Genomic DNA, 43,200 nt, shown 5'->3' with positions numbered 1-43,200 from the left:
CTAAAATGTTGGTGTGGTAACTTACATTTTACTAGAAAGGGCGATTTTTTTGTATGCCTTTTTTAGAACTAAACAAAATAGGGCTGTCACAGAAAATCAGTTTTTACTGACTTTCTGGACAGCCCCATCCCAAAGTAGATATGATTATGCTTCCAATTCATCAAAAGCGATTTGCGGCGGTTCTTTCTTGAAAAAGTCCGTCGTAAACGCTAGGTAAATCACACCGAGCAATGCCCACACGATTCCCGCAATAATAGAGAAAATATCCAGATTAGCCCATAGATAGACAACAAACGCCAATCCGATCGCAGGAAATATAAGGCTGCTAATCGTATAACCCAATGTACGCGGACCTTGATGCCTGAAAAAGTTAATAATGACACAAAGGTTGACAAACGAAAATGCCGTAAATGCGCCGACATTAATCAGGGACGTTGCCGCCTCAAGGCTTAGGAATATGGCAGATAGTGACAACAATCCAACCAACAGAATATTGTTGACCGGTGAATTGTATTTCGGGTGTAGTTTGCCGAAAAATTTCTTTGGAAGTACCCCGTCCCTTCCCATCGCATACAGAAGTCTTGATGCGCTGAGCTGGGCAGCCAATCCGGAAGCAAAGACCGAGAACAATGCGCCTGCAAGGAAAAATGACAAGAAGAGGTTTCCGCCGATCATCATAGCAATTTCAGGTGAAGCCCCTTCAATATCGTTAAAAATAGACACATCCGGATATAAAGACTGCATAAAATACGTTACGCTGAAGAAGAAAACGCCGCCGATCCCTGCCACAAGAAGAATGGCTTTTGGAATGGTTTTCTTCGGTTTTACCGTATCTTCAGACAGGGTAGTGATCGCATCAAACCCTATAAAGGAGAGAGCCAGTAACGCTGCTGCTCCGAATAAACCGGAAAATTCTTCTCCGGATGGGAAAATATCTCCAATCGCAATAAAGCTCTCGGGGCCGTTAATAATAGATCGGATCGTCAGAATCGTAAAGATGATACCTACCAGCGCTTGGAAGACAACAAGCAGCATATTGACAGATGCAGCGATTCTTACCCCAAAAATATTTAAAAAGCTGATGATGGCGATCAATCCTACGATCCAAACCCAGCCGGGAATTCCCGGAAAACCTGCAGAAAGATAAATATCCGCCAGCAGGGCATTGATCATCGGAAGCGCAATATACGCAATAAAGGTCACCCAGCCGACAATGACACCTAAATATGGATTTATAATATTCCTCGTGTACGTGTAAACCGAACCCGCATTTGGGAATTGCCTGACCAGCTTTCCGTAGCTCAATGCTGTAAATAAAATAGCAATAAATACAACAATATAGGCAGCAGGCACGTGCCCGGAAGATACATCGGAAGCGATACCAAAAGTATCAAAAACAGCCATAGGCGACATATAAGCCAATCCGATGGCCACAACATGCATCAAAGTTAACTTTCTCTCAATCTTATTGTTTTGATCCATCGTCATCCTACCTCTCAGGTGTAGTTGAATCCGTTTTCAATCGGTGTTCACTTATGGAATGCCATGGAGGAGCCCTGCCCGGCAGTTACAGCCGGGCATTCCTCTATTAATCTAAGTTCACCCATACACTCTTTACTTCTGTATAGTTTTCTAATGCATAAGAACCCATTTCTCGGCCGATCCCTGATTGCTTATAACCGCCAAACGGCATGGCTGCATTCGTGAGATTATAGCAGTTTACCCATACAGAACCAGCTTTTAATTTACCGGCAATGACATGAGCGTTCTTTAGACTCTCCGTCCAAAGTCCCGCCCCAAGGCCATAAGGGCTGTTATTGGCACGCTCGATGACCTCATCCATTGTTTTGTATGGCATGCAGGCTACAACAGGTCCGAAAATTTCTTCTCTAGCAATAGACATATGATCTTCTGCTTCAAAAACAGTCGGCTGCACGAAATATCCTTTGTCCAGGCTTTCTCCCCCTGCCCAAAGCTTCGCTCCCTCATCAATTCCTTTTTGAATGTAAGAAGTAACAATGTCATGCTGCCTTTGGGAAACGAGCGGTCCCATTTCTGTATCTTCAGCCAATCCGTTTCCGAGTTTCACTTTTTTTGCATAATCGGCGAGCCTTTCCATGACCTCATCATAGATTTGCTCCGGAATAAACGCCCTGGATCCCGCACAGCACACCTCACCCTGGTTAGCCATAATTCCGTTGAATACACCAGGAATCGCCTTATCCAAATCTGCATCCGGCAAGATGATATTAGGTGATTTTCCTCCAAGCTCCAGTGTCACGCGCTTCATCGTATCCGCTGCTGTTTTCATAATGGATTTTCCGACAGCCGTGGAGCCGGTGAACGCAATTTTATTTACCTTTGAATGTTTAACAAGCGCATCTCCTGCAGATTTTCCGAAACCCGGAACAATATTGATGACGCCATCCGGGAATCCTGCTTCCTCAATCAACTTACCCAAATATAGGGCAGACAGCGGTGTTTGTTCAGCCGGTTTCAGGATAATCGTACAGCCTGTAGCCAGTGCCGGTGCGATTTTCCATAAGGCCATCATAATTGGGAAGTTCCATGGAATAATCTGTCCTACCACTCCAACCGGTTCGTGGCGTGTATAGTTAAAGAACGAATTGGATACCGGTATAGTCTGGCCGGTCATTTTTGTTGTCCAGCCTGCGAAATACCTAAGCTGTTCAATGGCACCCGGCAAATCAGCGTTTCTCATTTCTTGAATTGGTTTACCGTTGTCCAGTGTATCCAGCTGCGCCAGAACTTCAAAGTCTCTTTCCATTAAATCCGCCAGCTTATGCATGAGTTTGGCACGATCGGCCGGGCTGATTCTGGACCAGGGACCTTCTTCAAACGCTTTAACCGCAGCTTCTACCGCTTTGTCAATATCATTTTCACGAGCTTCATATACATGAGCCAATACTTCGCCTGTTGCAGGGTTTATCGTTTCAAACGTCTGTCCTTCAGCGGATTCATGCCACCCGCCGTCAATGAACAGCTTTACGGGTCCCTTGATAAACTCACTTACTTTTGGATGAATTGCCAGAGTTTCACTTGTTGTCATCATCTCATCCCCTTTTGCTAAAATAGGCTGGCTGAGTGGCCAGCCTTTGTATGCCTGTCCCCTGGCGGGACAGGGTGGATTGTTGTATCGTTCAGCAAGTGCGGCTGGTACTGCTGCCCTCCGCATTTTTGATGTCCAGCGTGTACAGATTGCGCTAGTGCAGGCAAAGCCACTGGACGTCGCTGCCTGAGCCTGCCTCCAGACGGCAGGGGCTCAAGGCCACTTTAAAACAATTATTGAAGAAAGAACACCTTCATTGGTTGTTGCTCCGACGGACAAGATGTCCTAGTGCCACCGAAGCCACATAATGGGGCGCTTTGAGGCGGCCAGCGCTTGTCGCCCCTAACAGCCGACCTCCGCTTTTCCTACTGTCCAGCTACGGGCGGCAGGGGCTCGAGGTCGCTTCACAACAACCATTGAAGGCAAAGAACGCCTTCATTGGTTGTTGTTCCAGCGCTTGTCGCCCCTAACAGCCGACCTCCGCTTTTCCTACTGTCCAGCTGCAGCGCCTAGCCCCTCGAGGTCACAAGCCATTCGCAGTTGATCCCAAACTACTCCTTCATCTGCGCCTGTCTTACGCTGGTCCGGGCTGAACGAGGCGCTTCCGCTTTTCTTCCTACAATGTCTTCGCAAATGCACCCACTGCGTCGTCGACGATCGCGATAATTTTATCAATTTCTTCTTTATTAACAACCAGCGGCGGAGCAATTGCTACGATGTTCATGCCCGGCGTGAAGTCAAATGGCCTGATCAAGAGTCCGCGCTTGTAGGATTCTTCTACTACGGAAGCGGCTGCTTTGATGGATCCGTCAAACGGCTTTCCTGCCTCAGGGTCTTCCATTAAATCAAATCCGGCAAGAAGTCCTCTGTTACGTGTGTTTCCAAGGAAAGAATATTTGTCTTCCAAGTACTCCAGGCCTTTCTTCAATTCGTCTCCCATCAGTCTTGCGTTTTCAATCAAGTTGTCGCGCTCAAGGATTTCGAGATTTTTCAAACCGACTGCACACGCAGTTGGATGTCCGCTGTACGTAAATCCATGTGGAAGCATGCCGTCATATGTGAAGAATGCGTCTCTGATTTCTTCTCTCATCAATACACCGCCAAGCTGTGCATATCCGCTGGTCATTCCTTTAGCCACACACATGAAATCAGGAACAACCTCCCAATGATCGACACCAAACATTTTTCCGGTTCTTCCGAATCCGCAGATTACCTCGTCGGCAATCATGTGGATATCGAACTCATCGCAAAGCGCACGAACAGCTTTCAAATAACCTTCCGGCGGAACATGTACACCTCCGGCACCTTGGACCGGCTCTAAGATGACAGCCGCCACGTTATCAGCGCCTTCTTTTTCAATAATGCTTCTGATGGAGCCTTCATACTCGGGATGGCTCTTGTCGCCAAGCTCACATTCAGTCAAATGAGGTTTCGCATTGACAATTTTAGGATCCCCTGATCCGGAGAATTCACGGTAAGCGTCAATTCCCGTTGCCCTCTGAGTGGCAATGGTCACTCCGTGATACCCTCTTCTTAGAGAAATAATGAGTTTCTTGTCTTTCTTTCCTTTGATATCCCAATAGGATCTGGACAATTTAAAAGCTGTATCGTTTGATTCAGAACCGCCGGAAGTATAGAAAATGGCGTTCAGGTCCCCAGGTGTCACTTCAACAATTTTTTCAGCCAAACGAACGGATGCTTCATTGGAATAGCCATAGAAGGTAGTCGTGTACGCTGCTTTTTTCATTTGCTCGTAAGAAGCTTCAGCCAATTCTTTCACACCATGTCCCAAGTTCACGTTCCACAGCATGGACACTCCGTCGATATATGTTTTTCCTCTCATATCTTTTAGGTAAATCCCTTCTCCGCTTTCAAATATCAGTTTTGGACCGATCTCAGAATGGAGTTTCGGATTAGTTGAAGGGTGAATAATATGCTTCTTATCCAATGCTGATAATTCGTTAAATACAGTTTGCTGACTCATTTAAATCTCTCCTTATCTTGTAAAAAAATTTATTTGGCGCCTGCCAGTTTTTGAATGACATACAATAGGACGTTTGCCCCTTTTTCAATATCCTCATCCAGCGTCAATTCCTGCTCATTGTGGCTGATTCCGTCAACACTCGGAACGAAAATCATACCGGTGTTGGCGATCCCCGCCATATATTTGGCATCATGGCCCGGACCGCTGAACAAGTCCATGGATGAATAACCATACTTGTCTGCTGCTTCCCGGATGGCCTGTTTCACATCGTCTGCAAACCAGGTCGTTTCTGACTGCCAATCCGTCGTAATTGTTAATTCTACCTTGCTCATTAAAGCAATGGCACTCAGCTGTTCTTTTAATCTCTCAATGGCATGTGAACGCAAATCATTATCCTCATGGCGAATGTCAATCGTAAACTCCACTTCACCCGGAATGACATTCGTCACATTCGGCTTAACATCCATTTTCCCAACGGTTGTCTTCAAACCTGTGATCTCATTTGTAATTTCATTTACTTTCACAACCATCTTGGAGGCAGCTACAAGAGCATCCAGCCTGTCTTCCATCGGTGTCGGGCCTGCGTGGTTTGTCTTTCCGACAACCTTTACTGTCATCCAGTCAATCCCCTGGATTCCCTGAACGACCCCGATGGTTTTATTTTCCCGATGTAAAATTGGTCCCTGCTCAATATGGAGCTCCACAAAATTTTTTACATTGGACAGGCGATTTTGGGAATATCCCATATATCCGGTGCTCTTGAGAGCTTCTTCATATGAAATTCCTTCATCATCTTGAGTGTTGTATATGAAATCTTTCGTAAAATCTCCGGTAATTCCGCCTGATCCCAACATGGGAGGTGCGAAACGCGCTCCTTCTTCATTTGTAAAATTGACAATCTCAAGAGGATATTCCGTTTCGATATCGTTTTCATTTAGGACGCGTATTACCTCGAGCCCCGTCAAAACACCCAAGATTCCATCATATTTCCCGCCGCAAGGCTGTGTATCCAGATGAGATCCGAATGCAACGGAGGGAGCCTCATCCCTTTTTCCTTTTCTTCTCCCGTAAATGTTTCCAAAATCATCTACTCGAACTTCAAGTCCTGCTTCTTTCAACCATTCTATATACGTGTCGCGCATTTTTTTATCGGATTCCGAGAGTGCGAGGCGATTTAATCCCCCGTTTTCGGAAGTTCCGATGGAAGAGCTTACTTTTAACGTATCGAGCAAGCGTGCTTTATTTATTTTTAAAAGTGTATGTTCCATACGCATCCTCCTCACTTATACTAGTTAGCAAGAAGCATGCCAACTTTAGATTCCCTTAAAACAAAAGCTTTCCTAATAGGAAGAATGTAATGTATAATATAAAATGAACCGAATTCGGAAAGTTTTGATTCAGTTTCGGCGCACTTTTTAGAATTTAGGAGGCGTTTTCATGTCAAAATACTTTTTCAATGACCGTCATTTTCATCATGTATTCAATCATTTAAAGGATGGTATTTTCATAGCTGACAAAAATGGCGTCGCACTCTGGTGTAATGACACAAGTACAAAACAAATTGGCGCTCCTAGATCTGAAATTATCGGAAGACATGTCAACGATATGGAAAACAACGGCTTTTTTACCCCTTCCGTAACAAAAATTGTGCTGGAAAAAAGAGAGGTGGTAACCAAAGTTCAAACTTCAAAAGATCGGCAGTTTCTTGCAACCGGTTACCTTGTAAAGATTGATGAAGATGATACCGAATACATTATTGTTCAGGTAAAAGACATTACTGAAACCGTCCGGAATTCTTTTAAACTTGAAAAAGCTGAAACATTGATGAGAAAGTACTGGGAAGAACTTCAAGAAGTAAAAAAGAGACAGCAAAAAGAGAAAGCAGGCAAACTGATTATCGGCAACAGCAAGAACAATGAGGAATTGGTGGATTTGGTGAACCGTGTCTCCGCGGTGGATGCGACCATTTTGCTGACGGGTGAATCCGGTGTGGGGAAAAGCTTGATCGCCGGAGAAATCCATACAAACAGCACGCGCAAAGATCAAAATTTTGTCCAAATTAACTGCGGAGCCATTCCGGAAACTCTTTTGGAATCTGAGCTTTTCGGATATAAAAAAGGCGCATTTACCGGGGCAAGCCAAAGTGGAAAAAAAGGCCTGGTGGAAAAAGCGGACGGCGGCACATTATTTTTAGATGAAATTGCCGAATTGCCGCTGTCTCTTCAGCCAAAATTACTGCAATTGGTACAGGACAAGACCTTTATCCCGATCGGGGGGACCGAACAGAAGAAAGTGGATATCCGCATCATCGCGGCGACCAACCAGGATCTTACGAAAATGGTGGAAGAAAAGCGGTTTCGTGAAGATTTATACTACCGTCTGAATGTAGTCTCCATTCAAATCCCTTCACTCCGGGAAAGGGTTGAAGATATCCCCCCGCTGGTCTATCATTATTTGAATCTCTTTAACGGAAAATACATGAAACATTTAACCTTGGACGGGGGCGTCCTGGAGTACCTTCAAACATACAGCTGGCCAGGAAATATCCGAGAGCTGGAAAATATGATCGAGCGATTAGTCGTTACAGCAAAAGGCAATACCATCACGGTTTCCGATTTGCCGGATAAAATCTTGTATGAAGAGCTAATGGAGCATTCCATCCAAAAGCTAAACAACCAAAGCCTTCCGGAATACCTGGAAAAAATAGAGAAAAGATTGATAGAGGAAGCAAAAATGAAGAATGCCTCGACAAGGAAAGCAGCGCAGGCTCTCGGTATGACCCAATCTTCCTATTTGAGAAGGTTGAAAAAATATGGGGTGCAGTAAAGAAGGCTGCAACTCCTGCAGGTACTGTCAGGTGACCCGAGATGTATTTTTATGCAGAAAGAATAATTGGCACATAAATTGCATGTTACATGGATGAATATAAATGGAGGGGATAGTATGGCACGGACCATTCATAGTACACCAAGGAAAGACGGCTTTAGAATGCCGGGTGAATTTGAGGAACATGAAGGCACATGGATGCTTTGGCCCGTAAGAACAGACACCTGGAGGGCGGGAGCGAAGCCCGCACAGCGAGCTTTTGCAGAGGTGGCGAAAGCGATTTCCCAATTTGAACCGGTAACGGTGTGTGTCAATGCAGACCAATTTGAAAATGCCCGAGCTCTATTGGACGAAAATATCAGGGTGGTTGAAATCTCTTCGAATGATGCGTGGATGCGCGATATCGGCCCTACTTTTGTTAAAAATGACAAAGGTGAAGTCCGGGGGGTCGACTGGCAGTTTAACGCCTGGGGCGGATTGGATGAAGGACTGTACTTCCCTTGGGACAAGGATCAGCTGGTGAAACAAAAAGTATTGGAGATAGAGAACATCGATAGATATGATGCCAAAGATTTCGTATTGGAGGGCGGTGCCATCCATGTGGACGGGGAAGGAACTCTCATTACAACAGAACAATGCGTCCTGAACCCAAACCGAAATGCGGACATGTCCAAAGAAGAAGTGGAAGAAAAACTCAAAGAATACTTGAATATTGAAAAAATCATATGGATCAAAGATGGATTGGTTGACGATGAAACAGACGGACATGTGGATGAAGTGTTATTTTATGTGCGTCCTGGAGAGGTTGCCATCGGCTGGACGGACGACCCCAAACACCCGCACTATGAAGTACTGCAAGCCGCTTACAAGCAGCTTGAACAGGAAGTTGATGCCAAAGGCAGAAAACTGAAGATCTATAAACTCCCGATGCCGAAACAAATCACCATCACAGAAGAGGAATCGAGAGAAATCGATTTTGCAGCCGATGCATTTGACCGCTCGGCCAACACTGAATTCATCGCCACTTACGTCAATTGCTATATCTGTAATGGCGGTGTCGTCATCCCGGCATTCGGCGATCCAAAAGACGAAGAAGCGATCGAAGTATTTAAAGAAATGTACCCGGACCGTAAGATCGTCGCTGTAAACACACGTGAAGTCTCCCTTGGCGGAGGCAACATCCACTGTATTACCCAGCAGCAGCCTAAAGCTTAATAGTGGGCTGGAGCAGGCAGGAGCGAACTCTTGCCTGCTTTTTCTTATGGTGAATGAGATTGCTGACCAAATAGGATTTTTTGATTTCGTACAGAATCCTTACTTTGACCAAACACGATTTCTTCAAACTCGAGCATTACTCTTCGTATTTCTACCGAACAACCGCCATTTCCCTGTACTCGGGAGCATTTCTTCTCAATTTCCTACCGGACAACCGCAAATCACCTATGCTCCGTAGGATATAACACTCGTTTGGGAAGATCTTGAGGTACTTGCTGAGAGGTACTCCTTTTTACCGGATATAGTATTAGAAAAAAATTCAGGAACACATTTTTTATTGTCTTCTAGGACGGAATCACGTATAATAGAGTTGTCGCGAATTTCCGGGATGTAGCTCAGCTTGGTAGAGCACTAGCATGGGGTGCTAGGAGTCGCAGGTTCAAATCCTGTCATCCCGATATAACAGATAAGCGCCTAACCCTTTGTTATCAAGGGGATGGGCGCTTTTTTTATTGATACAGATTAAGTCGTTTTTAATTGATACAGGCTTTTTGGGGTTTATTTGGGGTTTAATTTTCTAATCGGAGTATGTAGGCAGTTACCACTGAAAGGTCTTTTAATGGTTATTCACTATTTCTTCTATTGCAAAATGTAGTATTTAAACCCTTTTATACCTTGTTAAGCCATGGATTCAGGCTTTTATTCATTTTGTAACAATGTAAGATAGGCATCAATAAGTATGTTTTTGAGGTTAGTTTGGGTCTAATAAACCCCAGTAGTGGCAGCTATGTAGAAGAATATATATGTATTGATTGGGGCTATTTCAAGCGTTATGCAGCCTGCGTACGTAATTGATTCCTCCATACTTCATAGCTTTTTTTGGCATGTAGTCCTCCACATTAAAAAAACCCCTTTCAAATAATACAAATGTAAAGGGGCACATGTTAAAGAGGGTTATTTTTATTTCCAGCTTTAAGCTTTTGTTTAATCAAATTCTCTTTTCTAATTTAGTTATCGGGGCTTAGATAAAAATGACTTTATTTCTTTACTATCCGTTTCAGTCAGTTTGGAATCATCATCTTCAGGTCGGCTTTTCGAATTGTTCACTTTAAAAAATACAGACATTAATATATTCACAATCCTATATGTCGAAGGTATGAACCAAATTGAAATAAGAACCCACAAATGAAACATAATTAAAGTTGTTGAATTCTCATAACTCCTTAATACCTGCATCAAAGAAGAAAACAACACAACAATTATTCCTAAGAGAAAGGTTTCATTAAAATAGGATTTTAAAGTGTGTTTCTCCTCTGTTTCAAAAATTGTTGCAACTATTTCAGCGTCTTTGATACTTACTAATATCCCCAATAGTGCTCCTAAAAATCCTACCACAATCGAGCTGAAAATAGTTGCGTTATCAAGTACTTTTTCAAAGTTTGGTATTCTATAATCAATATTTAACCAAAATAAAATCCCTGAAACCAAACAACCGATGAAAAATGGATATGTTTTATGAAAAAAAATTACAAAACGTTCCACAAGGCGTTTTCACCTCCATTAAGGCAGCAGATATCGATTTATATCTGCTTGCCTATTGTTACAGCCCTCTGCTGGACTATAAATTTTCCACAGCTCTTCAGCAACTCGGTAATGGTTAAGCGACTCCTTCTTTTCCATCCGAAAAGTTCCAAAATCATGGGCTTTATGTTCAAATAAATCAACAAGCTCCACTTTTGCATCATCATCGTCTTTTTTAGCTATCTCTGCTTTAGAAAAAAGATCCGAATTTTCTTCTATATCGATCAATGTATCTTTAACCGTTTCTTCATCAAGCGAAGCTGAACGGTTGTTTCCAACAGTCATTATAATTTGAGCGTTTATTCCATCGTATTCATCAAAACCTTTTATTATTTTTCCTAAAGGAGACCTGAATTTATCAATCATTCTAGGACTTGCTTTAACATTTAGATCAGCGAACCGCAGACTGATTCTTCTATACTCGGAAGCTTTTCTAACTTCCTCGAAAACATTTGGTGGACAAACTGGTCTTAAATAAATCATCTCGTCGTCTCTATCCCATAGCAAATTCAGATATTCTTCTATACCCTCTGGACCAAGACTATACTTATTTCTCTGCAGCAATAATATATGATTGTCCTCATCATAAAGTGCGGAAACTTCCTCTCCCAAATATTCATCGTCATCAAGTTCAAAAGGCTCTACTTGGCTGCTAGCTCTTGCTTTTGATGGGATATTTGTATCTCGAAGTCGAACAAAGTGCAAGAAATAAAACTCCAACTCTGGATCCCAATATGCAGTGTCTAAACGAGCTTGTTCAGAACGATAATCATATGTCCTTCCCTCTAGCGATAAAGCCATCGCTTTTTGCATCCATTCCTGTAAATTAAACAATCTATCTCTATTATTTTTTCCATCGGCACTTTTACGGTAAGCCACTTGATAATATTCAAATCTTACTTTTCTATATGCCATAAGAATCCCCCTTATTGCCTATTCGTTGATTTAATTCGACAAAAAGAAGGAAAATACCTATGTGAAACTTTTACTGTAATTCGACAAAAGCTGAATTTTTTATTTGAACTTATTGAATCCTCAAAACTTTACTTTCTATCTAATTTGATCACAGGATAATCACCTCGCACCCGATTTAACTACGCTGTCAACAAGGGCATATAGTCATTCAGAAGTCGATAATTATTTGGACAAAAGTAGCAAAAAAGTCAACAACGCCATTTTATAGTTTTAGAATGCAATGGATTATTCGGTCGCCCATTGCCAAAATATTTTCCTCGTAAAAAATCCTTTTAATAATAGATGAAAAGGTTTAACTCTTACTTTATATTCAAGATTCAATGGTACAATAATACTCAAGTATTCCGTTAAAAAGGAGGAGGTCCAATGAAATCTAAAAAACAAATGACTGAAGAAGATATTAAAAATAAATTCATTACACCAGCATTAACCCAAAGCGGCTGGGATGTGCAGACTAATGTATTTTTTGAACATAACTTCACAGACGGGCGAGTCATTGTGCGTGGGAATTTAACAACTAGAGCACCGCGAAAAAGAACGGATTATCTACTAATGCACAAAAAGAATTATCCTATTGCAATCATTGAAGCCAAGGATAATAGACATTCGATTGGTGCAGGCATTCAGCAGGCGATTGAGTATGCTGATATTTTGGATATCCCCTTCACATATAGCTCGAATGGTGACGGCTTCTTAGAACATGACATGTTGACTGGAAAAGAAAGAGAGCTTCCAATGGACGAGTTTCCTACACCTGAGGAGCTTTGGGAAAGATACGAGCATGAAAGAAACCTTAGTGAAGAGCAGAAGGAAATGATTAACGAACCTTATTATTTCCAATTAGGCGATAAGACACCGAGGTATTATCAACGGATTGCCATAAATAAAACCGTTGATGCCATCGCAAGAGGTCAGGACCGGATACTCCTCGTAATGGCAACAGGTACGGGAAAGACCTATACAGCCTTCCAGATCATTTACCGCTTATGGAAAGCAGGCAAAAAGAAAAAAGTGCTTTTCTTAGCTGATAGAAATGTGCTAGTTGACCAGACCATGGCCAATGACTTCAAACCTTTCGAAAAGGTTATGACAAAAGTAGAAAATCGCAAATTGGACAGCTCTTACGAAATTTATTTGGCTTTGTATCACCAATTGGCTGGAGAGGAAGGAAGAGAGCCCTTCCGCCAATTCAAACCGGACTTTTTTGATCTGGTTGTAATTGACGAAGCGCACAGGGGATCAGCGAAAGAAGAAAGTGCATGGAGAAAAGTCTTAGACTACTTCAGTGTCGAAGGCACAACACATATCGGTCTGACAGCTACGCCCCTCCGGACAAAGGAGGTGTCCAGCACAGATTACTTTGGCCAGCCCATTTACACTTACAGCTTAAAACAGGGGATTGATGATGGCTTCCTTGCACCATATAAGGTTATTCGTGTAGGGATGGATGTTGATCTTGAGGGCTACCGGCCGGAGAAAGGAAAGCTGGATATATACGGAAATCCTATTGAAGACCGTGAGTATAACGTAAAAGACTATGATAGAAACCTCATCATTGATGACCGCACTCAAAAAGTGGCCCAACGGATTACCGAGTTTCTGAAAAAGACAGACCTTTTCGCCAAGACGATTGTATTCTGCATTGATATTGACCATGCCGAACGAATGAGACAAGCACTGGTGAATGAGAATGCTGACTTGGTGAAGGACAATCCAAGATACGTTATGCGAATCACAGGAGATAACCAAGTGGGAAAAGCCCAGCTCGATAACTTCATTGATCGAGAGAGCAAGTACCCAACCATTGTGACCACTTCCAAGCTACTCACAACGGGGGTTGATGCGAAGACATGCAAGTTGATTGTGCTGGATTCAAATATCAATTCCATGACAGAATTCAAGCAGATTATTGGGCGTGGTACACGCTTGGACCCAGAGCATGGTAAGGAATACTTCACTATTCTCGACTTCAGAAATGCGAGTCGCTTGTTTGCAGATCCTGATTTCGACGGAGATCCGGAAGACGTCATTGATATCCCTCCAGAAGGACCTATTGTGGCCCCGGGGCCAGAGCCGCCGGATGATGGCCCAATCGATGGCTTCCCGCCTGAGCCTGGAGGCGACCCAGGAACTGGTGGCGATGGCACAGTAGAACCACCGAAAAAGTTCCGAATAAACAATGTTGATGTAAAGGTACTAAGCGAACGGGTGCAGTATTACGACAAAGGCGGCAAGCTCATTACCGAAAGTTTAACCGACTATACAAAGAAGAACATCCTAAAAGAATACGCCACGCTCGAAGCGTTTTTAAATAAGTGGAATTCAGAGCAAAAAAAACAGGCCATTATTGATGAGTTGGAAGAGCATGGCGTTTTACTCGATGCTCTGCGTGAAAATGAGAACCTGAAAGATCTGGATGATTTTGACCTCATATGCCATTTGGCTTTCGACCAGCCTCCATTGACGAAAGCTGAGAGAGCGAATAATGTCAGAAAGCGTGGCTACATCTACCAGTATAAAGATGTGGCAAGAGATGTATTGGAAACCCTATTGGAAAAATATAAGGATGAAGGCATCAATGAGCTTGAAGGCACAGAAGTATTGGAACTAAAGGAATTTGAAAAATTCGGGAGCCCATTGAAAATCGTCAAGGCATTTGGTGGAAAAAAGGGCTATTTGAACGCCGTAAAACAGTTGCAGGACGAAATATATTTAGCTTAGGAGCAAGATCATGACAATTCGATCATTCATCAAAAGATTACAAGACATTATGCGAAACGATGCTGGTGTAAACGGAGATGCGCAGCGCATTGAACAAATCGTATGGCTGCTTTTTTTGAAAGTGTACGATGCCAAAGAAGAATTGTGGGAATTCCATAATGATGACTACCAGTCTATCATTCCTGAAGAATATCGTTGGCGGAATTGGGCGGTTGATGAAAAAGACGGAGAAGCGAAAACAGGCGAGGCCCTATTGTCGTTTGTAAACGAGGAATTGATTCCTTCATTGAAAAATATAGAAGTGGATGAACATACTCCGGTTAGCAAGTCTATTGTAAAATTCGCCTTTGAAGATACGCACAACTATATGAAAGATGGCGTCTTACTGCGTCAAGTAGTAAACGTCATAGATGAAGTGGACTTTACCGACCATAAGGAACGCCATGATTTCAATGATATTTATGAGCAGATCCTGAAAGACTTGCAAAATCAAAGGTCTTCTGGAGAGTATTACACTCCTCGTGCCGTGACTGACTTCATCGTACAAATGGTGAAGCCGCAATTAAAGGATAAGATTGCAGACTTCGCTTGTGGTACAGGAGGGTTCCTGACCTCTTCATTGAATTTCCTAGAGGAACAGGTTCATTCTGTCGAGGATAGAGAAGCCTATAACCAGGCCGTATTTGGAATCGAGAAAAAAGCTCTTCCTCACCTGTTGGCCGTTACCAATTTATTGCTGCATGACATCGACAATCCGTTTATCATTCACGGTAACGCGCTGGAAAAGAACGTGCGGGATTTTTCAGAGAAAGACCGTTATGATGTAATTTTAATGAATCCCCCTTATGGCGGTTCGGAAAAAGACAGCATTAAAATGAACTTCCCAATGGAACTAAGAAGCAGTGAAACAGCCGATCTGTTTATGTCTGTCATTATGTATCGTTTAAAGAAAAACGGTCGGGGAGGCATCATTCTACCTGACGGCTTCTTGTTCGGTGCGGATAATGCCAAATTGGCCATTAAAGAGAAGCTCATGAAGGAATTCAATTTGCACACGATTATTCGTCTGCCCCACAGTGTTTTTGCGCCATATACCAGTATCCGTACAAACATCCTGTTCTTTGATAATACTCATCCAACGAAGGAAACATGGTTCTATCGCTTAGATATGCCAGAGGGATACAAAAACTTCTCCAAAACCCGTCCCATCAAGCTGGAACATTTCGCACCAGCCATGGAATGGTGGGAAAACCGCGTTGAAATCAAAGAAGGCAATTTCGATAAGGCTAAAAAATACACGGTGGAAGAAATCAGTTCAAACAACTACAATTTAGATTTATGTGGCTTCCCACAAGAAGAAGAAGAAATTCTTGATCCTGAGGAGCTAATGGAAAGTTATCAGGAGAAAAGGACAGAATTGAATAAGCAGATCGATAGTATTCTGGCCGATATTCAAGTGATGCTGGGTGGTAAGCTATGAAGACCGAACAACTTAAAAATTCAATTCTTCAATATGCTATGCAAGGGAAACTGGTTAAACAGGACCCCAAAGATGAACCGGCCCGTGTGCTGTTGGAAAGAATTATAGAAGAGAAGGAACGACTTATTAGAAATAAATCCATTAAGCGTGAAAAAGCATTGCCTCCTATTAGTGAAGATGAAATCCCTTTTGAAATACCTGAATCATGGAAATGGGTTCGACTTGGTGAAGTGATAAATTTAATCTCGGGTCAGCATATTACTAATGCCAATTATAATCAAAATCAACAAGGATTCCCCTACTTAACTGGACCGACTGATTTTGGAGAAATATATTCTATTATTAGTAAATGGACAACAAAACCAAAAGTGACAGTTAATAAAGGCGATATATTAATAACAGTAAAGGGCTCTGGTGTAGGAAAAATTAATATCCTAAGCGAAAATGCATCTATCGGAAGACAATTAATGGCCATTAGGCCTATTTTCGCAAACAGGAAATTCTTATGGTATATCCTTAGTTTAAATAAAGCAAAGTTCCAATCAAAAAAGGTTGGGGTCGCTATTCCTGGTATTAGTAGAGAAGATATATTGGGGTTAGTCGTTGCCCTGCCGCCATTATTGGAACAACAACGCATTGTAGAAAAAATCGAGAAAATGTTTGAAAAAGTAGACAAATACGATGCTTTAGAACGAGAGATAACAGCATTGAACAACACCTTCCCAACAAATATGGAAAAGTCGATCCTGCAGTACGCGTTGCAGGGGAAACTGGTTGAACAAGACCCTAACGATGAACCAGCCAGTGTTTTGTTAGAGAGCATCAAAGAAGAAAAAAAACAACTCATTAAGGATAAAGTGATTAAGCGTGAAAAGGAATTGCCACCAATTGTTGATAATGAGACCCCCTTTGAGCTCCCTTCTTCATGGGAATGGGTACGATTAAAAGATATATGTTTGATTAATCCTAAAAATAAAGCGGATGATGAAGTTGATGCCGGCTTTGTTCCGATGAAGAGGATATGTGACGGGTTTAACAATCATCATACGTTCGAAAATAAACTTTGGGGAAAGATCAAAAAAGGCTATACACATTTTCAAAATAATGATATAGCAATTGCAAAAATTACACCTTGTTTTGAGAATAGGAAATCTGTTATTTTTAATGGCTTGCCAAATGGTATTGGTGCGGGTACGACAGAGCTATTTATTGTTAGACCATATAGCACCAAAGTGGACTTAAAATATTTACTTTACATTTTCAAAACCCAATCTTTTATTAATGATGGTGTAAAGAGTTTTACTGGTACAGCTGGGCAACAAAGGATTCCTAAAAGTTTTTTAGAGAACTACATTATCGGTATTCCTCCACTATCCGAACAAAGACGCATTGTGGAAAAAATTGAGAAAATGTTAGAACTCACTAATATATTAAAAAGTAGCATTGGTAACAACTGACAATCAAAGCAGCCCGAAAAAAGGGCTGCTTTAATTTTGGCTTTAGTTCTGATAAAAATGTAATTTTAAAAATAAATTGCCAACTTAACTAACGATAACCGCCCTTATCAATACTTAGAATCAATAAAAATGAGGTGGTTTTTTCACACGGAAATCCTTGTTCAAAAAACACCGATCGGTAGCTATAGACAAATAATACTGATTTAAAAAAACACAATAATCCGGCGCATTATTTCGAATTGGTATTATTATCATAATATTTTCTCTGGATTCCCTTTTCGAAAAAGATCGTGAGATAATTGTTTATCTTATTTTTCCATGGTAACAAATTTATATTAAAAAATCCTAATAAGGTCGGGATTATTACCAAACCAATAATAATTACATTACTTATAATTGGATAGGTATTTTTGATCATTTCAAAGTTATTCAAATAAATTGCTAAACCTACTACAATTGAAAGAACTGTAAATATTGTGTTAGTTGTTATTTTTGCCCTTTTTTGAGCAAGTACTGTTGTCTTATTTTTTTGTTTTTCCAATGCAGTAGCCATTTGTCCTTCAGAAAGTCTGAGTTGTTCTTTTAAATATGTAATCTCCTGCTCTTTTTCCATTCTTACTTCATCTAGTCTTCCTTGTTCCCGATTATCCCTTTCAGTTAGTATCTCCTTAATTGTTCCTATTGAAATAATTTCTGCATCACCCATCGTTATATCCATTACCATTTCACGTGCAGCCTGTGAATATAGAAGATAAACTATATCCTCTTCATTAACTGTTTTGGTACGTTCATAAATGTTTACTGTTTCTATGTAACGACTCCATAAGTGTTCTGAAGGCTGTGTGGCTGCATATGTTTCAGCAATAAGCCGTTTTCTCGGTAAATCAGGTGCTTTAGATGGACTTTTTAACCACATTAGATTTGTAAGTATCGAATCATGTAGAACGGCAGGTACTCTTTTGGGATCTTCTTCATTAAAAAAGAATTTTTTTACTGTTTGAGCAAACGTAAAATTGTTTGTTACAAATAGGGCTCTACTTTTTTCAATATGATATGGCTTAAGCCCTCTCCTCAATCGCATTATAGCTGATACAGATTGTACATCTCTATCCCTAGCAAATTCATTTCGATAGAACATATTCTCTTTTAATTGTTTATCTAAATCCTCATGTGATATTACATAATCATGCTCATCATAATCAACCGTTTCAACCACTTTAATTCTAAATTGTTCATTAAGTTCTTTTTCAATTCCAAAAATAATCCTATCAATATCAGCTGGACTATAACCTAAATCCAGAAAATTATTAATCGTTCCGTGAGGGTCATGTACCCGCTTTGTTAAATTGTTTTTACAATATTCCAAGATACCGATCATTTCTTCAATATTATGTCTGAATACTTTAAGTATAGCTCTGTTAGATCGTAAAATATCAATAAGCTCAATACACGGTTCTTGACGAGCTTGTCCAGCATATCCCAAAGCATATATGAGAAAGGTGGAATCAAAGAAAATTTCTGTAGCTTTAAATTTCATATTTATTGTTGACAGATCTTCTTTAAAATAAAGTGCGTTGGTTAACATAGTTCCTTTTAAAATATCAATTAAATACTCGAAAGAAACTGAATATGAATTTTGAGCATGCCTAATAAAATCAGAAATAATATACTCGATTTGCTCATCTTTTTTTTCATCTATTCTAGAAGGAGTTGCCGGCGTGGAGTTTAACGAGGCTTCTAAGAGGACTAACTGATGTTTTTCAAGAAATGATTCTAATGCCTCTTCTGTCTCCGATATTTCTAATTTTTCATTGTACTTTTCATTAGAATAATTAATAATATCTCCAATAAGTTTTTCATGTTTCTCCATCATTTTTTGTTTTATTTCTTGAAAATTTGAGTCCTGAAGCTTTTCATAATTAGGAACCAATATATTATCTGTGTTTAATACATATTTTTTTGGAAGTAATTTTCTCCTAAGAATGGTATTTACCACACTAATTGGCAAATCAATCTTAAAGTGCTCGAATATTTTGTTCTTCAAATCATTAGCAGAAATAGTGTCTACTGAAGATCGTAATAAGGATTCTTTTACAAAAGGGACAAATTGATCAAATTGATCTATGTTATTGCTGTCATGAACATTCATAATAGCAAATGTTACTAATCGTTTCTCCTCCATAATATCCCCCAAATATATTTTTCAAAAATTTTATTTCTAGTTTTCTATTATTTCGAAAATGCAAATGTTTTTGCTTCTAGCCATTGTTTTACTTGTAACCGAATAAAACAATAAAACAATTTAGTTTAATATTAATCCTCTAAAAAAGAACGACTCAAGAACAAAATATCAATCCTTTGTTCTTAAGTAATTTCCCAACTTTCCAGTACTTAGGAAAAGAGCTTAGCACTTTATTAATCTCTTTTAATAGTCTTGTTTCCATTCTTATCACTCGTACCTATTGGGCGTTAACACTACTTGTTAATAATTCATCTTTAATACTATATATTGTGCTTCTCGCGACACCCGTTTTTCTATGAATATCCATCACACTAATTCCAACCTTTAATTCCTTTACAATCTCATCATATATAATTTTATCTTTACCAGCTGCACCGGCATGGTACTTTTTCTTTCTTCCTTTGTATTTTCCTTTCTTTTTCGCAATTTCAATACCTTCACGCTGCGCTGTTCTGATTCGTTCACGCTCTTCTTCCACCATCCAGGATAATAATGAGAGAACGATTTCTGTAATTAACTGTCCAACACCTTTAAGTTCTTTATATTTTCGTGTGTCGAGAATAGGCATGTTCAAAACAACAATATCAATATCATCTTTCATTAATGATTCCCATTCATCTTTTATGTCTTGCTTGTTTCTACCAAATCGACTTAAATCGTGAACTACTAGCACATCGCCAAAACGTAATTTTTTTCGCATGTTGTAATAAATTGCTCTTTCCTTAAAACTATTACCTGACTTTTTTTCTGTGAAAATTTTTTCACATCCGAATTCTTCTAATTCTTCAACTTGTCTGGCTAAATTTTGATCTTTTGAACTAACTCTTGCATAACCAATAATCATTGCTTGCAAAGTCACCTCTTTATGCATATTGCAAAACAATTATAATACAAGTCTAATCGTACACATAAAACCTTTATGAATCAATGTTTATTAATGTATCGTTAGGGTGTACTCTATTCAAACACAGAACAAATAGGTTACGATAATAGTGTAATATCATAACTGGATTTCGGCGTTATTTAACCAATAAAATGCATTTCCAAAACGGGAACATTTGCCTTTTTAAAGACTATGCAGTATTGTTTGAATTAAATGAAAATAAGGAGCGGGGATGAGTTGCTAAAAAATTTCAGAACACTTGCACAAGCAAAAAAAGACCGGGACATTTTGCAAGAATACGTCAATCTGATTGAACACTACCAACCTAAAACGTTTGAACAGTATGTCGTATTCGAGTATGCTCTACAAGGGAGCATTGAAAAGACAGCCCTAAACCTAAATCAGCGTGGAAATTTTTTTGAAATCAAACCGATAACAGCTGACATTGTGAAGCAGGCATTGACCTCTACTCCAAATAAAGGGGATGATTTACATAAGTGGATACGTTCCCTATATTTGAAAAGGACACGTCCCAACCGCAGAAAACAGTCTCTCACTCGCTATTAACCAGGAAATTTTTGGGCATCTAAGGGAGGGGCGACTATAAAGTCTATAAGGCGGCCGGAACGATGAGCTAAATCTTCTGCAGCCTCTCTTTTCCTCAGGCAAATAATAAAGGCCAATTCCTTTGATAAAAGGATTTCAGAAGCGTTTAACAGCTTTCAACTTTGCGTTTATAGGTAATAGATACCGGATACGATAATAAGCTAATTTAAAATCAAATTTAATTCATGTTGGCGAAACATGGCGTTTTGGTATATTTCAAATAGGCAAGAAGAGCCGCTGCCTCAAATATGAGGAGCGGCTTTCCCATTTGCATAACAGTTTTTGGCTTGGGGGCCCAATCATTTAATATCCTCTTATGCCAAAGTTTAAAAAACGTATAATTCATGAACAAAGTCGGAATAAAAGCTATTTTTCCCCTACTTGTTCATCAGTTAATCATCAAATAGCACGCCGCCATCTATTACAATAACCTCTCTATCCAATTTTCGGCTTTCTTTTTCTCCATCTAAATACCAGTCACCTGTTGGCGACTTAGGTGTTGGTTTATGTGCTGGTTGTGACGTTGGCTTAGGTGCCGGTTTTGGAGCTGGCTTTGTCGGCTGCGGTGTTGGCTTTGTTATTTGTGGTGCGGGCTTAGATGCTGGTTTTGTCGGTTGCGGTGTAGCACTTGACTTAGGCTTTTCTGGTGTTGGTGTCTTTTGGGCTACTTTATTATTGAATGAATTTCTCATAGTTTTTGTTTTCTCATCTTGCTCTTCCGTTTTATCGCTTTTTTCCTGAGCTTGAACCGCCACTTTTTGTTCTATCCTTGAAGCTTCTAATACTGTTTTATCTTTAGGTTTTACATTATTTGGTTTAATGGTATTCTTTGACTCAATTTTAGAAGGATCAGATTTACCATCATTCGCCGATGCTTCTTCATCCTCTGTTTCCATATTTCCTTCAGTCAAGTTATTCTTGGCCTCAATTTTTTTACCTGCAGCCGGATTGTTTCCCTCAGTTTCATCCTTTTTTTCATTTGCACCAGAATTGTTTATAATGAGCACCAGTCCGGCCAAAAAAACAACGAACAATCCGCTAACAATAATTCCTGTAAGCTTTTTCATAAGACAGTCCCCTTACTAATTATTGAGAGATTTAGACTTATTTTTATATTTTTTTGCTTGTTTCTTATTCATATCTCATTTTCAATAAGTATATGAAATGTTTTGTTCAACTCTATAAACAGAATACTAAAAAATCTAGGACGTACTAATTGTTCTGAAGTTTAAGGATGAAGTTAAAAGAATGAGATATGGCAAAAACCACATCTTTCTGAAATATTACAGACTTGGATAATAGCTCCCCGATTATCTTACGCTAAAGGAATATTTAACTGGAGTTGCAACATTTTTCCCACTGGTTAACTTGATGGAGTTATCAAGGTAGATAATATAAGACTCTCCACTCTTCCATGCTGAATCAGAAGCCACGTTAATCTTATTGTTAACGAGCCCTATCTGGATTGGTACTTTTTTATTCTGACTGTCTAAAACAAACACGGACTCGTTGTTTACAGAGGAAGGGTCTAGTGTTGCATGTACTAATAATGGTATACCAAACGTTGTTTGGAATCGCCACCGTCATCGGATGGTTCTTCACTGCGGATAGGGCCATGGCCGTTACAGAATAAACCAATCTATTTCTTTTCAACATGACTTCTTCCCCCTGTAATTATTCCTATATACATATCCTAAGACAGGGATCTAGTAATTGCAAGAAAAGTCAAACAAAAGGCCTTCTCTCAAGAAGAATGGTTTATCCCCCCAATTCGGGTTCGATTTAAATTGGCTCATCAAAACCCGTTTTATATTTTTCAGCTAATTCTTATATTCGACTTCTGTTATTACATCAAATCTGATTTTATGTACATCTCCTCTTATATCTACAACATGAACCAGCTTATTGATCTCATCGATAAAGTGGACAGCACCCTCAATTTTTTTTAAAAACCCATCTATCCACAGTGTAAAAATAATTGACAGGTTGTATTCTATTGCAATATATAATGTCTCATTGATCTGCTCCCAACCTTGTTCATCTAGCTGCGGCTTTATGACTAGTTCATAATCCACTTTTAATTCCTTCAGCATCTTGACGTGTTCCGGGAGCATCATTGCTGTCCATTTTTTAGTCCCGCGATCTTTTATATCCATCAAGTTTCCCTCCTTTGTCTTCTATTTGACAGGTTAAAGATGTAGAATTTCCTCCTGGAGATGCAGTAGACTTTTGATGTTTAAGAAACAGTAATACTTTGGTAATACGTAGGAACAGCTAACTATCATTAATAATGTAAATCATTTCAGGCCTCTGCCTGCATCCCTGTTGCAATTTTTAAGAAACCATTTATATTTCCCACGACGAACATTTGTTTTTATTTATTATAAAGGAACATAGGTTCCCAATTCAAGCGTTAACATTCCCTTAAAAAAAAGGGATTTTTGATTATGTGGAGAAGTATAGTTCAATTGAACTAAGGAGGTTTTAAGTATGTGGGAGTTATTAAGTATGGGACATATGTATAAAACAGGAAAAGATTCCGGTGTACCAGGTTTTGTTTTCTTACTATCTTTTATTTTGTTTGGTATTTTCTTTGAGCCTATTATGTCGTTTCTCTCCACCATTGGTGTGGTAGACCTCTTTGGACGGTTGGGATTATTAAACGCACGTGGTGAACTGGACTTCTTTGCAACTTTTATATTTGGCTTATCGTTAATAACCTTTGGCATTATCATAATCATTGCCATATGGACGTTCTTATTCGTGATAATATTAATCCGCTCTTTGTTTAAGAGGGAGAAAAACGAAAGAAAATCCGAATATTTAGGTACTATTCAATAAATAAAAGAGAAACAATTTACTTTAGTTAAATAGGCTAACTAATAAGAGGATAGTATGTTCAGTTCATTATGAGCATATATCCTCTTATTGCTTTGATATTATTTTAAAGTTAGGAAAATTAAGAAGCGTTCCCTGTTTGTTGGACTGCAATTATTCAAAGGTTAAGAGCTTCTTCCCTTTGCTACTATAAATTTTAGCGGGTTCTCTAAACCATTGAATTTCTTCAATATTAACCAGTAAAACATGCTGGAACACAGTGTCTTGCCTTAATACATCTTCTAGCATTGATTTTTTTGAATAATAAACGGCCAGCACTTTTGTATTCACAGGCAAAGAACCAGCTGCAATCCGTTGAGAATAGTAAGTAATCAATTCATGACCATACATATCTCCTTCCAGCATAAAAATTGGTATTAGCAGCTGTTTTGATGGTAAATTTAAAGATTCTATATCCATCCGCTTTTTAAGAATATAAAGCTGCTCGACGGGATAATTAAATCCTCGTGGATTTAGGATGATTTTTTCAAGTTCACTTTGAGTGTTTATGAACCTCACATCGAAAGGAAAATGGTTTCTATTAAGATCCAATGAGACCTCAACTATTTTTGAGAGTTTTTCTTCATCATACGCACCGGTGGCTTTTTCGATAAGAAACGGCCAAAGCTCTTTAACCCGTTCTAGTCGTAAAAAGAAAACATTGAGATTTGGTTGAAAGACTTCTTTTAATCTAGCAATTTCTCTTTTGAGATTTCCAATCCTTATATCCTTGGTTCCATAGTTTTTTCTCAAAGAGGTGGAATCGTCAAGGCTGACAAATAAGACATTATGAATTTTATTTGGTTCCATCTTCGCTATAAAGATATATCTGAAAAATTTGGATTCAATACTTGTAACCCCATCTATCGAACTGCTAGAGATCCGTTCTGTGCTAGCATCTACTTCCACATGAAAAACATGTTTGTTCATAAGTAATGTCCAATCCGGCAATAAATGATATCCGTTTTCATCCTTTCTATATAATGGAAAATTAGGCGGAGCTATACTGATTAAGATATCTTTTTTTGAAAACGCAGGTATTCTCTCCTTTATTTTATTTTTATAATCACTTATGGATTGTAAATCACTTTGGCTTTCTTCTTTTTTTAATTTTGGATAAAGCTTCACTTTTAAGTTTGTGTCAAAAAAAGCCTGAGATTCTTCTTCTTGAAACCAAAATTTAAACTTCCCTCCTTCTGCTAAAATTGTTCCTACTCTATCCTTCTCAATCTCAATAACATCTAACAGGACATGCTTAATTCCGATGTAATGGTCAATGTTGCGATGGAGTCTTGGAGTAGTTTGTCCTTCCTCAATAAGACCAAAACGACTAAGTAAACGCAGGCCCGCTAACCCTAAGCGAAACATATTTAATTTTAACCCTGCACGCTTGTACAAGACATGTGAATTTTTAACTACAAGTCCGTTCTTTTCGAATTTAGTTAATTTCCTGGATATTCGCTTTCTGTCTATTGGTTGAATTAGAACATGAAATCTATACAGCTGTTCTGTTGATAACATTTTTTGTTCATAGAGGAACAATAAAAGGTCCATATCCACTTTTTTTAAGTAAACCCCACTCATGTTTAAATTATTAATTATTTTAATATCAGTAGTGCTCGGAAACATTAAATTACCACCTTCGTATTTAAGTATTTGGATTTTCCCATAATAAATACTGGATAATAAAATAAAGCTAATCAATTTCCCTCTAAAAATGAATGAATTTAAAGAGCCCTTGAGAGTACTATAGCTTTAATTGTTTTGAATTTTAATGCTTTGTAGAAAGTATATTTAGTCTCGACCTAAATAAAAAAATGAAGAGAAAAAACCCTCTCCATTTCAATACTTTCTGTCATATCCATCGACACCTCGGTGTCGCAGTCAAGGTGCCCCGTTAAACCGACACCTTAATCCCGACACCATAAACAGTTTTCCTAAAAAATTATGGTTTTTGGCTCTAATGCATATTTAACTGTATTCTTTAGATTCATTAAGAAAGGTATATAGCGCCCCGAGTCTGAAGGCTTGCCATAGTGCCTTTGACAGCCTATCCAGGAGCCATTGACGTATGGGTGAGGAATTTCCACCACGTCAAACAGCTCTTTAACTATGGCGTGTTTTTCGAAAAATCATATACCACTAACGCCGTGGAAAGCATTCATTCTAGTTTTAGAAAAGTGACAAAAAAAAGGGCATTCCCCAATGAGAATGCCCTGTTAAAAGTATTATATTTGAGCATTAAGGAACTAAAAACAAAGAGCGGGATGGTGGCCCTATCCAAAACTCGGCCATGGTCAGAAACCAATTCCTCCTTCAACACGAGCTTAAAGATAGTGTATTAAAATACATTGATAAGTGGACTTACACACTTTATTTAACAAACCCAAACTCTAAATGAAAAATCTTGGATTATAGTTCGGATCTTATACAAAGGTTACTTCCAGGGCTTCGGTAGTTTTTTAAATATCTTGGAAAAAGTCTTGTTAAGCATCCTTCTATGGGGAGGAATCCACTTGGAAGTCATGAATAGGCCTGTTCCGTATCTCGGCTTGCTTTTTTCGTTATTTTCAATACTTTTATTGCCTTCTGATACCATGAAAATGTCCCTCCTCCTGTCATTATATTTACATTGCGTTATTAAGAATTAGTTTTTATAGTACATAGCCTTGTCATGCGGACAGCACTTTAACCATTTGCTTATAACGTTACCACAGTACTTCTCTTGTTAGGACCATTTATAATATTCAATTTAGCATGAAACAAATCTAAGAATATTTACTTTCATTATATAATAAAGCAAACACGCTCTTGGTATCAATTATCAAATTGATAGCATTAAAACCTTGCATTTGATTAATTTGGAAACTGTATAGACTAATAGATCAGCTTTAGTACTATTATCTCTTGCTTTTCTATTTTGCTCTTTTTTTCTTCTTCTAACTGGTTTACTCTTTTTTCGAGTTTTTTTACTTTTGCAACTAGCTTATTGTCCTCAAAAAAATGCTGCTTGGACTCTGTACCTGCTGAATTATTTAATTCGGATTTAACATCCTTTAATTCTTTTTTAAATTTTTTTATTAACATATTAATCAAAAATAGTTTATAAACATCCTGATAGTATAACTTGTAGCGATTTCCTTCCTTGAAAGCATTTATATAGCCACGAAGTTCTTTTACATAATGCTTTAAAGCAGAACCACTTCTGTTTATCCATATTTCAGCCTCTTTTATGGTGTACCTACAATGAATATCTGTGTACATCTCATTCAAGAAATCCGGAAAAAGTAAATTGCTATTTTCTACTTTTTGAGAACACAACAAAAATAATGGATCGTTAAGAAAATCTTTTTTAATTCTTTCTTTTATATTCAACATAGTTTGTTCACCTCTTATAATTTTCATAACTACTCTTGTAGTTTTCTTGGCGCTGCTTGTTAACAGTTTAGAACCACATTCTTATCAATCCTCTAGATTTTTGGATTTGCAGATAAAAATGTATAAGACTTTTTTAACTTGAAATTTTGTCAAATAACACACTCGAGTACGCTTTTCTTAAATAAAGGTACGTGTAAGCCTAAAATGCTCAATATTTTTGTCATATCTTTCGATCTTTGAATGGACAAAATCCGCCTTTTCGATGAGATAAATGCCTTAAACTGTAACATGGACTACATAGCCGCTAAGCCTTGGCCGGTATAGTCCTACTAAGCTCTTCAAGCTCAAGATTACCCATGAATCAATAGCTTGGACAAGTTTTCGACAAGTTTTAGACGATCTTATTTACATATGTCCATATCTAAACCCTTGATACATCAAGTCTCAAGGCAAATATGGACAGATTGGGCAGTTTTTCTGTCTCTAACTAAGATTTTTAAAATACATACAATATTTCACTTTCATCAATTTCTATATGAGTTATAAAGATCTGTCCATTTGTCCAAAAAGGTCCCATAGCAGGCATAACAAGATTACTAGCTTGGACAGATTCTCTTCGAACTGTCCACATTTGTCCACCTTTCTAAACCTTCTTTAGGTAAACTCTTGCAGTTTTACCATTTACAGTTTTTCTGCCGGATATATAGCTCAACTGCTCTAATTCTGTTGTAAGTGCCTTTTTACTCAAAATATGTTTATAATGATTGTTTTCACAAAAATTCACATAATCAGAGTAAGCTGAAGAAACAGGCATGCCATGGATGTCCTTCCCATCCTCGTAATACTCATTCAGCCACTCAATTACTGGATTATTACTAATCTCAAATTCTTGTAAAGAAATTCGAACTATTTTCGGAAGCGTAAAATACCCTCTGGCAAGCAGTCTTTTTAGTGCATCAAGACCAATATTAAGCAAATAACTTCGGGCCGCTTCAGTTGTAATTTTGTGTTCAAAGAATGGATCCTGTTTGTGAGTTCTGCGTATCCGTGCATTTAGAGGTACAATCACTAGCCTGTCTTTTAACCCCTGTGAACCATCAAATAGTCTCGGCAGCCGATTAGTAGCAAAAATTAGCTTTGCAAAGTTTCTAAACTGGAATGGATTTTCACCTTTATATTCGCCTTTGATCAGATCGCCCGTTGTTAACTTTTTAAATACTGACGTATCCTTAATTGACGTATAAGGTATATCATCTCCAATGTTTGCTAGTTTGCCGTGTAACATACCTGTATTGAACCGTTCTCGCAATTCAGACAAAGACATAGCTGAAATATTCTCATCACCTAAAAAGGCATATATTGCTTTAAACAGAGTGGATTTTCCATTTCCGCCTTCACCTTTTAGGATGAAAGATTTTTCAAATGAATTTTCTCTAAACAAGGTGTAACCAATCATTTCTTTTAAAAGCTGTTCAATTTCCAAATTGTTGTCGCTTATCGTTGAAAATAAATTATCAATATGCGCACACATAGCCGAAGGATCATATTTTGCGTTAATCTGATTGGTAATAACAAATTCTGGGCTGTGATTTAATATTCTATCTTTTTCTAGATCATACACGCCATTTTTTACACCGATATAGCGCGTGGGTGCATGCTCCTTCACTTCCGCTATTAGTTTTAGCCTCGCCATAACTTCATTAAGCTGTGTTTCCTTCAACTTTGGAATAATATTAATCATCTTACGCTTAATCAAATTATCATCGGCTACATATCTCCCTTTTATATATACATGCAACCGGTCATCAAGCTGAATAATATTTTCTTTCTTTACTAAAAAGCATGCAAATTCATGATGTAGAAACGTCTTTTCATTAAAGAACTGTCCCGGATGGACACCCTGGATTGAATTATCTATGATGTGTAATCGGGAGTCATCCTTCACACTTTTCCTAATATGCTCGTTATAAAAGGCATTAACCTTCACATCCTGTTTGCAATGCTCAACCATAGCTTTATAAGAAGGCATATCTGTTATTTTTTTATGTTTTACTTCTGTGTCCAAATGGCCAAATTTATGCAATCTAAATAAATCGAAGCTGTTTACATTCATACCGGAAATAGGATCCGTTGAATGATTGCTATAGGCAAATGTATTATCGTCATAAATGACGACACCGCCTTTTGTACTTCCATTTATATATGTGTACCTGTCACTCCTAAATGGTTCATATATATCGTGCAAGAAATTGTCCAAAACATCAGTAATCGAGTATACGGAAGTCCAAGCCCCTATCCAGTTTGCTTTTCCGCGCGGATCTTGCTTTTTTTCATTCTTAAACTCTGGTATACTCTTACTCTGTTTAACTACCAAGCTAGCATCAAATAAGGGAGCATCTTGGTAATAAAACTCATAGTTATTTGGATTTTCACAAGTTGGATAGTACATAAGCTGCGAAACAACATATGAAGAAGCGTCAACTACTAATCCAATGTCATTTATCCCAAGAATATCAACTAAAAAACGTGCAACCTCTTCATAATGTTTTGGCTCTATTTCTTTAGCTAAAGGTATGAGACCTCTGTATCTTAGGCCTTTTATTCTGTGCCTGTGTGTGGAATACAGGGAGATAGCAAAATTAGCCCGCCCCTCAATCTCTGCCCAAACATTAAGGTTTTGGGGTGGATTGTCGGTATCTATATCGATGGTTACGATGCTCCGACTCTTTGTATTATTGTTGGTTCGCTCATTCTGTACAAATCCACCTACAAAACCCCCGGCAGAACCTTTATTCCTGGTTACTTTTATATTTACCAATCTGCTTAAAAAGGCTGAATATGTTAATGTTTCATTATTTGCTTGTATATCTATAGCTGACCGAAAGTTGGTTATATTAATCGGTTTATCGTATTTAAGGCTGATCTCTGTCTTTTTAGCTGCTAACAATCTTTAACCTCCTCCCCTTAAAAGACATCTTATTTATATTGTGACAAATGATATAGTAAATGTAGGTGATTTTATGAAGGTTCTGGTCTAGGTGACTTCGAACCCTCATAATCGGTTAGACTCTTCATTCGCATAACTGCTATGATGTAGGTGTTTTTTACTTTTAACTTGATCCATCTATACCCCGTCTTTCAATCATCCAGCCACATCATGAAATCTTTGAAATGAGTTCTTTCTCTTGATAGTGATTTTCTCTATGGCATTTAATGCTTTGTTGATTAATTTAATTTCCAAAACGTGTAACATATATCACCTGTTAAGCATTAAAATAGATGGGCTTCTCAATAATTACTGCCGCTACCAAGAGTCCGGCATTGATCCATACCTTGGTGTTCTAACCATGCACTTTTATCTCTCCTTACGGTGTGTATTCCAGTTCATTTAACCATTTTTCAATAGAATTTTTTCGGTAGATTAATCGAGTTCCTATGCGTACAAAAGGAATCTGCTTCTCCCTAACCAATCGGTAAATCAAAAATTTGCTTACTCCTAAAAGTTCAGCTACCTCCCTTGTATCTAATGCTTTTCTCTCAATTGGCACATACTTTGGTTTTTGCCTTTCGTAGTGTTCTTTAATCGCTCCGTGAAGTCCAGACATATTTTTTCCCTCCCTTTATTAAGCATTTTAACTACGCATAGTGGAGGTTTTAAGTGATTTTTATAATTTTTTTGTTTTTTTTTGTTTTTTCACCCTCAATCCCTTTTTCTACAACCGATTTTGTGATTTTATGCTTTTGCATAGAATCATTTTAGTTATTGAAAGATAAATTTTCTTGAACAATTATCCGAAACTTAGTACTTTTCGTTTAATTACTTGTTTATACCCGCACATTTAATAATGAAATTAATAACCCTACACGTCATTGTTATTGTTTTTCCGCCCTCAATGAAGCTACTATTTAATACGAAAAAGAACACCAACGGGATATAAAAAAGCCATAACAAGTGAATACCCCTATATTTAATGGAGATTTATAGCCACACGGACTGAAAATATTTTTCTAACAAGGTAGGAAGTATCAAAAATATAAATTTAGTCCACTCTTTTTCGGCTGGATCATCAAATCCTCAATGTACGAGTAATTATTAAATAACTATATGAACTTGCAAAAGCAGAAAACGCTTTAAGAACAGCTTATTAAGGCACTTTACTGGAAATGATGAACTGGGTCAGTGATTTGTGGTCCCAGAAGTATGAAGACTTTATTACAAAAATATGCAAAAACGGACCGAGCCTCCCGCGGACGGTGAAGGCTAAATTACGACCGAATCTTTAAAGAAACCTTAGAAAAATACAATGAAGGAGATATACATTTAAATGACCTAACATATGATCCCCTCATTGTTGCTGCAACTTCAAGAATTACAGCTGTTTTTAAAACTGCTTTAGGATTCAAAATCTTAATTTTAAACAATTTTCCCCATCTCCTTATGGCGAAAATTCAATTTCATTGAGCCATCTTTCGATTGACGTTTTTTTAAATAAAATGCGACTTCCAATTTTTACGTGGGGAATTTGTTTTTCCCTAACCAGCTTATAAACGAAGTCAGTGCTTATATCTAGGTACGCAGATACTTCCTTTACAGTCAGAGTTGTACGTTGAATCGGTGCGTACGCTGGCTTCTGGCTTTTATAATGTTGTTTAATTGCTTCCTTAAGATTAGGCATGTTTTTCCACTCCTTTTATATTCTTACAAGGCATTGTACATACATCTGCTGGATATTCTAAGTAGTTTTTATAAATTATTTTGGGTCTGTTATTTTTTTAATTTTTTACCGCTTTGCTCCTCTGATTTCTCAATTTGCTATGGGTATAAAATAGGAATAGCTTTCCTTAATTTGCTTCATTCCTTTCCAATCCTCTAACAAAGTTAATAGATTATTAGCTTGTCATGCCACAGCTTAACTTTTTGAATATTACAAGAAGAAGTTAATAATTAAGGATCTTTATGATATGATTTGTGTAAAATACAAAAATTTAATAAGGCTTGTTCGGAATTAGACAAGCAAAAAATCAGGAAATTTACCGAAAACTTTATAATGGAGGGTGAATGAACATGGCTGGCCGTATCGAACAAAGGGGGAAAAACTCCTGGAGATTGGAAGTCAGTCTCGGATATGACGAAAACGGGAAGCAGATTCGCAAGCGGAAAACTGTAAAAGTAAAAAATAAAACGGAAGCAAGGAAAATGCTTGCCGCTTTTGTTACTGAAATTGAGGCCCAGGAATATATTGACCCCACTAAGATGAAGTTTGGACAATTTATTGAAGAATGGAAAAGCAAATATGCAGAAGGGAAATTGTCTCCAGGAACGCTTGAAATGTATGAGCATTTGCTGAATGGGCATATCCTACCAGTTTTTAAAAACCGACAAATGAATAAGGTCATGCCCATCCATATAACTGATTATCTGAAAAGCCTAGAAACCACCCGTAATGATGGAAAAGAAGGCGGCCTGTCATCTTCTTATATCCAAAAGCATTACAACGTGTTAAGAAGCATTTTTAACTTTGCAAAGAAAAACCAGCTTGTTAAACATAATCCAGTAGAAAATGCCGAAAAGCCCATCGTTAGATATAAAAAGTATGATGTTTACACGACTGACGAAGTATTTCAACTAATTGATCTATTGAAAGATGAAAAGCAGCAATACCGCCTTATGGTCAAAATAGCCATTAATGTCGGACTTCGCCGTGGAGAGATACTTGCCCTCCAATGGGATGATATTGATTTTGATACCCATGAAATACACATACACCAGACTCTTTCCTATACTAAAGAACAGGGGCTCTTTTTAGGCCCACCTAAAAACGGAAAAGAAAGAATTGTAGTGGCCCCTCAATTCTTAATTAAAGAGCTAAAGGATTTTCACCTCTTCAAGAAAAAAGAACGACTTCAAGCGGCTGAACTATGGGAAGGCGGAGAATATTTCTTTGTTTTCTCTTCAAATATGGGCAAGCCTTATTTTCCAAGCGTACCTAGTACCTGGTGGAGAAGGTTTTTAGACCGAATCAATGGGCATTTAGAAAAAGAGAATAAGCCCCCTTTCAAGCGAATTCGTTTCCACGATCTGCGGCATACTGCTGCTACTTTGTTAATCAATCAAGGAGAGCATCCTAAGATAATCTCTGAGCGCTTAGGACACTCTGATATACAGATGACCATGAACACTTACGGCCATTTCCTAAAAGAAGCTAACCGGGGTGCCGCAAACAAATTGGATAATTTATTTAACCCCAAGGTTTTATAACGCTTGGGGTATTTTTAAATTGAAATAATAAAGACTTGTGTTCATTATAAATCAACATATGCCAGAACACGTTAAATTAATAATCATGTTGTTTTTCGCAAAACATATTATACTAAATTTAATTGAACAGGAAAGAAGAAAAAAAGAAAAACGAATACTCTTTTGGGGTTTAGGGTTTAACTTCTGCATATGAACCCAATTCCATCAAACACATAAAATATACATCTGGAAATTGTTAATATACCAACGTTTCCACAACCAAAACTGTTATAAAATAATCAATCTTTCACCGTAGGGTGCTAGGAGTCGCAGGTTCAAATCCTGTCATCCCGATATAAGAGAGAAGCGCCTAACCCTTTGTTGTCAAGGGGTTAGGCGCTTTTTATATTGGTGCAGTTTTGACGATATATAAATGGTACAGGCTTTTTGGGGTTTATTTTGTTTAGATAAAAAATCACAAAATTAATCACTCGCGTTGTATTAACTTTTTCAGCAAAAGTCAAGCAATATAGCCTGACCCGATTCTCATTCAAACCATTGAATTGGCTTTGTTTCAAGATTGATATTGATTTGTTTTACCTCTTGATATTCATCCATTCCAAACGTGCCGAGGCTTCTACCGATACCACTTTGTTTATAGCCTCCCCACGGGGCCTGAATATTTGTCAGATGGTAGGCATTGATCCAAGTGATTCCCGCTCGTACTTTTTTAATGACACGCATCGCTTTATTTTGATCTTTGGAGAATACAGCGCCTGCAAGCCCATATTCCGTATCGTTCGCAATTCTGATTACTTCGGCTTCATCTTTAAACTTTTGAATAGCGACGACAGGACCAAATATCTCTTCTCTGACAATTCTCATGTCGCTCGTTACATCAGTGAAAACGGTCGGCTCAATAAAGAAGCCACGATGCATGCCATCCCTCTCAATGCGATTGCCTCCACATTCAAGCGTTGCACCCTCTTCTTTTCCAATTTGGATATAGTTCAAAATTTTTTCCATGTGTTTTTCGCTGACGATGGCACCCATTTGCGAATTTTCGTCATTTCCCGGACCAACCTTGATTCCTTTAGCTCTTTTTACATATTCGGCAACGAAATCATCGAAAATCCCTTCTTGTACCAAAATACGGCTTCCAGATGAGCAAACCTGACCAGATCCCATGAAGATTCCAAATAACGAATAGGTGATAGCTGTTTCGAGATTGGCATCATCGAAAATAATGTTCGGTGATTTTCCTCCAAGTTCCAAAGAGACTTTTTTCAGATTGCCCGCTGCCGCCTGCATAATGTTGCGTCCGACTGCGGTGCTTCCAGTAAACGAAACAACATCGACATCATCACTTTCTGCAATTGCCTGCCCCACTTTGGAACCGGATCCCATTATCAATTGTGCCACACCTTTCGGGAGATCTGATTCATCAATAATTTCAAATACCTTCACCGCTGTCATTGGCGTAATTTCAGCTGGTTTTAAAAGAATGCAGTTTCCTGCTGCCAGGGCGGGGGCAATTTTCCATACACTCATCAATAAAGGGTAGTTCCAGGGAACAATCAATCCAGCAACTCCCATCGGTTCCTTAACAATCATTGTTTGCAACTTCTCGGAATATTCATATATTTGACCTTTATGATTGTTGAGCAATCCAGCATAGAAACGGAATGTGTAAACTGCCCCGGTAGCATCCGATTGTGCCTCACGTCTGGTTTTACCGTTATTTTGGATTTCCAGTTCTATAATATCTTCCAGATGTTCCTCCATTTTTTCAGCGATCTGCAGTAGTACTGTTGATCTTTCTAGCGGGGAGCGTTCAGACCAAACGCCGCTTTCAAATGTTAATTTGGCAATTTTTATCGCTTCTTCTGTCTCTTCTACTGTAGCTAGTGGGGATTTGGCAATGACTTCCTGGTTGGCCGGATTTAAGATATCCTGCTTTTCCGGATTGCTTGAATCCACCCATTTCCCGTTTATATATAACTTCAATTCTTTTGCCATAACCTTATGCCTCCTTGTTCACAGCTGATTGAACTGCAATTTTGCAACAATTTCATTTAATAAATTGTTTCGGATTTTTCATTTGTCATATTTTAAAAGCCATGCGCCCACCATAAAAACATTGGCTGCCATATGCAGGTTACTTCTCCCATACGGTCGCCAATGTTTTGTTAAGATAAATGTTTCCTAGCCGTACTTTTGTAAGTTGTTCCGTATTAGTTGTGCGGACGGAAAGAACGGATATATTCATCGGAATCTTCATAGTGAAGGATTCCAAATGCTTCTACATCTACAACAACCATGTAAGGCTTTTTGCTTTCAAGCGCATTAGCCAAACCTTTTTCAAACTCTTCGACAGTAGTAACCTTTTCTGAGTCAAAGCCCATAGATTTTGCCATCATGACGAAATCAGGGTTTTTCAAATCCACTGCCGTTTTTCTGCCATAAGCTGCTTCCTGGTAGTATTTTAAAATTCCGTAGCCGCCATCATCGAATAACAGAATGATGACCGGTGCATCCTCCTGAACCGCAGTGATCATTTCACCAGCATTCACCATGAAGCCGCCGTCACCTGCAACAAGAACAACAGGCTTTTCCGGTTGACCGACTTTTGCACCAATCGCCATTGGCAAGCCTTGTCCAATACCGCCGCCAGTCATGTAAAGGTAATTTCTAGGCTCGTGAATGTCGACCAATTTGTTTGCCCATATGTATCCAGGGATTGTTACGTCAGTAATAAGGACAGTATTCTCCGGAAGCTGTTCATTCATGATCGCAGCGATATCACCATATGGTTTTATCGTGCAGCATAGGCTGTCGCGAACCGCTTGGCGGACGGTTCTCACTTCATCCACATATGAGGTATCCGGAGTAATCTCCCTGTTTGCTAATGCTTTGTTGATTTCTTGTAAAACTGCTTTGGCATCGCCAACCAAACCGTACATTGTATCGAAGTTGCGGTTAAATGCATTTGGATTAAGATCTATATTGATGTGATTTTTAGGAACTGGAGATGTCCATCCATTTGTTTCTTCTCTTCGGAAACGAACTCCAATGCTAATAAGCAAATCTGCCTTTTCCAAGAGCTCCTCAAATTGAGGGAAAAACGAGAAATTGCCGATGCAAAGAGGGTGATTCTCAGGAATAGATCCTTTTCCAGATTCACTAGTGACTACTGCAGGCTGGATCTTCTCCACTAATTCCAATAGTTCTTCAGATGCACCTGAATGAATAATCCCGTCACCTGTCCAAATGACCGGTCTTTTTGCTGTAGCAATTTTTTCAATTACTTCAACTGGAAGGTTAACCTTAGCTTCAGGATCTTGAACAGTTGCCACTTCAACCAATTGGTTTTGCGGAATGATCATTGCCTGGAAATTTGTTGGAATGGAGACGGTAATAGGTCCTGTCGGAACAGTCTGCGCCTCTTTGATTGCTTTTCTTATAAACGGAGTGATCAATTTTGGACGCTTCAAGAGGTACGCCGCCTTGTTTGCTCCTTCCATCATCTTCAGCTGGTCCCTGCATTCGTGGATATAACGCTGGTCGGTTCCGATATAGTTAGAATCTGCTTCACCTGTAATATGGAGAAGCGGAGTACCGGAATTCCACGTTTCCGTCAATGAGCCTGCACCATTTCCTGCGCCTGCACCTGTGCTTGTCAAAACTACACCGAGTTTACCGGTTGCACGCGCATAAGCGTCAGCCATGTTAACCGCACCGCTTTCACCGCGCGCAGTGGCCATTCTTATCTTTCCATTGCGAAGCATCGCATCATAGATTGGCATATTGTGAATACTCACTATTCCAAAAATAACCTCAACTCCTGCTGCGACCAGTTCTTCTACTATCGCATCTGCTACTGTATATTCTGTATGGTTAATCATTGTAAATCCTCCTGAATGTCTTTAATTTCTAGTAAAAGGATGCCTCCGTAGAGGGATAACATTTTTATCGGATGTTCGTGGATGTTGCCGAATAGAAGCTGTGATCAAATGCTTTCGTATTAAAACCTTTATGTAAATATTCCACCAGATGAATGAGTAGCAAGGTTTTTACTTTCGAATCACAATCAACACGTGTTGACCAAAACATGTTTTCACCTTCCAATGTACCCATCATTAGATCCAAGTCCCCCGCTGCATCATCCGAAATACTGAAAAATATAACTTCCACCAATACTCTGGACAGCTGTTTTTCTTCTGCTAGAAGATACCGCTTCCATGGCCTTTTGCATCTGTTTCTGTATCATTCCACTCAATAACTAAATATGGTTTAGACATTATAACTCCTCCTAAGGTGTATTACTTTTGCTATACCCTTCGCTCGTTTGAAATTGGATTCAATATAACATTTTCGAGTTTTCAAAATCCCCCTTCTGCTTTTAATACTCAAAATATTAACAGTATTATACTCCTATTTTTCTGTTAAATTATTGATAAAAAATTATAAAATAGTTGTACTAATATATAGGAAGGGGAAACGTTGTGTCGAACCAAGAATGAATACTAGCCCTTCATTTTTGGGGAGTTAAAAGTATTATTGGAATTCTGCTCAAAAAAAGCTTTTATAGTCTCCCAATGTATTCCATGCGAATAGATTTCAACTTTTTTATTACTTTTCGCTTAAAAACTCAACAAAAAGTAGGAGGATGTAAGTGCTATCATTAACTTAATAAATAATTTAATATGAAAGAAAGTGATTCGAAACGTTATAAAGTATTGACTGTTCTAGTGGTGATGAACATAATTTAATCTACTCTCACAAATTTACATTAGGGGGAAATGTGGTATGTTAAAGAAAAATTCCGTCATGATCATATCGTTAATGGTTACCTTAATTTTTATTCTAATTGGAGTGTTTAGCCCTAAAAAGCTAAGTGAGATTTCCTCCAGCTTTCTAGTTTTTGCTACTGATAGTTTCGGGTGGTTTTACCTGATTTCATTTACTCTGTTTGTGGTCATGTGCATATATCTAGCTTTCTCTAAATATGGAAAAATAAGATTAGGGAAAGACTCAGACCGCCCGGAGTTTAGCACCGGTTCATGGCTAGCGATGTTATTTAGTACCGGTTTAGCTGCAGGTCTTTTCTTTTGGGGAGTAGCAGAGCCAGTTATGCATTATTTATCTCCCCCAGTTGGTGAGGGCGGTACTTCCGAATCTGCTAAGTTGGCGCTGAGTACTTCTTTCTTTCATTGGGGTCTTCATTTTTGGGCGGTTAACTGTATTATTGGTTTAATGATAACGTATTTTCAATTTCGTAAAAATTATCCCCCTCTCATAAGTTATACGCTATACCCATTACTGGGGGAGAAAATACATGGACCTATTGGAAAAATTGTTAATATTTTAACAATCTTCGCAATACTATCAGGCGTTACAACTTCAATGGGTTTGGGTGTTAGACAGGTAGCAAGCGGATTAGACTTTGTCTGGGGAATAGACAATACTAGTTTTTCTCAAAGTATTCTTTTTGTGATTATCACTATTGGTTTCGTTATGTCAGCATGCTATGGACTGGACCGTGGCATTAAAAGATTGTCAAATATAAATGTAGTAATAGGTTTTATTATATTGGCGCTAATTTTCATTCTTGGTCCAACACAAAAAATCCTTCAAATATTAGTAGCATCCGGTGGAGACTATCTTCAAAACCTAGTGGGAATGAGCTTACGGATGGAGCCTTTTTCAACAGACAATACTTGGCTTTCAAACTGGACGATTTTTTATTGGGGATGGATTATAAGTTTTGCCACTTTCGTAGGAATCTTTATCGCAAGAATTTCTAAAGGGAGAACAATTAAAGAGTTTGTTATGGGTACAATGTTTGTACCGGCTTTCACATCAATCACGTGGTTTTCTGTTTTCGGCGGTAGTGCACTGCATTTCATTCATAACTTAGGAAGAAGTGAATTGGCAAACAATGTAATGGAGGATGTGACCACAGCATTTTTCCTTTTTCTACAGTACTTCCCATTCAGTTCTATGTTAATGGCATTGTCCATCATTTCCATCCTAATATTTATGGTTACTTCGGCAGATTCAACTGTGTTTGTATTAGGAATGATGAGTGAAGAATCTAACAATCCTACAAATAGAACTAAAATATTATGGGGAATCGTCATCGCAGCAATAGCTATTACTTTAATTTATAGTGGGGGATTGACTCCTTTACAATCTGTTTCAGTAGCAGCAGGATTACCTTTTACAGTAGTAGTATTAGTCATGATCGTTTCCTTCATGAAATCCTTGAAACAGGAAACAGCATTCTTGTCGGAAAAAAAAGAGGAAGATAACGAAGAAGATAACATTGCTGTTTAATTTTTTTCAAAGAATTATCTAAACAACTAAGTACTCCTCATCTGCGATGATAGCGCTTTTTTCACTACTTGGCATTGATGTTTTTACCTTACTAAACAAAACTAAGAAAAACGTCCTTATCCTTATGGATACTGGCGTTTTTCTTCTTTCATTGGCAGGATATTTTGATAAAATAAAAATCACTCCCATTAATCAAAGGTAGATTGATTTTGATTAATGGGAGTGGCGACTAGTTAAAGGAATATTCAAACTGCTAGCGCCTCCATTTTTCTACAACAATAGCAATGTGTATTTCCAATCGAGTATCTGATTTTTTCCAATCGATTCCAAATGATTGGATTTTGTCCAACCTGTATCTAAGAGTACTAATATGAATATTCAAGATTTTAGCAGTGGATTCCAAATGGAAATTCTCCTCAAAAAAGGTTTTTAAAGTCTCCCAATATATTCCTTGTGGATCGTTTGAAAGTAATTGGCCCAATACTTTTCTTGAAAAAGATTCAAGTTCTCCTTGTTTACCAGGATCAAAGAGAATAGAATAAATACCCAGATCCTCTGATTTAAACACCATTCCTTTTAAATTTAGATAACGTACTACATTTAAAACTTTTAATGCAGAAGTTAGTGACACACCATATAAATTTTTACTTTCGACAATTTCCCCCACTGCCAAAATAGGCTGAGAAGTGGAAAAGAAGAAGTTTAATTCTGTTAGACGCTTTGCAATTTTATTCTCTTCGCCCGGACTAATTAACATAGCAATATATTGATCTTGAATGGCTACCAGACGGTTGGGAAGCCAACGGGCAATTGTAGTGGCTGCTCGAGCCAACTTGTCCTGAAAACTAAAATCAATGACAGAGTTTCCACTATCTACTCCCACTATTGCAACACGTCCTCGTTGTGGTATCTCTACTCTTAAAGCTGTAGCTCGCTGATTCAGTTTAATGCTGTTCTGTGTATCTTTTTCTGTAATAGATACTAAGGAAGAAAATAGATCCATTCGGACTTGAGATTCAACTTCATGAAAAACACGCTCTTTTAAGAATACCATTGAGAAAATCAAAGCAAGCTGCCTAAGAAATGAAATATCGGATTCTTTAAAATCCTCATGGGAATCTAAGGACAATAACCAGCCAAATTGCTCAGATCCGGAAACAATGGGAATGGCTAAGACATTATGATCTTTATAGGGATATTTAATCGGTAAAGTCGTTTCGAGCTTATCAGGAGCAGAAGGCCCGCCTATATTAGGTATACGGTTACCGTAATGGTCTTCAAACCAAATTGGGTTCTTGAACATCTGGGCAGCTGCATTCCTGATTTTCTCGGATGTATCCCGTTCAACAACCATATTCAGCAGCTGCCCCATTGTGTCGTGGATTTTAGCTAATTCGGCAGCCTGGCTACGGGACTTTTCATATAATTGTGCATTTCGGTAAGCAATAGCTACCTGATTTGACAAACTTTCTGCAAACACAATATCACTTTGGGTATGTTGAGTAACATCTGGGGTGCATAACCAAAGCACGGTACTGGGATAGGTTTCCTTTAAAGGTACGAGTACAGCAGATCTGTAACCACTTTCAATACAGTAATCCCTTACACCAGGTGGTAAATCGTCTACTTGAAAAAAGTCCTCTATGACAATAGCTTTTCCGGACCGTACAGCCTGAGGTGATATACAGATATCCAATGACCATCGATCTTCTTCGATTGAGTTATAGATTTTAAAACCCCGCTGCGCAGCAAACCATTCCTCATGCTTCTCCTCATCGATAATTACGATACCCACAATAGGCCATATGGAATTCTCTGAAATAGTGTCAACTATTGTTTGTAACATACTAGTTAGATCAAAATTAGAGTTTACTATGTTTGAGATTTTTAATAAGTTTCGAACTTGCTGTTCATTGAGAAGCTCTATATGATCTGTTATTAATCCATCCAATTCTCTCACCTGCCGTATCGTTTTAATAGTTATTATATAATTAATATTTCGAATTGAATACTTATATTTTATGGATTCCTTTCATTAAGGTACCTATTATGGATTTCTCTCTCATGTTGAATTAGTAATATTTGCTATCGTAATTGGCTAATTGTTTCAAATAGTAAAATGCCTCATTATTTTTATATTTTTTAGCGTTTATAATGTAGAAGAACGGCATTCATTAATTATATAAAAATATAGACGAATTGAACTCCCCATTAAGTTGCTAATAATATATCACATTTAATTAAAACAGTGACATATTTTTTTGACGGGGCAATTCTATTCGTCTTTCACTTTTGAAGCATAGATTATTAAATATTATTTATTTAAACAAAAATACTTTATTAAGAACTTTCGTTATTACTGTTCAATTTTTTTAGTTAAAGCTTTTCCTTGTACAGCCCAATGATCCCTCGAAACTTCCCTTAATATTATTGTAATGTGCTCTTTATCAACACCAAGGGCTTTTTCAGTAACTTCGGTAACGCTGGAGATCAGTTCATCTTTTTGCTCAACTGACTTTCCATCCAGTAAATCAATGTGAATAATCGGCATGACGTTGCTCCTTTTTACCTTTAATTAACTTTCCGCCAATCCAGGTCTCCAGCGGCAAAATATCTTTTAATTCTTCTACAGGAACGAAAAATATATCTTCTTCGAGCAATATGAAGTCAGCAAATTTCCCTGTTTCAATAGAGCCTACCTTATCTTCAACACCACACGCTTTGGCGCTCCATATCGTATGCATTCGAAGTGCATCCATTAAATCAATCGCCTCTTCCGGGTGCAATACTTTTCCAGATTGGGTTTTTCTGTTGATCGTACACCATATATTAAACCAAGGATTGGCTGATCTCATTTCTGCACCCGCACAATCTCCCCCCGATGCAGGTTCTAGCCCGTTTTCAATCATACTTTTAAATGGATATGCATACTGCGTTCTTCTTTCACCCAGATATTTTCCAAGTGCATCACCAAAAACCATAATAAATGAAGGGTTGGGTACAGGAATAAGGCCAACTTCTTTAAATTTTCTTTGACGTTCCGGAGTACAGAGCACGTTGCCTCCATGTTCGATTCTATGCTTTACGTGGAATTGCCTTTTTCCAGTTGCAGTTAATCTTTCCATCGCTTCAATCACTATATCTTGGGCTCTGTCACCAACTGCATGGATGACCAGCGGAATTTCGGCATTATCACAGCTCTTCAAATAACCAAACAACTCGTCAATATCAATGGCCACTTTCCCCGATGTAGAAGGATCTATCGCGTATGGCTCGTTATATGCAGCAGCTAATGCGGTAGTTCCTCCATCAATAAAGACCTTAACTC

31 protein-coding genes, 1 tRNA gene and 1 pseudogene (1 of these 33 cut by a window edge) are annotated in these 43,200 nt (G+C 38.5%); 11 read left to right on the top strand and 22 right to left on the bottom strand.

All coding sequences use genetic code 11. The features are described from left to right. Window positions 1-144: 144 nt before the first annotated feature. From ACFSCZ_RS19925 to ACFSCZ_RS19910, 4 genes are all read right to left on the bottom strand, one after another. Window positions 145-1,482 carry an APC family permease gene (locus ACFSCZ_RS19925; RefSeq protein WP_380776837.1) on the bottom strand — a complete coding sequence of 446 codons (1,338 nt, stop codon included), beginning with the start codon at window positions 1,480-1,482 and terminating at the stop codon, window positions 145-147. 106 nt (window positions 1,483-1,588) lie between these two features. Then, window positions 1,589-3,070 (bottom strand): aldehyde dehydrogenase family protein, encoded by a 1,482-nt coding sequence (locus ACFSCZ_RS19920; protein WP_380776835.1) that lies wholly within the window; start codon window positions 3,068-3,070, stop codon window positions 1,589-1,591. A gap of 616 nt (window positions 3,071-3,686) precedes the next feature. Next, window positions 3,687-5,054: an aminotransferase family protein gene (locus ACFSCZ_RS19915; RefSeq protein ID WP_380776833.1), complete on the bottom strand. Its 1,368-nt coding sequence runs from the start codon at window positions 5,052-5,054 to the stop codon at window positions 3,687-3,689. Between the two features lie 29 nt (window positions 5,055-5,083). Continuing rightward, a complete protein-coding gene (locus tag ACFSCZ_RS19910; RefSeq protein ID WP_380776831.1) occupies window positions 5,084-6,322 on the bottom strand; it encodes a M20 family metallo-hydrolase in 1,239 nt (412 codons plus the stop codon). Between the two features lie 169 nt (window positions 6,323-6,491). Here ACFSCZ_RS19910 and ACFSCZ_RS19905 point away from each other — a divergent pair, with 169 nt between their 5' ends. The 3 genes from ACFSCZ_RS19905 (at window position 6,492) to ACFSCZ_RS19895 (ending at window position 9,553) form a co-directional block, all read left to right on the top strand. Then, on the top strand, window positions 6,492-7,880 hold the full coding sequence (locus ACFSCZ_RS19905; RefSeq protein WP_380776829.1) for a sigma-54 interaction domain-containing protein: 1,389 nt from the start codon (window positions 6,492-6,494) through the stop codon (window positions 7,878-7,880). A 117-nt stretch (window positions 7,881-7,997) separates the two neighbouring features. Next, window positions 7,998-9,095, top strand: coding sequence for an agmatine deiminase (aguA, locus tag ACFSCZ_RS19900; RefSeq protein ID WP_380776827.1), 1,098 nt, complete (start codon window positions 7,998-8,000; stop codon window positions 9,093-9,095). 384 nt (window positions 9,096-9,479) lie between these two features. Next, a tRNA-Pro gene (locus ACFSCZ_RS19895) sits at window positions 9,480-9,553 on the top strand. Between the two features lie 553 nt (window positions 9,554-10,106). On the opposite strand, the gene ACFSCZ_RS19890 is transcribed toward ACFSCZ_RS19895, so the two are convergent. Together ACFSCZ_RS19890 and ACFSCZ_RS19885 are read right to left on the bottom strand one after the other, a co-directional pair. Beyond that, window positions 10,107-10,637, bottom strand: a complete 531-nt coding sequence (locus ACFSCZ_RS19890) for a hypothetical protein (RefSeq protein ID WP_380776825.1) — start codon at window positions 10,635-10,637, stop codon at window positions 10,107-10,109. An 18-nt stretch (window positions 10,638-10,655) separates the two neighbouring features. Further along, on the bottom strand, window positions 10,656-11,591 hold the full coding sequence (locus ACFSCZ_RS19885) for a DUF6731 family protein (protein WP_380776823.1): 936 nt from the start codon (window positions 11,589-11,591) through the stop codon (window positions 10,656-10,658). A gap of 426 nt (window positions 11,592-12,017) precedes the next feature. Here ACFSCZ_RS19885 and hsdR point away from each other — a divergent pair, with 426 nt between their 5' ends. The 3 genes from hsdR to ACFSCZ_RS19870 are packed head-to-tail and all read left to right on the top strand — an operon-like array spanning window position 12,018 to window position 17,309. Next, a complete protein-coding gene (gene hsdR / locus ACFSCZ_RS19880) occupies window positions 12,018-14,372 on the top strand; it encodes an EcoAI/FtnUII family type I restriction enzme subunit R (RefSeq protein ID WP_380776822.1) in 2,355 nt (784 codons plus the stop codon). Window positions 14,373-14,382: 10 nt separating this feature from the next. Further along, window positions 14,383-15,852, top strand: a complete 1,470-nt coding sequence (locus ACFSCZ_RS19875) for a class I SAM-dependent DNA methyltransferase (protein WP_380776820.1) — start codon at window positions 14,383-14,385, stop codon at window positions 15,850-15,852. Next, entirely contained in the window at window positions 15,849-17,309 is a 1,461-nt protein-coding gene (locus ACFSCZ_RS19870; protein ID WP_380776819.1) for a restriction endonuclease subunit S, read from the top strand. Before ACFSCZ_RS19875 ends, ACFSCZ_RS19870 begins: the two co-directional genes overlap by 4 nt. Before the next feature lie 229 nt (window positions 17,310-17,538). Here ACFSCZ_RS19870 and ACFSCZ_RS19865 read toward each other — a convergent pair whose 3' ends face one another. Continuing rightward, the gene (locus ACFSCZ_RS19865; RefSeq protein ID WP_380776817.1) at window positions 17,539-19,491 is read right to left on the bottom strand and encodes a hypothetical protein; all 1,953 of its coding nucleotides are present in this window, start codon (window positions 19,489-19,491) and stop codon (window positions 17,539-17,541) included. 277 nt (window positions 19,492-19,768) lie between these two features. Further along, complete coding sequence (locus ACFSCZ_RS19860) at window positions 19,769-20,395, bottom strand: recombinase family protein (RefSeq protein ID WP_380776850.1); 627 nt, start codon at window positions 20,393-20,395, stop codon at window positions 19,769-19,771. Window positions 20,396-20,671: 276 nt separating this feature from the next. On the opposite strand from ACFSCZ_RS19860, the gene ACFSCZ_RS19855 reads away from it, so the two are divergent. Further along, window positions 20,672-21,001, top strand: a complete 330-nt coding sequence (locus ACFSCZ_RS19855; RefSeq protein WP_380776815.1) for a hypothetical protein — start codon at window positions 20,672-20,674, stop codon at window positions 20,999-21,001. A 431-nt stretch (window positions 21,002-21,432) separates the two neighbouring features. Here ACFSCZ_RS19855 and ACFSCZ_RS19850 read toward each other — a convergent pair whose 3' ends face one another. From ACFSCZ_RS19850 to ACFSCZ_RS19840, 3 genes are all read right to left on the bottom strand, one after another. Continuing rightward, entirely contained in the window at window positions 21,433-22,107 is a 675-nt protein-coding gene (locus tag ACFSCZ_RS19850) for a hypothetical protein (RefSeq protein WP_380776813.1), read from the bottom strand. Window positions 22,108-22,350: 243 nt separating this feature from the next. After that, a complete protein-coding gene (locus ACFSCZ_RS19845; protein ID WP_380776811.1) occupies window positions 22,351-22,542 on the bottom strand; it encodes an Ig-like domain-containing domain in 192 nt (63 codons plus the stop codon). A gap of 318 nt (window positions 22,543-22,860) precedes the next feature. Continuing rightward, window positions 22,861-23,196: a YolD-like family protein gene (locus ACFSCZ_RS19840; protein WP_380776810.1), complete on the bottom strand. Its 336-nt coding sequence runs from the start codon at window positions 23,194-23,196 to the stop codon at window positions 22,861-22,863. A gap of 334 nt (window positions 23,197-23,530) precedes the next feature. Between ACFSCZ_RS19840 and ACFSCZ_RS19835 the strand changes: the two genes are divergently transcribed. Beyond that, a complete protein-coding gene (locus tag ACFSCZ_RS19835; RefSeq protein WP_380776808.1) occupies window positions 23,531-23,881 on the top strand; it encodes a hypothetical protein in 351 nt (116 codons plus the stop codon). A 150-nt stretch (window positions 23,882-24,031) separates the two neighbouring features. On the opposite strand, the gene ACFSCZ_RS19830 is transcribed toward ACFSCZ_RS19835, so the two are convergent. Next, window positions 24,032-25,546 carry a replication-relaxation family protein gene (locus tag ACFSCZ_RS19830; protein WP_380776806.1) on the bottom strand — a complete coding sequence of 505 codons (1,515 nt, stop codon included), beginning with the start codon at window positions 25,544-25,546 and terminating at the stop codon, window positions 24,032-24,034. Window positions 25,547-25,907: 361 nt separating this feature from the next. Between ACFSCZ_RS19830 and ACFSCZ_RS19825 the strand changes: the two are divergent. Further along, window positions 25,908-26,318: pseudogene (locus ACFSCZ_RS19825) on the top strand (transposase); the annotation flags it as partial. A 476-nt stretch (window positions 26,319-26,794) separates the two neighbouring features. Here ACFSCZ_RS19825 and ACFSCZ_RS19820 read toward each other — a convergent pair. The 4 genes from ACFSCZ_RS19820 to ACFSCZ_RS19805 form a co-directional block, all read right to left on the bottom strand. Beyond that, window positions 26,795-27,295, bottom strand: a complete 501-nt coding sequence (locus ACFSCZ_RS19820) for a hypothetical protein (protein WP_380776804.1) — start codon at window positions 27,293-27,295, stop codon at window positions 26,795-26,797. 643 nt (window positions 27,296-27,938) lie between these two features. Beyond that, window positions 27,939-30,242 (bottom strand): DNA primase family protein, encoded by a 2,304-nt coding sequence (locus ACFSCZ_RS19815; RefSeq protein WP_380776802.1) that lies wholly within the window; start codon window positions 30,240-30,242, stop codon window positions 27,939-27,941. 418 nt (window positions 30,243-30,660) lie between these two features. Then, window positions 30,661-30,900 carry a helix-turn-helix domain-containing protein gene (locus ACFSCZ_RS19810; RefSeq protein ID WP_380776800.1) on the bottom strand — a complete coding sequence of 80 codons (240 nt, stop codon included), beginning with the start codon at window positions 30,898-30,900 and terminating at the stop codon, window positions 30,661-30,663. 831 nt (window positions 30,901-31,731) lie between these two features. Next, window positions 31,732-31,971, bottom strand: a complete 240-nt coding sequence (locus ACFSCZ_RS19805) for a helix-turn-helix domain-containing protein (protein ID WP_380776798.1) — start codon at window positions 31,969-31,971, stop codon at window positions 31,732-31,734. Window positions 31,972-32,354: 383 nt separating this feature from the next. Here ACFSCZ_RS19805 and ACFSCZ_RS19800 point away from each other — a divergent pair, with 383 nt between their 5' ends. Then, window positions 32,355-33,554: a tyrosine-type recombinase/integrase gene (locus tag ACFSCZ_RS19800; protein WP_380776796.1), complete on the top strand. Its 1,200-nt coding sequence runs from the start codon at window positions 32,355-32,357 to the stop codon at window positions 33,552-33,554. Window positions 33,555-34,079: 525 nt separating this feature from the next. On the opposite strand, the gene ACFSCZ_RS19795 is transcribed toward ACFSCZ_RS19800, so the two are convergent. From ACFSCZ_RS19795 to ACFSCZ_RS19785, 3 genes are all read right to left on the bottom strand, one after another. Next, window positions 34,080-35,552 carry an aldehyde dehydrogenase family protein gene (locus tag ACFSCZ_RS19795; protein ID WP_380776794.1) on the bottom strand — a complete coding sequence of 491 codons (1,473 nt, stop codon included), beginning with the start codon at window positions 35,550-35,552 and terminating at the stop codon, window positions 34,080-34,082. A 215-nt stretch (window positions 35,553-35,767) separates the two neighbouring features. Beyond that, entirely contained in the window at window positions 35,768-37,438 is a 1,671-nt protein-coding gene (locus ACFSCZ_RS19790) for a thiamine pyrophosphate-binding protein (RefSeq protein ID WP_380776793.1), read from the bottom strand. 64 nt (window positions 37,439-37,502) lie between these two features. Beyond that, window positions 37,503-37,730 carry a hypothetical protein gene (locus tag ACFSCZ_RS19785; RefSeq protein WP_380776791.1) on the bottom strand — a complete coding sequence of 76 codons (228 nt, stop codon included), beginning with the start codon at window positions 37,728-37,730 and terminating at the stop codon, window positions 37,503-37,505. Between the two features lie 612 nt (window positions 37,731-38,342). Between ACFSCZ_RS19785 and ACFSCZ_RS19780 the strand changes: the two genes are divergently transcribed. Beyond that, window positions 38,343-39,872 (top strand): BCCT family transporter, encoded by a 1,530-nt coding sequence (locus tag ACFSCZ_RS19780; RefSeq protein ID WP_380776790.1) that lies wholly within the window; start codon window positions 38,343-38,345, stop codon window positions 39,870-39,872. Window positions 39,873-40,125: 253 nt separating this feature from the next. Here the strand turns inward: ACFSCZ_RS19780 and ACFSCZ_RS19775 are convergent, their stop codons facing one another. The 3 genes from ACFSCZ_RS19775 to ACFSCZ_RS19765 form a co-directional block, all read right to left on the bottom strand. Next, window positions 40,126-41,823, bottom strand: coding sequence for a GAF domain-containing protein (locus ACFSCZ_RS19775; RefSeq protein ID WP_380776788.1), 1,698 nt, complete (start codon window positions 41,821-41,823; stop codon window positions 40,126-40,128). A 405-nt stretch (window positions 41,824-42,228) separates the two neighbouring features. Next, window positions 42,229-42,423, bottom strand: coding sequence for a 2-hydroxymuconate tautomerase (locus ACFSCZ_RS19770; protein WP_380776786.1), 195 nt, complete (start codon window positions 42,421-42,423; stop codon window positions 42,229-42,231). Beyond that, window positions 42,404-43,200: the 3' end of an amidohydrolase gene (locus ACFSCZ_RS19765; protein ID WP_380776784.1), read on the bottom strand. 829 nt of this gene lie beyond the right edge of the window; the window shows 797 of its 1,626 coding nt (coding positions 830-1,626); its start codon lies beyond the right edge, outside the window; the stop codon is at window positions 42,404-42,406. Before ACFSCZ_RS19765 ends, ACFSCZ_RS19770 begins: the two co-directional genes overlap by 20 nt.

The organism is Siminovitchia sediminis (assembly GCF_042680885.1).
GTDB classification, from domain to species: Bacteria; Bacillota; Bacilli; order Bacillales; family Bacillaceae_C; genus Siminovitchia; species Siminovitchia sediminis.
Note: the sequence above shows the minus strand (reverse complement) of the source record. Positions and strands in the feature narration are given on the sequence as shown.

Excerpts from the sequence above, each read along its gene's own strand:
- ACFSCZ_RS19925 (WP_380776837.1), bottom strand. The coding sequence starts at position 1,482 with ATGGATCAAAACAATAAGATTGAGAGAAAGTTAACTTTGATGCATGTT.
- ACFSCZ_RS19920 (WP_380776835.1), bottom strand. The coding sequence starts at position 3,070 with ATGACAACAAGTGAAACTCTGGCAATTCATCCAAAAGTAAGTGAGTTT.
- ACFSCZ_RS19915 (WP_380776833.1), bottom strand. The coding sequence starts at position 5,054 with ATGAGTCAGCAAACTGTATTTAACGAATTATCAGCATTGGATAAGAAG.
- ACFSCZ_RS19910 (WP_380776831.1), bottom strand. The coding sequence starts at position 6,322 with ATGGAACATACACTTTTAAAAATAAATAAAGCACGCTTGCTCGATACG.
- ACFSCZ_RS19905 (WP_380776829.1), top strand. The coding sequence starts at position 6,492 with ATGTCAAAATACTTTTTCAATGACCGTCATTTTCATCATGTATTCAAT.
- aguA (WP_380776827.1), top strand. The coding sequence starts at position 7,998 with ATGGCACGGACCATTCATAGTACACCAAGGAAAGACGGCTTTAGAATG.
- ACFSCZ_RS19885 (WP_380776823.1), bottom strand. The coding sequence starts at position 11,591 with ATGGCATATAGAAAAGTAAGATTTGAATATTATCAAGTGGCTTACCGT.
- hsdR (WP_380776822.1), top strand. The coding sequence starts at position 12,018 with ATGAAATCTAAAAAACAAATGACTGAAGAAGATATTAAAAATAAATTC.
- ACFSCZ_RS19875 (WP_380776820.1), top strand. The coding sequence starts at position 14,383 with ATGACAATTCGATCATTCATCAAAAGATTACAAGACATTATGCGAAAC.
- ACFSCZ_RS19870 (WP_380776819.1), top strand. The coding sequence starts at position 15,849 with ATGAAGACCGAACAACTTAAAAATTCAATTCTTCAATATGCTATGCAA.
- ACFSCZ_RS19865 (WP_380776817.1), bottom strand. The coding sequence starts at position 19,491 with ATGGAGGAGAAACGATTAGTAACATTTGCTATTATGAATGTTCATGAC.
- ACFSCZ_RS19860 (WP_380776850.1), bottom strand. The coding sequence starts at position 20,395 with ATGATTATTGGTTATGCAAGAGTTAGTTCAAAAGATCAAAATTTAGCC.
- ACFSCZ_RS19850 (WP_380776813.1), bottom strand. The coding sequence starts at position 22,107 with ATGAAAAAGCTTACAGGAATTATTGTTAGCGGATTGTTCGTTGTTTTT.
- ACFSCZ_RS19840 (WP_380776810.1), bottom strand. The coding sequence starts at position 23,196 with ATGGATATAAAAGATCGCGGGACTAAAAAATGGACAGCAATGATGCTC.
- ACFSCZ_RS19835 (WP_380776808.1), top strand. The coding sequence starts at position 23,531 with ATGTGGGAGTTATTAAGTATGGGACATATGTATAAAACAGGAAAAGAT.
- ACFSCZ_RS19830 (WP_380776806.1), bottom strand. The coding sequence starts at position 25,546 with ATGTTTCCGAGCACTACTGATATTAAAATAATTAATAATTTAAACATG.
- ACFSCZ_RS19820 (WP_380776804.1), bottom strand. The coding sequence starts at position 27,295 with ATGTTGAATATAAAAGAAAGAATTAAAAAAGATTTTCTTAACGATCCA.
- ACFSCZ_RS19810 (WP_380776800.1), bottom strand. The coding sequence starts at position 30,900 with ATGTCTGGACTTCACGGAGCGATTAAAGAACACTACGAAAGGCAAAAA.
- ACFSCZ_RS19805 (WP_380776798.1), bottom strand. The coding sequence starts at position 31,971 with ATGCCTAATCTTAAGGAAGCAATTAAACAACATTATAAAAGCCAGAAG.
- ACFSCZ_RS19800 (WP_380776796.1), top strand. The coding sequence starts at position 32,355 with ATGAACATGGCTGGCCGTATCGAACAAAGGGGGAAAAACTCCTGGAGA.
- ACFSCZ_RS19795 (WP_380776794.1), bottom strand. The coding sequence starts at position 35,552 with ATGGCAAAAGAATTGAAGTTATATATAAACGGGAAATGGGTGGATTCA.
- ACFSCZ_RS19790 (WP_380776793.1), bottom strand. The coding sequence starts at position 37,438 with ATGATTAACCATACAGAATATACAGTAGCAGATGCGATAGTAGAAGAA.
- ACFSCZ_RS19780 (WP_380776790.1), top strand. The coding sequence starts at position 38,343 with ATGTTAAAGAAAAATTCCGTCATGATCATATCGTTAATGGTTACCTTA.
- ACFSCZ_RS19770 (WP_380776786.1), bottom strand. The coding sequence starts at position 42,423 with ATGCCGATTATTCACATTGATTTACTGGATGGAAAGTCAGTTGAGCAA.